Source organism: Microvirga alba (assembly GCF_015694465.1).
In the GTDB taxonomy this organism is placed as follows: domain Bacteria; phylum Pseudomonadota; class Alphaproteobacteria; order Rhizobiales; family Beijerinckiaceae; genus Microvirga; species Microvirga alba.
Genome location: NZ_JADQDO010000008.1, coordinates 111899 through 168761 on the forward strand (window position 1 = coordinate 111899; position 56863 = coordinate 168761).

General features: G+C 62.4%; 56 protein-coding genes, 1 tRNA gene and 1 other RNA gene (2 of these 58 cut by a window edge). 41 read left to right on the forward strand and 17 right to left on the reverse strand.

Going from position 1 to position 56863, the window contains the following annotated elements; translation table 11 throughout:
* Window positions 1–1145: the 5' portion of a transketolase gene (gene tkt / locus I2H38_RS15655; protein ID WP_196272797.1), read on the reverse strand. Its footprint begins 856 nt before the window's first position; only the first 1145 of its 2001 coding nucleotides appear in the window; it begins with the start codon at window positions 1143–1145; its stop codon lies beyond the left edge, outside the window.
* 177 nt (window positions 1146–1322) lie between these two features.
* On the opposite strand from tkt, the gene I2H38_RS15660 reads away from it, so the two are divergent.
* The 11 genes from I2H38_RS15660 to ybgC all read left to right on the forward strand — a co-directional run bounded on the left by I2H38_RS15660 (window position 1323) and on the right by ybgC (window position 8381).
* A complete protein-coding gene (locus I2H38_RS15660; RefSeq protein ID WP_196272798.1) occupies window positions 1323–1616 on the forward strand; it encodes a DUF4164 domain-containing protein in 294 nt (97 codons plus the stop codon).
* A 1-nt stretch (window position 1617) separates the two neighbouring features.
* Window positions 1618–1989 carry a cell division protein ZapA gene (locus I2H38_RS15665; protein WP_196272799.1) on the forward strand — a complete coding sequence of 124 codons (372 nt, stop codon included), beginning with the start codon at window positions 1618–1620 and terminating at the stop codon, window positions 1987–1989.
* A gap of 204 nt (window positions 1990–2193) precedes the next feature.
* Window positions 2194–2348: non-coding RNA, 6S RNA (ssrS, locus tag I2H38_RS15670), on the forward strand.
* 5 nt (window positions 2349–2353) lie between these two features.
* Window positions 2354–2938: a 5-formyltetrahydrofolate cyclo-ligase gene (locus I2H38_RS15675; RefSeq protein WP_196272800.1), complete on the forward strand. Its 585-nt coding sequence runs from the start codon at window positions 2354–2356 to the stop codon at window positions 2936–2938.
* A gap of 9 nt (window positions 2939–2947) precedes the next feature.
* On the forward strand, window positions 2948–3769 hold the full coding sequence (locus tag I2H38_RS15680; RefSeq protein WP_196272801.1) for a TIGR00282 family metallophosphoesterase: 822 nt from the start codon (window positions 2948–2950) through the stop codon (window positions 3767–3769).
* A gap of 76 nt (window positions 3770–3845) precedes the next feature.
* Window positions 3846–4514, forward strand: a complete 669-nt coding sequence (locus tag I2H38_RS15685) for an exopolysaccharide biosynthesis protein (protein WP_196272802.1) — start codon at window positions 3846–3848, stop codon at window positions 4512–4514.
* Window positions 4515–4646: 132 nt separating this feature from the next.
* The gene (locus I2H38_RS15690; protein WP_196272803.1) at window positions 4647–5393 is read left to right on the forward strand and encodes a YebC/PmpR family DNA-binding transcriptional regulator; all 747 of its coding nucleotides are present in this window, start codon (window positions 4647–4649) and stop codon (window positions 5391–5393) included.
* 61 nt (window positions 5394–5454) lie between these two features.
* Window positions 5455–6000, forward strand: a complete 546-nt coding sequence (ruvC, locus tag I2H38_RS15695) for a crossover junction endodeoxyribonuclease RuvC (protein WP_407664087.1) — start codon at window positions 5455–5457, stop codon at window positions 5998–6000.
* Between the two features lie 216 nt (window positions 6001–6216).
* Window positions 6217–6834 carry a Holliday junction branch migration protein RuvA gene (ruvA, locus tag I2H38_RS15700; protein ID WP_196272805.1) on the forward strand — a complete coding sequence of 206 codons (618 nt, stop codon included), beginning with the start codon at window positions 6217–6219 and terminating at the stop codon, window positions 6832–6834.
* Between the two features lie 31 nt (window positions 6835–6865).
* Window positions 6866–7912, forward strand: a complete 1047-nt coding sequence (ruvB, locus tag I2H38_RS15705; protein ID WP_196272806.1) for a Holliday junction branch migration DNA helicase RuvB — start codon at window positions 6866–6868, stop codon at window positions 7910–7912.
* Window positions 7905–8381, forward strand: a complete 477-nt coding sequence (ybgC, locus tag I2H38_RS15710) for a tol-pal system-associated acyl-CoA thioesterase (RefSeq protein WP_196272807.1) — start codon at window positions 7905–7907, stop codon at window positions 8379–8381. Before ruvB ends, ybgC begins: the two co-directional genes overlap by 8 nt.
* Window positions 8382–8390: 9 nt before the next feature.
* On the opposite strand, the gene I2H38_RS15715 is transcribed toward ybgC, so the two are convergent.
* A complete protein-coding gene (locus I2H38_RS15715; protein ID WP_196272808.1) occupies window positions 8391–8756 on the reverse strand; it encodes a nuclear transport factor 2 family protein in 366 nt (121 codons plus the stop codon).
* 293 nt (window positions 8757–9049) lie between these two features.
* Between I2H38_RS15715 and tolQ the strand changes: the two genes are divergently transcribed.
* The 4 genes from tolQ to tolB are packed head-to-tail and all read left to right on the forward strand — an operon-like array spanning window position 9050 to window position 12699.
* Entirely contained in the window at window positions 9050–9769 is a 720-nt protein-coding gene (gene tolQ / locus I2H38_RS15720; protein WP_196272809.1) for a protein TolQ, read from the forward strand.
* 15 nt (window positions 9770–9784) lie between these two features.
* On the forward strand, window positions 9785–10231 hold the full coding sequence (locus I2H38_RS15725) for an ExbD/TolR family protein (RefSeq protein ID WP_196272810.1): 447 nt from the start codon (window positions 9785–9787) through the stop codon (window positions 10229–10231).
* Between the two features lie 25 nt (window positions 10232–10256).
* Window positions 10257–11339 (forward strand): cell envelope integrity protein TolA, encoded by a 1083-nt coding sequence (tolA, locus tag I2H38_RS15730; protein WP_324617414.1) that lies wholly within the window; start codon window positions 10257–10259, stop codon window positions 11337–11339.
* A 31-nt stretch (window positions 11340–11370) separates the two neighbouring features.
* On the forward strand, window positions 11371–12699 hold the full coding sequence (tolB, locus tag I2H38_RS15735; RefSeq protein WP_196272812.1) for a Tol-Pal system beta propeller repeat protein TolB: 1329 nt from the start codon (window positions 11371–11373) through the stop codon (window positions 12697–12699).
* Between the two features lie 57 nt (window positions 12700–12756).
* On the opposite strand, the gene I2H38_RS15740 is transcribed toward tolB, so the two are convergent.
* Window positions 12757–13326, reverse strand: a complete 570-nt coding sequence (locus I2H38_RS15740) for an HdeD family acid-resistance protein (protein ID WP_229426737.1) — start codon at window positions 13324–13326, stop codon at window positions 12757–12759.
* Between the two features lie 466 nt (window positions 13327–13792).
* Between I2H38_RS15740 and pal the strand changes: the two genes are divergently transcribed.
* From pal to I2H38_RS15780, 8 genes are all read left to right on the forward strand, one after another.
* On the forward strand, window positions 13793–14287 hold the full coding sequence (pal, locus tag I2H38_RS15745) for a peptidoglycan-associated lipoprotein Pal (RefSeq protein ID WP_407664089.1): 495 nt from the start codon (window positions 13793–13795) through the stop codon (window positions 14285–14287).
* A 154-nt stretch (window positions 14288–14441) separates the two neighbouring features.
* Window positions 14442–15401, forward strand: a complete 960-nt coding sequence (gene ybgF, locus I2H38_RS15750; RefSeq protein WP_196272814.1) for a tol-pal system protein YbgF — start codon at window positions 14442–14444, stop codon at window positions 15399–15401.
* Window positions 15402–15418: 17 nt separating this feature from the next.
* Window positions 15419–16444, forward strand: coding sequence for a tRNA lysidine(34) synthetase TilS (gene tilS, locus I2H38_RS15755; protein ID WP_324617415.1), 1026 nt, complete (start codon window positions 15419–15421; stop codon window positions 16442–16444).
* 147 nt (window positions 16445–16591) lie between these two features.
* On the forward strand, window positions 16592–18511 hold the full coding sequence (gene ftsH, locus I2H38_RS15760) for an ATP-dependent zinc metalloprotease FtsH (RefSeq protein WP_196272815.1): 1920 nt from the start codon (window positions 16592–16594) through the stop codon (window positions 18509–18511).
* Between the two features lie 226 nt (window positions 18512–18737).
* Window positions 18738–20114 carry a phosphoglucosamine mutase gene (gene glmM / locus I2H38_RS15765; protein ID WP_196272816.1) on the forward strand — a complete coding sequence of 459 codons (1377 nt, stop codon included), beginning with the start codon at window positions 18738–18740 and terminating at the stop codon, window positions 20112–20114.
* 223 nt (window positions 20115–20337) lie between these two features.
* The gene (locus I2H38_RS15770) at window positions 20338–21075 is read left to right on the forward strand and encodes an outer membrane protein (protein ID WP_196272817.1); all 738 of its coding nucleotides are present in this window, start codon (window positions 20338–20340) and stop codon (window positions 21073–21075) included.
* A gap of 17 nt (window positions 21076–21092) precedes the next feature.
* Window positions 21093–21617 (forward strand): hypothetical protein, encoded by a 525-nt coding sequence (locus tag I2H38_RS15775; RefSeq protein ID WP_196272818.1) that lies wholly within the window; start codon window positions 21093–21095, stop codon window positions 21615–21617.
* A 302-nt stretch (window positions 21618–21919) separates the two neighbouring features.
* Window positions 21920–23626 carry a methyl-accepting chemotaxis protein gene (locus tag I2H38_RS15780; RefSeq protein ID WP_196272819.1) on the forward strand — a complete coding sequence of 569 codons (1707 nt, stop codon included), beginning with the start codon at window positions 21920–21922 and terminating at the stop codon, window positions 23624–23626.
* An 80-nt stretch (window positions 23627–23706) separates the two neighbouring features.
* Here the strand turns inward: I2H38_RS15780 and I2H38_RS15785 are convergent, their stop codons facing one another.
* Both I2H38_RS15785 and I2H38_RS15790 read right to left on the reverse strand, forming a co-directional pair.
* Complete coding sequence (locus I2H38_RS15785) at window positions 23707–26865, reverse strand: efflux RND transporter permease subunit (protein ID WP_196272820.1); 3159 nt, start codon at window positions 26863–26865, stop codon at window positions 23707–23709.
* Window positions 26866–26928: 63 nt separating this feature from the next.
* Window positions 26929–28203, reverse strand: a complete 1275-nt coding sequence (locus tag I2H38_RS15790; RefSeq protein ID WP_196272821.1) for an efflux RND transporter periplasmic adaptor subunit — start codon at window positions 28201–28203, stop codon at window positions 26929–26931.
* Window positions 28204–28436: 233 nt separating this feature from the next.
* Here I2H38_RS15790 and I2H38_RS15795 point away from each other — a divergent pair, with 233 nt between their 5' ends.
* From I2H38_RS15795 to purU, 3 genes are all read left to right on the forward strand, one after another.
* Window positions 28437–29609: a phosphoserine transaminase gene (locus I2H38_RS15795; RefSeq protein ID WP_196272822.1), complete on the forward strand. Its 1173-nt coding sequence runs from the start codon at window positions 28437–28439 to the stop codon at window positions 29607–29609.
* Between the two features lie 186 nt (window positions 29610–29795).
* Window positions 29796–31388, forward strand: coding sequence for a phosphoglycerate dehydrogenase (gene serA / locus I2H38_RS15800; protein WP_196272823.1), 1593 nt, complete (start codon window positions 29796–29798; stop codon window positions 31386–31388).
* Window position 31389: 1 nt separating this feature from the next.
* Entirely contained in the window at window positions 31390–32259 is an 870-nt protein-coding gene (gene purU, locus I2H38_RS15805) for a formyltetrahydrofolate deformylase (protein WP_196272824.1), read from the forward strand.
* 98 nt (window positions 32260–32357) lie between these two features.
* Here purU and I2H38_RS15810 read toward each other — a convergent pair whose 3' ends face one another.
* On the reverse strand, window positions 32358–33263 hold the full coding sequence (locus I2H38_RS15810) for a DMT family transporter (protein WP_196272825.1): 906 nt from the start codon (window positions 33261–33263) through the stop codon (window positions 32358–32360).
* A gap of 78 nt (window positions 33264–33341) precedes the next feature.
* Here I2H38_RS15810 and I2H38_RS15815 point away from each other — a divergent pair, with 78 nt between their 5' ends.
* From I2H38_RS15815 to I2H38_RS15825, 3 genes are all read left to right on the forward strand, one after another.
* Window positions 33342–34205, forward strand: a complete 864-nt coding sequence (locus I2H38_RS15815) for a type 1 glutamine amidotransferase (protein WP_196272826.1) — start codon at window positions 33342–33344, stop codon at window positions 34203–34205.
* A gap of 249 nt (window positions 34206–34454) precedes the next feature.
* Entirely contained in the window at window positions 34455–35747 is a 1293-nt protein-coding gene (locus I2H38_RS15820; protein WP_196272827.1) for an adenylosuccinate synthase, read from the forward strand.
* 32 nt (window positions 35748–35779) lie between these two features.
* On the forward strand, window positions 35780–36949 hold the full coding sequence (locus I2H38_RS15825; RefSeq protein WP_196272828.1) for a histidine kinase: 1170 nt from the start codon (window positions 35780–35782) through the stop codon (window positions 36947–36949).
* A 45-nt stretch (window positions 36950–36994) separates the two neighbouring features.
* Here I2H38_RS15825 and rpoH read toward each other — a convergent pair whose 3' ends face one another.
* On the reverse strand, window positions 36995–37882 hold the full coding sequence (gene rpoH / locus I2H38_RS15830) for an RNA polymerase sigma factor RpoH (RefSeq protein ID WP_196272829.1): 888 nt from the start codon (window positions 37880–37882) through the stop codon (window positions 36995–36997).
* Window positions 37883–38083: 201 nt separating this feature from the next.
* Window positions 38084–39076 (reverse strand): RluA family pseudouridine synthase, encoded by a 993-nt coding sequence (locus I2H38_RS15835; protein ID WP_196272830.1) that lies wholly within the window; start codon window positions 39074–39076, stop codon window positions 38084–38086.
* Between the two features lie 94 nt (window positions 39077–39170).
* Here I2H38_RS15835 and I2H38_RS15840 point away from each other — a divergent pair.
* A tRNA-Glu gene (locus I2H38_RS15840) sits at window positions 39171–39246 on the forward strand.
* 310 nt (window positions 39247–39556) lie between these two features.
* Here the strand turns inward: I2H38_RS15840 and I2H38_RS15845 are convergent.
* From I2H38_RS15845 to I2H38_RS15865, 5 genes are all read right to left on the reverse strand, one after another.
* A complete protein-coding gene (locus tag I2H38_RS15845; protein ID WP_196272831.1) occupies window positions 39557–40189 on the reverse strand; it encodes a hypothetical protein in 633 nt (210 codons plus the stop codon).
* An 87-nt stretch (window positions 40190–40276) separates the two neighbouring features.
* Entirely contained in the window at window positions 40277–40579 is a 303-nt protein-coding gene (locus I2H38_RS15850; protein ID WP_196272832.1) for a hypothetical protein, read from the reverse strand.
* 100 nt (window positions 40580–40679) lie between these two features.
* Window positions 40680–40982: a hypothetical protein gene (locus I2H38_RS15855; RefSeq protein WP_196272833.1), complete on the reverse strand. Its 303-nt coding sequence runs from the start codon at window positions 40980–40982 to the stop codon at window positions 40680–40682.
* A 40-nt stretch (window positions 40983–41022) separates the two neighbouring features.
* Window positions 41023–41415 carry a YciI family protein gene (locus tag I2H38_RS15860; protein ID WP_196272834.1) on the reverse strand — a complete coding sequence of 131 codons (393 nt, stop codon included), beginning with the start codon at window positions 41413–41415 and terminating at the stop codon, window positions 41023–41025.
* Window positions 41412–42149, reverse strand: coding sequence for a GntR family transcriptional regulator (locus I2H38_RS15865; RefSeq protein ID WP_196272835.1), 738 nt, complete (start codon window positions 42147–42149; stop codon window positions 41412–41414). Before I2H38_RS15865 ends, I2H38_RS15860 begins: the two co-directional genes overlap by 4 nt.
* 242 nt (window positions 42150–42391) lie before the next feature.
* Between I2H38_RS15865 and I2H38_RS15870 the strand changes: the two genes are divergently transcribed.
* Genes I2H38_RS15870 through I2H38_RS15905 form a run of 8 tightly spaced genes read left to right on the forward strand, consistent with a single transcriptional unit; the run spans window position 42392 to window position 49702 of the window.
* A complete protein-coding gene (locus I2H38_RS15870; protein ID WP_196272836.1) occupies window positions 42392–43300 on the forward strand; it encodes a branched-chain amino acid ABC transporter permease in 909 nt (302 codons plus the stop codon).
* The gene (locus I2H38_RS15875) at window positions 43297–44298 is read left to right on the forward strand and encodes a branched-chain amino acid ABC transporter permease (RefSeq protein ID WP_196272837.1); all 1002 of its coding nucleotides are present in this window, start codon (window positions 43297–43299) and stop codon (window positions 44296–44298) included. Before I2H38_RS15870 ends, I2H38_RS15875 begins: the two co-directional genes overlap by 4 nt.
* Window positions 44291–45046: an ABC transporter ATP-binding protein gene (locus I2H38_RS15880; protein ID WP_196272838.1), complete on the forward strand. Its 756-nt coding sequence runs from the start codon at window positions 44291–44293 to the stop codon at window positions 45044–45046. Before I2H38_RS15875 ends, I2H38_RS15880 begins: the two co-directional genes overlap by 8 nt.
* Window positions 45043–45747, forward strand: coding sequence for an ABC transporter ATP-binding protein (locus I2H38_RS15885; protein WP_324617416.1), 705 nt, complete (start codon window positions 45043–45045; stop codon window positions 45745–45747). Before I2H38_RS15880 ends, I2H38_RS15885 begins: the two co-directional genes overlap by 4 nt.
* A 13-nt stretch (window positions 45748–45760) precedes the next feature.
* Window positions 45761–46939, forward strand: coding sequence for an ABC transporter substrate-binding protein (locus I2H38_RS15890; protein WP_196272839.1), 1179 nt, complete (start codon window positions 45761–45763; stop codon window positions 46937–46939).
* A 33-nt stretch (window positions 46940–46972) separates the two neighbouring features.
* Window positions 46973–47872: an NAD(P)-dependent oxidoreductase gene (locus I2H38_RS15895; RefSeq protein WP_196272840.1), complete on the forward strand. Its 900-nt coding sequence runs from the start codon at window positions 46973–46975 to the stop codon at window positions 47870–47872.
* A gap of 16 nt (window positions 47873–47888) precedes the next feature.
* Window positions 47889–48785, forward strand: coding sequence for a fumarylacetoacetate hydrolase family protein (locus tag I2H38_RS15900; protein ID WP_196272841.1), 897 nt, complete (start codon window positions 47889–47891; stop codon window positions 48783–48785).
* A 26-nt stretch (window positions 48786–48811) separates the two neighbouring features.
* Complete coding sequence (locus tag I2H38_RS15905; RefSeq protein WP_229426738.1) at window positions 48812–49702, forward strand: VOC family protein; 891 nt, start codon at window positions 48812–48814, stop codon at window positions 49700–49702.
* Between the two features lie 374 nt (window positions 49703–50076).
* On the opposite strand, the gene I2H38_RS15910 is transcribed toward I2H38_RS15905, so the two are convergent.
* The 4 genes from I2H38_RS15910 to I2H38_RS15925 form a co-directional block, all read right to left on the reverse strand.
* Complete coding sequence (locus tag I2H38_RS15910; RefSeq protein ID WP_196272842.1) at window positions 50077–50403, reverse strand: putative quinol monooxygenase; 327 nt, start codon at window positions 50401–50403, stop codon at window positions 50077–50079.
* Window positions 50404–50560: 157 nt separating this feature from the next.
* Window positions 50561–51790: an amidohydrolase family protein gene (locus tag I2H38_RS15915; RefSeq protein WP_196272843.1), complete on the reverse strand. Its 1230-nt coding sequence runs from the start codon at window positions 51788–51790 to the stop codon at window positions 50561–50563.
* A 619-nt stretch (window positions 51791–52409) separates the two neighbouring features.
* Window positions 52410–53228, reverse strand: coding sequence for an IclR family transcriptional regulator (locus tag I2H38_RS15920; RefSeq protein WP_324617417.1), 819 nt, complete (start codon window positions 53226–53228; stop codon window positions 52410–52412).
* Window positions 53225–53623: an acyl-CoA thioesterase gene (locus I2H38_RS15925; protein WP_196272845.1), complete on the reverse strand. Its 399-nt coding sequence runs from the start codon at window positions 53621–53623 to the stop codon at window positions 53225–53227. The genes I2H38_RS15920 and I2H38_RS15925 overlap by 4 nt, the downstream gene beginning before the upstream one ends.
* Window positions 53624–53719: 96 nt before the next feature.
* Between I2H38_RS15925 and I2H38_RS15930 the strand changes: the two genes are divergently transcribed.
* The 3 genes in view from I2H38_RS15930 to gtdA are tightly spaced (at most 19 nt apart) and all read left to right on the forward strand, a layout consistent with a single transcriptional unit that may run on beyond the window.
* Window positions 53720–54862, forward strand: a complete 1143-nt coding sequence (locus tag I2H38_RS15930; protein ID WP_196272902.1) for an FAD-dependent monooxygenase — start codon at window positions 53720–53722, stop codon at window positions 54860–54862.
* A 19-nt stretch (window positions 54863–54881) separates the two neighbouring features.
* Window positions 54882–56531 (forward strand): benzoate-CoA ligase family protein, encoded by a 1650-nt coding sequence (locus tag I2H38_RS15935; protein ID WP_196272846.1) that lies wholly within the window; start codon window positions 54882–54884, stop codon window positions 56529–56531.
* A gap of 13 nt (window positions 56532–56544) precedes the next feature.
* A protein-coding gene (gene gtdA / locus I2H38_RS15940) for a gentisate 1,2-dioxygenase (RefSeq protein ID WP_196272847.1) crosses the window boundary here: on the forward strand, window positions 56545–56863 show its start. It continues 725 nt past the right edge of the window; only the first 319 of its 1044 coding nucleotides appear in the window; the start codon lies at window positions 56545–56547; its stop codon lies off the right edge, out of view.

Genomic DNA, 56863 nt, shown 5'->3' on the forward strand with positions numbered 1-56863 from the left:
GCGGACCCGAGAACGAGTTCCGGAACGGCTTCGGTGATGACTTCGAGCGCGATCTCGCTGGCCTTGCGGGTCGCGACGTTCTGCGGCTCTGCGAAGAGGCGGCTCTTGAGCTTCGTCACGGCCTCGTCGAGGCCCTTCGGACGCACGCCCTTGATACGGCGCTCGAACTCGGCGCGAGTCTCGGTCGGAAGCGCCTTGAGGCGCTCCTTCCAGGCGCGATTGTAGCGACGGCCCTTCTTGCCGGCCTTCGCCCACGCGGACTGGATTGCTTCCGGAATCTCAAAGGGAGCGGATGTCCAGCCGAGCGCGGCCTTCGCACCTGCCAGCTCCTCGGCACCGAGCGGCTCGCCGTGCGCCTTTGAGGTGCCCGCGCGCTTGGGCGCGCCGAAGCCGATGACGGTCTTGCAGGCGATCAGGGTCGGCTTGTCCGACTTCTGGGCGCGGGCAATGGCGCGGCCAATCGCCTTCGGGTCGTGGCCGTCCACGCGCACCGCCTGCCATCCGGCGGCCTGGAAGCGCTTCACCTGATCGACCGAGTCGGCAATCGAGAGCGGACCGTCGATGGAAATGCCGTTATCGTCGAAAAGCACGATGAGGCGGTTGAGCTTCAGGTGGCCCGCAAGCGCAATGGCCTCCTGGCTGATGCCCTCCATCAGGTCGCCATCCGAGGCGAGCACATAGGTGCGGTGGTCGACGATGTCGTCACCGTACTGGGCGTTCATCATCCGCTCGGCGAGCGCCATGCCAACAGCCGTGGCGATGCCCTGGCCCAGCGGGCCGGTGGTCGTCTCGACGCCGGGGGTCATGAAGTTTTCCGGGTGGCCCGGGGTCTTCGAATCGAGCTGGCGGAAGCGCTTCAGCTCGTCGATGGTCATGCCCTTCACGCCGGTGAGGTGAAGCAGGGCATAGAGCAGCATCGAGCCGTGGCCGGCGGACAGCACGAAACGGTCGCGATCCGGCCAGGTCGGATCGGCGGCGTCATATTTCAGGAATTTCGTAAACAACACCGTGGCGATGTCGGCGGCGCCCATCGGCAGGCCGGGATGGCCCGATTTTGCTTGCTCCACGGCGTCCATCGCAAGGACGCGCACAGCGTTCGCCAGATCGGAGTGGGTGACGCGATCGGCGGGGACGGTGTCTGGCACGGCTCTTGATCCACAAGTCTTTAAGGCAACCCTAGCGGGTCGCGTGTGTCGGGAAAAGGCGTGGGCTCCTTAACACGCGGCAGGGGCGAGTCAAAGGCTCCCCCAACGTAAATCGGCTCGGGCCGTTGCCGGTCCGGGCCGAGAAGCCTAGTCTGCTTGATGATTCACGGAGGCCCGATGATCACCACTCTCGATGACGCGATGAAACGGCTCGAAAGCGCGCTCGGCTTCCTGGAGGCCTCCGTCTCCCGACGGCTGGAGGCCGAGAAAAGCCGGGGCGACCTGGAAACCGAGCTTCAGCTCATGCAGGACGACCGGGCCCGCCTGGCGGTGGAACTCGATGGTGCCTTGACCCGTCTCCATCGCTTCGAGGCGGCGACCGACGATGTGAGCCGGCGCGTGCGCCAGGCCATCGGCGAGGTTCAAGGCGTTCTGGCCCAGGCCGGGCAGTTCGAACGGGAAGAAGGTTGAGATGCCCCAGGTAACGGTATCGATCGCGGGTCGGGCCTATCGCATCGCTTGCGCCGAAGGCGAGGAACAGCATCTCGAAGGCCTTGCGGCTTCCTTCGATGCCAAGATCGAGGACATGCGCGCCGCCGTCGGCGAAATCGGCGACATGCGCTTGCACGTCATGGCAGCCATTACCCTGGCGGATGAGATGCACGAGACGAAGAAGCGGGTTTTGGCGCTCGAGGCCGAGCTGGCCGAGTTGAAATCCTTCGCTTCGGCCGGGGACGAACGCACCCAGCTCATTGAGGCGCGCGTCGCGGAGAGCGTCCAGAAGGCGGCGGAGCGCATCGAGCGGCTGGCGAGGAGCCTGAACGCGCCGGTGCAGGAGTCGTGATTTTTGGCCGCGGTCTCCCGGGCGTCATTCCATAAGCGCTGAGGGCTCCGAGAAAAGTGTGTGGGGACTCGTTTCGCTCGTCCCTGTCAGTGGTTATGGATTACGGGCTTCGCTGTCGCGACCCCGGAATGACGGCGGAGGATGTTTCAGGCGAGGGGCAATTTTCCCCTTCCTTCGGCGACCCATCCTCACTACATAAGCAAGGCGGGGCTGCGGGGCGCGTTAGGAGTTCATTTCCCCGGGGCCTTAACGATCCTTAGGGAGCTGTCCCTACCCGGTCCGTGGACCGGGATACACGGCGCCCACCTACTTATGTAGGTTCCCGGGATCGCTACTCCGACGGCTTTTGTGGCTCCGCACTTTTATGACATCGCTTCCCCTTCCCGAGTTCAAGAACAGGCTTCGCCGCGAGGCTTTCGCTCGCCGCGACGCTCTCGATGAGGCGTTCCGCCATCAGGCGTCGCAGCGCATCGCCGAGCTGGCTTTGGGGTTTCACAACCTTGAGAACGTCACCCCGGTCGGCGGCTATTGGCCGATCCGCAGCGAGGTCGATCCGCGTCCGCTGATGGAGGCGCTCGTCTCTCGCGGGCAGAACGTGGCTCTTTCCCAAGTCATCCATCCGCATATGACGTTCAGGCTCTGGCAGCCGGGCGACGTGCTGGTGCCCGGCGGCTTCGGTGTGCAGGAGCCGGGCCCCGACGCGCCCGAGGCCGTGCCCGTGGCCCTCCTCGTCCCGCTTCTCGCCTTCGACCGGCGCGGCGGGCGCATCGGCTACGGCAAGGGCCATTTCGACCGCGCCATCGCGGCGCTTGAACAACGCCACCGCATCTTGACCATCGGCCTGGCTTATGCGGTTCAGGAGATCGATCAGGTGCCGGTCGAGCCTCACGACCGCCCGCTCGACGCCGTCATCACCGAAGCCGAACTCGTTCGGACCGAGCCCTATTAAGGATCCTCCATGCGCCTTCTCTTCCTCGGCGATATCGTCGGACGCCCCGGCCGCAATGCGGTGATCGAACGCCTGCCAGCTTTGCGCGACCGCTGGCAGCTCGATTGTGTCGTCATCAACGGCGAGAACGCAGCGGGTGGGTTCGGCATCAACGAGGCTATCTGCGACGAGCTCATCACGGCGGGCGCGGATGCCGTCACACTCGGCAACCACTCCTGGGATCAGCGCGAAACGCTCGTCTTCATCGAGCGCGAGCCCCGGCTCCTGCGCCCGGTGAATTACCCGCCCGGCACGCCGGGACGCGGCGCGAATCTCATCGATACGCCTTCCGGCAAGCGGGTCCTCGTCGTCAATGTCATGGGCCGCCTCTTCATGGACGCCCTCGACGACCCCTTCGCCGCCGTCGACCGCGAGATCGATTCCTGCCCCCTGGGGCAGGTGGCGGATGCCATCATTGTGGACATGCATGCGGAGGCGACCAGCGAGAAGGAGGCCCTCGGCCACCATCTCGACGGGCGCGTGAGCCTTGTGGTGGGCACCCACACCCATGTGCCGACCGCCGATCACCGGGTTCTCTCCGGGGGCACGGCCTACATGTCGGATGCGGGCATGTGCGGCGATTACGATACGGTGCTCGGCATGCAGAAGGAGGAATCGATCCGACGCTTCCTCCAGAAGACGCCGGGTCCCCGCATGGAGCCGGGGCTCGGCGAGGGCACTCTCTCCGGGCTCGCGGTCGAGACCGACGACCGGACCGGCCTTGCGATCCGGGTGGCGGCTTTGCGGCTCGGGCCGCATCTTGAGGAATCCTGGCCCCGGTTCTGGGACTGAAAGCCGGCTCGCTCGCTGGCTCGCTCTTGGCGCAGGGTGAGCCTGTGCCCATCTGTCCCCTCAACGGAGGCGGCAGGTGGACGCGGACAATCGGCAACATTTTGAGACCGACGAGGGCAACGCCCTTCACGCGGCGGTCGCCCATAAAAGCGCGTCCGCTGTCCTGCGTGCCGTCATCGATACGGCCGAAGGAGACACCATCACCATCGGGCGGATCATCGAGGCCTTCGGCGAACGTACCTTCGGCTTCGTGCTGATCCTCTTCAGCCTGCCAAACTGCCTTCCCGTCCCTGGGATCGCGGCCGTCGTCGGATTGCCCGTGCTGATCTTCGGCATCCAGATGATGCTGGGGCAGCATCGACCTTGGCTGCCGGGCATTATTCTGCGCCGATCCGTCTCCGTGGTGACCTTCAAGAAGGTCATCGACATGGCCGAGCCCAGGCTCAGGAAGCTCGAAAGCTTTTGCCGCCCCCGGCTGCCCTGGCTCTTCGGCGCTCTTGGCGACCGCATGGTTGGGTTTTTCGCCGTGCTGGTGGCGATTTCGGTGCTCATTCCCTTTCCCGGCACCAATTTCCCACCTTCCATCGCGCTCGTCATCGCCTCCATCGCGATCATGGAGGAAGACGGCTATTGGCTGATCGTCGGCTATCTCATCGGTCTTGCGGGGCTTGCCTATACTGCAACCGTGCTCGGAGCCTCCTACCACCTGATCCGGGCGGGGCTGTCGGGCTGGTTCGGGATCTGAAACCTTAAGCGCGGTCAATATTACGCCGGGGGCTTTCCCTTTGGCGTAACACCGTTTTATAAGCCGGGTATCGTCAACATCCGCGGCCTGACGGGCCCTTTGAACGCCCTCGGTCGCGAACGCGGAGGCCCCATGGCCGGACATTCCCAGTTTAAGAACATTATGCACCGCAAGGGTAAGGTGGATGCGGTGCGCTCCAAGGTTTTCTCCAAGCTGGCGCGCGAAATCACGGTCGCGGCCAAGATGGGCATGCCCGATCCCAACATGAACCCGCGCCTGCGCGCCGCCATCCTCGCGGCCCGCGCGGAGAACATGCCCAAGGACAATATCCAGCGCGCCATCAACAAGGCGGTCGGCGGCGAGGGCGAGAACTACGAAGAGATCCGCTACGAGGGCTACGGCCCCGGGGGCGCTGCGATCATCGTCGAGGCCATGACCGACAACCGCAACCGCACGGCCTCCGACATCCGCTCGTATTTCACCAAGAGCGGCGGCAACCTCGCTGAAACCGGCGCGGTTTCCTTCATGTTCGACCGGGTCGGCCTGGTGGAGTTCGGACCGGATGTCGGCGACGCCGACGCGGTGCTCGAAGGCGCCATTGATGCCGGCGCGGAAGACGTCGTGTCCTCCGAGCACGGTCACGAGATCTATTGCGAGCAGACCTCGCTGAACGAGGTCACGAAAGCGCTCGAAGAGAAGTTCGGCGAGCCCAAGGCCTCCAAGCTCGTCTGGAAGCCCCAGACCCCGGTTGCGGTCGATGACGAGACCGGCGAAAAGCTGATGAAGCTCATGGAGACGCTGGAAGAGCACGACGACGTGCAGAGCGTCTATGGCAATTTCGAGCTTTCCGAAGCGCTGATGCAGAAGATGGCGGGCTGACGCCTGTCGTCATGGCCGGACCTGTTCCGGCCATCCACGCCTTAGGGCGGAAAAGACGTGGATGCCCGGGACGACCCCCGGGCATTACGGTGGAGAGCAGGCCTTGTCTGAACGCATCCGCATCCTCGGCCTCGACCCCGGCCTGCGAAACACCGGCTGGGGAATCATCACCATCGAAGGCACGAAGCTTTCCTATGTCGCCTGCGGGGTCGTCACCTCGGACGGCGACCTCGCGCTCGCGCTGAGGCTCAAGCAGCTCCACGACAAGTTGACCGAAGTGGTGACCACCTGGACGCCCGACGAGGTCGCGGTGGAGGAAACCTTCGTCAACAAGGATGCGCAGGCGACCCTCAAGCTCGGTCAGGCGCGCGCCATGTCGCTCCTCGTTCCTGCCCTGCACGGATTGCCGGTGGCCGAATATGGCGCGAACCAGGTCAAGAAGACCGTGGTCGGCGTCGGCCATGCGGAGAAAAACCAGGTTCTGGCCATGGTGAAGGTGCTTCTGCCCAAGGCCGACCCGAAAAAGGCCGACGCCGCCGATGCGCTCGCCATCGCCATCGCCCACGCCCATCACCGTAAAGCGCGTGCTTTGGTGGCCAAGCTTTAGGTGTTACAGAGCAGCTGAAGTCATTCTGGAATCACACGATAGCTCCGCGCCTTTACCTCTCCCCGGCGGGGGAGAGGTCGAGCGAAGCGAGGGTGAGGGCTTGAGATTTCTCCGGAGAGTGCAAACCCCTCACCCGGACCTCACGGTCCGACCTCTCCCTCGAGGGAGAGGTGAAAGGGTAGTGCCCGGGATGACGGTAGCGGGGGAGACATCGGCTTGATCGGCAAACTCAAGGGCATCATCGATGCCTATGGCGAGGATTTCGTGGTCGTCGACGTCCAGGGCGTCGGCTATGTGGTCCATTGCTCCTCGCGTACGCTGCAGAACCTGCCCCCGGCCGGCGAGGCTGCCTCGCTGTCCATCGAGACCCATGTCCGCGAGGACATGATCCGCCTGTTCGGCTTCCGCTCGGACGCCGAGCGCGAATGGTTCCGCCTGCTCCAGAGCGTGCAGGGCGTCGGCGCGAAGGTGGCGCTCGGCATCCTCTCCGTGCTCGATCCCGGAAGCCTCGGCACCGCGCTTGCGACCGGAGACAAGGCGGCCGTCGCGCGCAGCCCCGGCGTCGGGCCGAAGCTCGCGCAGCGCATCGTGTCCGAATTGAAGGACAAGGTTCCCGCCTTCTCCGGCATCGACCCGGCCCTTATCCGCCTGTCGGATTCCGTCGAGGACAGAACCGCACCCTTGCCGGTTTCCGATGCCATCTCGGCTCTGGTCAATCTCGGCTATCCCCAAGCCCAAGCCTCCGCCGCCATCGCCGCCGCCTTGAAGCAGGCCGGCGAAGCGCCCGAGGCGAAGACGCTGATCAGGCTGGGCTTGAAGGAATTGGCGCGCTAGCGCATTTTCGCCGTTTGAAAGGTAAGATTTTTTGACCAACTCACGCAGCGGCCTGCTTGCCCCCGAAAAGCGCGAGGACGATCTCGAGACGTCGCTGCGACCGCTGGCGCTTGACGATTTCACCGGGCAGAAGGCCGCGCGGGCGAATTTGCAGGTCTTCATCAATGCCGCGAAGACGCGGGGCGATGCGCTCGACCATGTGCTCTTCGTCGGCCCGCCGGGTCTCGGCAAGACCACGCTGGCGCAGATCGTGGCGCGCGAACTCGGCGTGAATTTCCGCTCGACCTCGGGCCCGGTGATCGCGAAGGCGGGTGATCTCGCTGCGCAGCTCACGAATCTGGAAGAGCGTGATGTGCTCTTCATCGACGAGATTCACCGCCTCAACCCAGCGGTGGAGGAAATTCTCTATCCTGCGATGGAGGATTATCAGCTCGATCTCATCATCGGCGAAGGCCCTGCGGCGCGCTCGGTGAAGATCGAGTTGCCGAAATTCACGCTTGTCGGTGCCACCACCCGCGCGGGCCTTCTCACTACGCCGCTACGCGACCGTTTCGGCATTCCGATCCGGCTCGAATTCTACACCGTCGAGGAACTCGAACTGATCGTGCGGCGCGGCGCGCGGGTGCACGGCATCGGCATGAGCGAGGACGGCGCGAACGAGATCGCCCGCCGTTCGCGCGGCACGCCGCGCATCGCGGGTCGCTTGCTGCGCCGCGTGCGCGACTTCGCCATCGTCGAGGGCGCGGCCACCATCAGCCGCGAACTCGCGGACAATGCGCTGCGTCTCCTCGACGTCGATCCCATCGGCCTCGACCTGATGGATCGCAAATACCTCACCACCATCGCGCTCTCCTTCGGCGGCGGCCCGGTCGGCATCGAGACCATCGCTGCGGCGCTCTCGGAGCCGCGCGACGCGATCGAGGAGATCATCGAGCCCTACCTGATCCAGAAGGGCTTCGTGCAGCGCACCCCGCGCGGCCGCATCCTCACGCCCCACGCCTTCCGCCATCTCGGCATGCCCGAGCCCACCCGCGAGACCGCGCAATTTGGGTTGTTCGGAGGCGATGAGGATGCGTGACGAAACCTCACGTGGGGCAGGAGAGCAGGCCGGCGCTTGGCCGCACCTGTCCGGTGCCCTGAAGGACGGCGCGCACGTTCTCCCTATCCGCGTCTATTACGAGGACACGGATTTTTCGGCGCGCGTCTATCACGCGAGCTATCTGCGCTTCATGGAGCGCGGGCGCACGGAATTGTTGCGGGCCGTGGAGGTCGCGCAATCGGATCTCCACGCCGAGATGGGCGGGCTCGCCTTCGTGGTGCGCAAGATGATGATCGATTTTCGCGGCGCGGCGCTTATGGACGATGTGCTGACCATCGTCACGCGCCCGAAGGAAATGCGCGGCGCTTCGATGACGCTCGCTCAGGAAGTGCGTCGCGGCGATGATGTGCTGGTCTTTGCCGAGGTCACGGTTGCTGCGGTGCGGGGAGGGCGCGCGGTGCGCATTCCGGACGAATTGCGCGCCGCCCTGACGCCCTTGGGCGAGTAAGCGTTCACCTCACGCCTTGTCGAAGACCGGCGTGCCGATCTTGAACCATGCCTTGGCGATTTTCTCATCGGCGACCTCGTAGATCGCAATGACGTCGACACGGCCCGTCCCTTCCGGAAAAGTGCGGGTCACGACCTCCTGGTCAATAACGAGATTACCTAAGGTCATGCGCTTGACGAGCTGCCCGAACAGGTTGGGTTCCTTGAAGCGCGCCATGTGGCGTTCGCGGATCTGCGCTGCGCCGTTTGCAAGCAGCTCCGAGGGAAAAGCGAAATATTGAGCCTCTTCGGCCCAATGCGACATGAAGGCTTCGATATCGCGCGCGTTGTAGGCGTCGAGCTGCCGTTGCACGATCTCGCTGGGGTCCGCCGTCATTGTTTTCCCTCTTTTCGAGCCGGATGGTTCAGGGGCTGTGATTTAGCAGGCGCCTCTGGGAAATTCCAAATGAATCGCAGGCGATTACGGGCCCCGCAGGCGCGTTTAAACCAAGCTTTAACCTTACTCTGTGCTTAACAGGCAACGGACGGGAGAGATCCGCGTCTTGCTGCCTGAACGCCCTTATTTCGACAGATTCCGGGGCGAACGAGCATCATTACGCGAAAAGATTTTCCCAAACACATGCGGTGAGCCCTCCATGAGGGCTGCTCGAACAGAGCGAGGACGAGACAATGAATCCGGTTGATGTGGCCCAGGCCGCTCCTGTGGCCCACGACATGTCCCTCTTCGGCCTGTTCTGGCAGGCCCATCTTCTCGTCAAGCTCGTCATGCTGGGCCTGCTCGCAGCCTCCGTGTGGTGCTGGGCCATCATTGTCGACAAGACCCTGCTTTTCGCCCGCACCAAGCGCGCCATGAACCGTTTCGAGGATGTGTTCTGGTCGGGCCAGTCGCTCGAAGAGCTGTTTCGTTCGCTCCAGAGCCGACCGGCCACCGGCCTTTCCGCCGTGTTCGTCGCCGCCATGCGGGAATGGAAGCGCTCCTTCGAGGGCTCCGGCCGTTCGTTCCAGAGCCTGTCCCAGCGCATCGACAAGGTTTTGGACGTCACCATTCAGCGTGAGGTGGAACGGCTCGATTCCCGCCTGATGATTTTGGCCTCCATCGGTTCCGCCGGCCCCTATATCGGCCTCTTCGGCACGGTGGTCGGCATCATGAACTCGTTCACCTCGATCGCGGCGTCCAAGAACACGAGTCTTGCGGTCGTCGCACCAGGCATCGCGGAAGCGCTGTTCGCCACCGCCATCGGCCTCTTCGCGGCCATTCCGGCGGTGCTCGCGTACAACAAGCTGCAATCCGAAGTCGGCAAGCTGCAATCGCGGCTTGAGGGTTTCGCCGACGAGTTCTCCGCCATCCTCTCGCGCCAGATCGACGAGCGCATCGCGCTCGCGGCTTAAACGGGAGTCGGGGCGATGGCATCGGCAGGCATGGCAAGCGGTGGCGGCAGACGCCGCCGCAGGCGCGGGCGCAGCGGCGGCGCGATCAACGAGATCAACATGACGCCGTTCATCGACGTCACCCTCGTTCTGCTCATCATCTTCATGGTGGCCGCGCCGATGATGACTTCCGGCGTGCCCCTCGACCTGCCGCAGACGAAGGCCGCTCCGCTCAATTCGGATGCCAAGCCCGTGACGCTCTCGATTAAGGCGACGGGTCAGGTATTCCTCGGTGAGACCGAGGTGACCGACGAGGCCATCGTCGGCAAGCTCGCCGAAGTAGCGAAGCAGGGTTTTGACGAGCGCGTCTTCGTGCGCGGCGACAGACGAGTCGATTACGGACGCGTCGCGCAAGTGATGTCCATCGTGACCACGGCCGGTTACAAGCGCGTCGCGCTCGTGACCGAGACCGATCCGCGCTGAGCGGTCGGGTAGGGGACGAACGAAAGTGGCGTTGAAGCTCAAATTCAACACCTCGGAACCGGGCTTCTGGGTCTCGGGCGTCACGCATGCGGCGCTTCTGGGCCTTGCGATGGTCGGGCTTTCGTCGTTCCACAAATTCCCCGAGGCGGAAGAAGGCATCCCGGTCGAGATATTCACCGAAAACCAGGTCTCGCAGATCACCAAGGGCGAGAAGACCGCCAAGGATGTGCAGCCGACGCCGAAGCCGCGCGCCGACCGCGTGGCCGACAAGACCGAGCTGCGCGATCCGGGCGAGGAGAAACGCGACACGCCCGCGCCGCCGAAGCGTCCCGAAGAGATGAAGGTGGCGGACAAGGAAGAGCCGGTCGCAAGCCAGCCCCCGCTGCCCACGCCGCCTCCTAAGCCCGCCGAAGTGAAGGCGCAGGAAGACGAGAAGAAGTTGATCGAGAAGGCCGAGGCCGAAGCCATCGAGGAGGCCAAGGCGGCCGCTGCGAAGGCGAAGGCCGAAGCCGAGGCCCAGGCGAAAGCCAAGGCCGAAGCGGACGCCAAGGCGAAAGCCAAGGCGGAGGCCGATGCGAAGGCCAAAGCGGATGCCGAGGCCAAGAAGCTCGCGGACGCGAAGGCGAAGGCCGATGCCGAGGCGAAGGTCCGCAAGGATGCCGAGGTCGCCAAGAAACTCGATCTGGCGGATATCAAGCAGCTTCTCCAGAACAAGGAGAAGAACCAGTCGACGGGCGCTTCGGCAAATGAGATCCAGAAGACTCCTTCGCTTGGTACCCAGACGGGTTCCGCGGCCAAACTCAATCCGAGCCAGAGGGATTCCCTGATCGGGATTCTGACCGAACAGATCCGCAAGTGCTACACGGTTCCCGTCAGTGCCTCGATCGGCAACCCGACGCTGCCTTATCTTGAGATCCGGCTCAATCCGGACGGCTCGTTGTCGGCTGATCCTGCCGTTCTGCGCGCTGGTCCTTCCTCTACCGATCGCGCGATTGCCGATGCCGCCCTGCGCGCGGTTCGCCGTTGCGCGCCCTATCGCCTGCCCGCTCAATTCGCGCCCTTCTACGCGGATTGGAAAACGCTCAACGTCGAATTCGATTTGTCCTGATCTGACGCCCACCTTGCTGAGACGCATCATCATGATTGCTCGCCTTGTCTCCCGTCTTCTCATCGCGCTGGCCGTCGCCATGCCGATGGCCGCACTTGCGCCCGCCGCTCATGCGCAACTCAGCTTTCGTGTCGGGCCGGGCGGTCAGTTCCAGCCCATGCCGATCGCGATTGCCGACTTCGCGGGTGAAGGAGATCTCGGACAGCGGGTTTCTGGCATCATCGCCAATAATCTGCAGCGCTCGGGCTACTTCGTTCCGCTCGACAAATCGCGCTTCCCCGAGCGCCCCGCGTTCGACGTCGCGCCGCGTTTCGATGCGTGGAAGATGGCAGGCGCACAGGCGCTCGTGACGGGGCGCGTGTCGCGCGACGCATCCGGCCGGCTGAAGGCGGAATTCCGTCTCTGGGACGTGGATAGCGGTCAGCAATTGACCGGCCAGCAATATGTCACCGATCCGAATTTCTGGCGTCGTGTAGGCCACATCATTTCGGACGCCGTTTACACCAAGGTCACGGGCTTTGGCGGCTTCTTCGACACGCGCATCGTCTTCGTCGATGAATCGGGCCCGAAGGAGAACCGCCGCAAGCGGCTTGCCATCATGGATCAGGATGGCGCCAATGTGCGCTTCCTGACGCAAGGCGACAGCCTCGTGGTGACACCGCGCTATTCGCCCGCGACTCAGGACGTGACCTTCATGTCGCAGGCTGAGGGCCAGCAGCCGCGCGTTCAGGTGATCAATCTCGAGAGCGGCTCGCGTCAGATCGTCGGCAACTTTCCCGACATGACCTCCTCGCCGCGGTTCGCGCCCGATGGGCAGCGCATCGTCATGAGCTTGCAGCAGGGCGGCAATGCCAACATCTTCATGATGAACTTAGGTTCGCAGGCCACTACGCGGCTGACCTCCACCGCCGCCATCGACACCTCACCGTCCTTCTCTCCCGATGGACGCGAGATCGTGTTCGAGAGCGATCGCGGCGGGCAGCAGCAGATCTACGCCATGGCCGCAGACGGTTCGAACCAGCGCCGCATTTCCTTCGGTGACGGCTCCTATTCGCAGCCGGCCTGGTCGCCGCGCGGCGACTACATCGCCTTCACCAAGCGGCGCGCGGGCGGGTTTTCCATCGGCATCATGAAGCCGGACGGTTCGGGCGAGCGCATCCTGACGGAAGGCTTCCACAACGAGAGCCCGACCTGGGCCCCGAACGGCCAGTACATCCTGTTCTTCCGCGATCCGGGCGGACAGGCCGGCGGCAAGATCTACATGGTCGACATCACCGGCCGCGTGGAACAGCCCGTGCCGACGCCGTCCTTCGCATCGGATCCGACCTGGTCGCCGCTGCTGAGCGAAACCAAGCAGTAACAGGGCTTCGGTGACATTAGGGGCACTCTTCAGGAGCGCCCCTTTCTTTTCGAGACGTCACACGCCGCGTGGGGCGGTGGTGTGGTGGCTCATGCGGTCGTGGTGGCTCTTCAGCTTGAACGCGAGGGCGATCAGGCTGATGCCGAAGACCAGGGCATAGGCCCCGAGCCACCAGGTCAGCACCACCGCGCCGATGAGCGGAGCGACCAGAAGCGCGATACCGAACAGCACCGACACGATGCCACTGAAGATCAGCCAGCCGCGGCCATATTCCCGATTGAGCTTGAAAGCGGCGGCGATCATCAAGACGCCGGTAATCAACGACCAGACGGCCATCAAGGTGATGAAGAACAGCACCGTCAGTCCGGGCCACATGAAAGCGATGACGCCGACTGCGATGTCAACGAGGCCTTCAAGGACCAGGAGGCCCCATCGCTGACTGGCGGAAGCCGCCCGGATGGCCGAGACGATGCCGAAGACGCCGTCGACCAGCATGTAGGCGGCAAAGACCCACACCAGGGATAGCAGCGTCACCCCCGGCATGAAGAAGGCGATGAGGGCAAAAATGATGGCGAAGACGCCCCGGAGGGCGAGAGCCCACCAGTTTTTCGCCAGTAATGAACTCATCGCCCCGGATTGCTCGAGGGGCGAAGAGGAGTTTGAAGTTCCGCTCACCATGGTCGTCTCCTTTGAGGGCACATACCTGCCCTTGCGGAAAGGCATATATTCAACGCTCAAGCGTGACGGCTGGTTTCCTTTGCTCCGCGAAAAACTCTGAGCTTCCTCGATTTTTCCAACCTTTGCCGCCGGATGCGCTGCGACCGCATCCATCACGACCCTTCAACGCACGAGACTGATTTTCGGCCCCCATCCGCGTTCCAGGGATCAATTCCTCTACGCCCTCAATCAGGCGGAGAAGCGCCACCTCTTTGCCGCATTCACGCTCGATTAACCCTAAGGCCAAGTTTCCCCGCCTGGCCGTGATTCACCCTTTTTCTCAACCCTCCATCAAGGTTGACGGAACCCTCCCTTAACTCTCGCTCGATATAGACAACACAACGTTCGGCAGACGTATGTGTAAGGAGTAATTGCCATGATGACGTTGCGCGCCGTCAAGTTCGCCGCTGCCATCGTCCTCGCCCTCGGGGCGGCGGCGTGTTCGTCCAATAAAGATGGCGCCGACGGGGCCGGTGGGTTCGGGGCAGGCGGCGCCGCGACGCCGGGCAGCGCCCAGGACTTCGTCGTCAATGTCGGCGACCGGGTGTTCTTCGAGACCGACCAGACGGATCTGACCCCCACCGCGACCGGGATCCTCGACAAGCAGGCCCAGTGGCTGACCCGCTATCCGAATTACACCTTCATCGTTGAAGGTCACGCGGACGAGCGCGGAACCCGCGAATACAACTTCTCGCTTTCGGCCCGCCGTGCCCAGAATGTGCGCGATTACCTGATTTCGCGTGGCATCCCCGGCTCGCGTTTCCGCACCGTGTCTTACGGCAAGGAGCGCCCGGTCGCGGTCTGCAACGACATCTCGTGCTGGTCTCAGAACCGTCGCGCCGTGACGGTTCTGGGAGGCGCGGGATCGTAAGGCCCTTTAAGGCCCTCGTCCCCGACGACACTTCGCCCCTCGGGATGAGGGCATGGGTTTATAAGCTTGCGCCGCCACGATCTCGCCGTGGTGGCGCATTTGTGTTATTGCACAGTCGGTTAGACCCCCGTTTAGACCTCCCACGGTACCCAAAATGTTCCGCCGCCTGATTGTCTATTTCGCTTTCGCCGCGGCCTTGGCCGCGCCTGCTGCCGCGCAGGACGCCGCCGACGCGATCGTGCGTCTCAACCGGCTCGAAAACCAGTTCCGGCAAATGTCCGGCCAGATAGAGCAGCTTCAATTCGAGAACCGCCAATTGAAGGAGCAGCTCCGCAAGTTCCAGGAGGATGTGGAGTTCCGCTTCCAGGAAAACCGCGGCGGCAAGGCTTCGCCCCCGGCCACGACACCGCCCCGCCCCGCGCAGCCGCAATTGCAGCGCCGGAGCGATGTCTTCGAACCATCCGAGACGCGTGAGGCTCCGGGCGGGCCGCGCCCGCTCGGCACCACGATGCCATCCGCGCCGTTGGCCGCCTCGAATGACGCGGGCCGCCCCCTCGCGCTACCGGGTGGTAAGCTTGCCGGCATCGGCGATCTGATCGAGGAGGACGAGGTGGCCGCGGGCACGGGTCCGCTCGACCTCAATGGCACGAACCGGGCAGCGGTGGTCCCGCAACCCCCTGGGGCTCCTGCCGGACGCCCCGGCCCCAGCGTGGCGGCGACCAGCGTCGGCGATCCGCGCTCGGACTACGAGACGGCCTATGCCTACCTCGCGCAGCAGCAATACGAGCAGGCCGAGATGGGCTTTCGCCGTTTCCTCCAGTCCAACCCGCGCGACAGGCTGGTGCCGGATGCGGCTTTCGGACTCGGCGAGACCTATCTCCAACGCAGCCGCTTCCGCGAAGCGGCAGAGCAATTCCTGAACGTCTCGACCGATCACCCCAACGCGGCCCGGGCTCCCGAGGCCCTCCTGAAGCTCGGCGTCGCGCTCAACGGGCTTGGAGCTCGCGACCGGGCTTGTGCCGTTTTCGCGGAGGTTGGCCGCAAATATCCCCAGGCTTCGAGCAATGTGCGCCAAGGCGCCGAGCGCGAACAGAAGCGCGCCAAGTGCACCTGAAACCATTTCCCTGACGCGTGACCGATCTTCCGCACCCAGGCTCCCTTTCATCCGGCGATACGCTGGATACGCTCTTTGCCCCCTTGCGACAGGCTGGCCGCATTCTGGTCGCCGTGTCCGGCGGGCCCGATTCGATCGCGCTGATGCATCTGCTCGCGCGCTGGAACCCCAACACGCCGCGTCCTTCCATCCTCATCGCCACCGTTGATCATCGCCTGCGATCCGAATCCGCCGATGAGGCCGCTTTCGTCGCCCGCGAGGCCGCTTCTCTTGGCTTTCCGCACCGGACGCTGACCTGGGACGGACCGAAGCCCGAAACCGGCCTGCAGGAAGCCGCGCGCGAGGCGCGCTATCGCCTGCTCATTCAATGCGCCCGCGAGGAGGGTGCGACTCATCTCCTCACCGCCCATACCCAGGACGACCAAGCCGAGACGGTTTTGATGCGCATGGCGCGAGGCTCCGGCCTCTCGGGCCTTGCCGGGATGCGGATGGACCGCGACCGCGACGGCATCCGTCACGTGCGGCCGCTGCTCGATTGTCCCAAGGAAATTCTTCTGAAGCTCTGCCGCACGGAGGGATGGCGCTTCGTCACCGATCCTTCCAATGCCAATGAGCGCTTCACCCGGGTGCGCTGGCGCAAGCTCATGCCTGCTCTCGCCGCCGAAGGGCTGACCGCGGATCGGCTCGCCCGTCTGGCGCGGAGGGTGGCGCAGGCGGAAGCCGCGCTCGACGCCAAGGCTCGCGAGATTTTTCTCAACGCGGAGCCGGTGTCCGACGGCAAAGGCTTGCACATGAAGGCAAAATTCCTCGCTGAGGAGCCTTTCGAAATTGCGCTCCGCATTCTGTCACAGGCGCTGTCCGAGGCCGGTCTTGGCCTGGACAACAGCCGCTTGCATCGGCTCGAATCCTGTACCCAACGGCTCCAGTCCGCCCTCGCTGCCGGAGTGGGGCTTCGCCTGACCATCGCCGGCGCGCTGGTCCAGCTCGATCGGGCCGGGACCCTCTCGATCCGGCCCGAGCCACCCCGCCGCCGGGGGCGTTAGCCAATTATCTTATCCAAGTCCGCCAGTTCATGCCGCACCCCCGCCGCATTCCCTTGGCAAGGGGAAAGGGCGTGCCTACATTGAGTTTAGCCGCATGGGGAGATAGTCCTCCATGCTTCATCTCCCTCTGGGGCAGAATCTGATCCGATGAATTCAAATTTCCGCAACTTCGCCTTGTGGGTGGTCATCTTCCTCCTGGTGCTGGCGCTTGTGACGCTGTTCCAGAGCCCGGGCCATCGCAGCGGCGGCAGCGACATTGCCTATAGCCAGCTTCTTACCGAGGCGGATGCTGGGCGCATTTCGAACGTGACCATCTCGGGGCCGGAAATTAGCGGCACGTATACGGATGGCCGGACCTTCACGACCTATGCGCCGAGCGACCCGATGCTGGTGTCGAAGCTGCAGCAGAAGGGCGTGCAGATCACCGCGCGTCCGCAATCCGACAGCACTCCCTGGTTCATCGCCGTTTTGATGAACATCCTGCCGATCGCGCTGTTCATCGGTGCGTGGGTCTTCCTGTCGCGCCAGATGCAGAATGGCGCGGGAAGAGCCATGGGCTTCGGCAAGTCCAAGGCCAAGCTTCTCACCGAGGCGCATGGCCGCGTGACGTTCGATGATGTCGCGGGCGTGGACGAGGCCAAGGAGGACTTGCAGGAGATCGTCGAATTCCTGCGCGATCCGCAGAAATTCCAGCGTCTCGGCGGCCGCATTCCGCGCGGCGTGCTCCTTGTCGGCCCTCCCGGCACGGGTAAGACCCTGACCGCGCGTGCGGTGGCAGGCGAGGCCAATGTGCCGTTCTTCACCATTTCGGGCTCCGACTTCGTCGAGATGTTCGTCGGCGTGGGTGCGTCCCGCGTGCGTGACATGTTCGACCAGGCGAAAAAGAACTCCCCCTGCATCATCTTCATCGACGAGATCGACGCAGTCGGCCGCCATCGCGGCGCGGGCTTAGGCGGCGGCAACGACGAGCGTGAGCAGACCCTCAACCAACTCCTGGTGGAGATGGACGGCTTCGAGGCCAATGAGGGCGTCATCATCATCGCCGCCACGAACCGCCCCGACGTGCTCGACCCGGCGCTGCTGCGTCCCGGCCGTTTCGACCGCCAGATCGTCGTGCCGAACCCGGACGTGCTCGGTCGCGAGAAGATCCTGCGCGTGCATGTGCGCAAGGTTCCGTTGGCTCCCGACGTCGACCTCAAGGTGATTTCGCGCGGCACGCCCGGTTTCTCCGGTGCGGACCTGATGAACCTCGTCAACGAGGCGGCTCTGCTCGCCGCACGCCGCGGCAAGCGTATCGTCACGATGCTCGAGTTCGAGGACGCCAAGGACAAGGTCATGATGGGCGCGGAGCGCCGCACCCTGGTCATGACCGACGACGAGAAGCGCCTGACCGCCTACCACGAGGCCGGCCACGCCATCGTTGCCCTCAATGTCCCGGCGACCGACCCGGTCCACAAGGCCACCATCATCCCGCGCGGTCGTGCGCTCGGCATGGTCATGCAGCTTCCCGAGCGGGATAAGCTGTCCATGTCCTACGAGCAGATGACCTCGCGCCTCGCCATCATGATGGGCGGCCGCATCGCCGAAGAGATGATCTTCGGCAAGGAGAAGGTCACGTCCGGCGCGCAATCCGACATCGAGCAGGCGACCCGCTTGGCTCGCATGATGGTGACCCGCTGGGGCTTCTCGCCGGAGCTCGGCACGGTGGCCTATGGCGAAAACCAGGAAGAGGTCTTCCTCGGCATGTCCATGGGACGCCAGCAGAACATCTCCGAGGCGACCGCGCAGAAGATCGATTCCGAAGTGCGCCGCCTTGTGGAAGGAGGGCTCGTCGACGCCCGCCGCATCCTCGAGGAGAAGCAGAACGATCTGGAGGCTTTGGCCAAGGGACTGCTCGAATATGAGACCCTCTCGGGCGACGAGATCCGGAATCTCATCGATGGTCAGCCGCCGATCCGGGATTCCGGCGATACGCTCGCTTCGACGCGCGGCTCTGCCGTGCCGACCGCAGGCAGGGGCCGACCCCGGGAGACCGACGGCGGCATGGAGCCTCAGCCGCAGGCATAAGGTCGAATTTGGTTATGAACTGAAAAACGCCCGCTGGTTCAGCGGGCGTTTTTCTTTGCAGGTGGGAAGTTGTCTTTTCACAAGAAGCACAATCTTTGGTGATTGTAACAATCGCTCATCACTTGTGATGGTATGGATCGGTCTGCCCGTCTTGACCGAATTCAGCGAGGTTGCTTTGAGGATGTCAAAGCGCAGATCTGCGCTACGGAATGCGGAGACAAAGAACGTGCGCAAATACTTCGGGACCGACGGCATCCGCGGCCGCGCCAATGGCCTCATCACGCCGGATCTTGCCCTGAAGGTGGGGCAGGCCGCTGGGCTTACCTTCCAACGGGGCGATTATCGTCACAGGGTCATCATCGGCAAGGACACTCGCCTGTCCGGTTACATGATCGAGAATGCCCTCGTTGCCGGGTTTACCTCGGTTGGGATGGACGTACTGCTGCTTGGCCCGATGCCGACGCCCGCGGTCGCCATGTTGACCCGCTCCATGCGCTGTGATCTCGGCGTCATGATCTCGGCCTCGCACAACGCCTATGAGGACAACGGCATCAAGCTGTTCGGTCCCGACGGGTTCAAGCTCAACGACGAGCTGGAGCTTGAGATCGAGGCCCTGATCGACTCTGACATGAAGGCGCGCCTGTCCGGTTCGGCGGCGCTGGGCCGCGCCAAGCGCATCGACAGTGCCGATGCGCGCTATATTGAGTTCGCCAAGCGCACCCTGCCGCGCCAGCTCGATCTCGAGGGCATGCGCGTTGTGGTCGATTGCGCCAACGGCGCGGGCTACAAGGTCGCCCCGGCGGCGTTGTGGGAACTCGGCGCCGAGGTCATGTCGATCGGTGTGGAGCCCAACGGTTTCAACATCAATGCCGAAGTCGGCTCGACCGCGCCGGATGCCCTGATCAATAAGGTGCGCGAGCTGCGCGCCGATATCGGCATCGCGCTCGATGGCGACGCGGACCGGGTTCTGATCGTGGACGAGAAGGGCCAGAAGGTCGATGGCGACCAGCTCATGGGCGTCGTGGCGCGGTCCTGGAAGGACGATGGACGCCTGACCCAGCCGGGTGTTGTGGCGACGATCATGTCCAATCTGGGTCTCGAGCGCTATCTTGGCGGTCTCGGCCTCAATCTGGTGCGCACGGCTGTCGGCGACCGCCATGTGCTGGAGCATATGCGCGCGCACGGGTTCAATCTCGGCGGCGAGCAGTCCGGCCACATCATCATGTCGGACTACACCACCACCGGCGACGGCCTGATCGCTGCCCTTCAGCTCCTGGCGGTCGTGAAGACCCTCGACAAGCCGGTGTCGGAAGTCTGCCATTGCTTCGAGCCCCTGCCGCAGGTGCTCAAGAACGTGCGCTACAAGTCCGGCAAGCCCCTGCAGAACGACGCGGTCGTCAAGGCCATCGAGGCCGGACGCGAGCGCCTCGGCGCGAATGGCCGCCTGGTCATCCGCCCTTCCGGCACCGAGCCGGTCATCCGCGTGATGGGTGAGGGCGACGACGGCGATCTCGTGAACCGCGTGGTCGACGACGTGGTCGATGCGGTCGCCCGTGCGGCGACGCAAGGTGGGGCGAGCGCCAGCGGCAAAAGCGCGGCCTGAGACGGCCGCCTTCTTTCTTTGCCAACCCCCAACCTGTCATCACTGGGCTCGTCCTGGTGATCTCGTTTTGAGGGGGCTCCAACAGAGATGACGCCGTCATCCGGCTCCGCGACTGTTTCGTTAAGGTTAATCGCCACTTAACTTCTCCGCGCTAAGGTAACGAAATCGCGTCTCATGCTGGCATTGAGACGCATTTGGAGCCAATGATCGTGGAGAATCCCGCTTGCGCCTGACGACGATTGCCCTGGCGAGTCTGGCTTTCGGCATGGTCGGCCTTGATGCCCGCGCTGCTGATCTGCCTCCGGCTCCCGTTCTCGATGACAGCGATGAAGCCTTCGATGCGGGCTGGTACCTGCGCGGGGATATTGGCGCGATCGATCACCTCGTCGCGCGGCACGGACGGGATTTCGGTGCGGGCAACGTGCCGCCTCTGGTCGGGACGCGATTCAGCCGGGACGTGGTCTTCAGCGGCGGCGTCGGATATCGCTTCACGCCATGGCTGAGGGCCGACGTCACCATCGACCATCGTTTCGAAGCGGCCTTCAGGGGAACGCGCTTCGCCTCGGCCTCCAATCACGCTGGTGATCGGGCGGATGTCGAAGCAACGACTTTCCTCGCCAACGGCTATGTCGATCTCGATTTGTGGGGAGGGATCACGCCCTATCTCGGCGCGGGCATCGGCGTGAGCCGCAATCGCTTCGACAGTGGCGAGCGGCTCGTCACAATGGCCGGTGCGTCGGTGGTCGCTCCTCTGCCGTCACGGACACACAACGTTTTCGCCTGGGCCCTGATGGCCGGCGTCGCCTTCGACATTACCGGAAATCTCACACTCGATCTCGGCTACCGCTATACCCGTCTCGGCAATGCCGGCACGGGCTTCGACGGGGCCGACATCACGCCGCGCGCCCGAGACATCGCCGCGCATGAATTCCGCGTCGGCGCGCGGTATCAGTTCGACTGAGATCGGGGCTGGCGTCCATGGATCGGCACGACGAGCATCGCGAATTATGCCGGATGCTCGAGCGCCTGACGCCCGGCCTTCTGCCACGCGACGTCTTTCATGCGATCGCACGCATCATGGTGACCACGACTTTCGTGGTCGTTCCGTTAGTTCAACGCGACGAGAGAACGCTCGTGCTGCTGCGCGCGCGGGATGGGGACGATCTCTCCTATCCTTCGATGTTGAACGTGCCAGGCACTGTCATTCGCGCGAGCGATGCGAATTTGCACGCGGCCCATGTGCGGCTGATCGCAACGGAACTGGCCGATGTCCCAATCAAGCGCGATCCGGTTTTCGTCGGCAACGTGTATGATCTGATCGCGCGGGGGCGCGAAGTGTCGCTCATTCACTGGGTCGAACTGGACAACGCCATCGAGTCCGCTGAACTGTGCGATTCCGAGAGGCTGCCTGACCATATCGTGCCAAGGGATAGGCATCGGATCGATATGGCAGTTGCCCATTTCCGAGCCCAAAAGCACGCGGAAGCGCTTGTCCGCGCTTGAGTTACCCTAAGAAACATCAAGCCTCTATTGCCCAGCTCCGGTCCAACTCCTCTACGTTGGGCATCTCGTGTTGTGACGCGTCTAGATTGTATTTGTTTGTTCAATGTCAAAGTATTTAAAGTACTCGTGCCATTATTATCCGGCTAATATTAAATTTTATTTCACTCTTCGACGGTATCGTTTCTAAAGGCGGCAATAAGAAAAATAGAGTATAAATTCCTAGTGCTTTATACGAATACGGATCGAGGCTGCCGGAAACGTTACAAAACGGGCTGAACGCATAGTTCACGGGGTGCCTTATCATGTCTTTTCTTTCGCGCTTTCGGATTCTTCCGAAGATTCTGACGATCGTTCTCTTCCTCTCGTTCATCGCCGCCGCGCTGAGCGTTCTTGGAATTCGCTCGTTGAGTTCGCTCAATGATGCAACCGATGCAATGGAGCGCGCGTCTAGCGGCGCATTGGCCGCTGCGCGCATCAGCATCAACATCACGTCGATGAATTCCGGCGAGTTCCGCCTGTCCGGCGATCCGCGTCCCGAGACGATCGATGCCGTCCGCGCTCAGATTGCGAAAGACACTCTGGAGTTCGACACGCGCCTGAACAACCTCCGCCAAAGTGTGGACCACGAGGATCAAGACGCTCTCCGGGAAGTCGAGCGACTCACCGCTTTGTATCGCAAAGAGGTTGAATCGACGTTCGCTGCCGCAAGTGCGGTGAAGAACTACAATGCTTCGGAGGAAATGCAGAAACTGCGTCAGGAAACCGAAAGCAGCCTCGACGTCGCCAGCAAGCTCAGACAAGCCATGCGGGCTTTGACCGAAAAACTCGATGCGCGGATGGTCTTGCTCTCCGACAACGCCACTGCGGAGTACCACCAAGCCTCAAGCCATCTCATGATCATTGCCGGCATCGGCGTCGCGCTCGGTCTGACCTTCGGTTTTCTGCTCGGACAGTTTGGTATCGCAAGGCCGATCCGCTCGGCAGTCGCCGTCCTGCAGCGTCTCGCCAATGGCGACTTCTCAAGCAATATCACCGGCGCTAACCGCAAGGACGAAGTTGGCGACGTTGCTCGCGCGGCCCTGGTCTTCCGCGACAATGGATTGGAGAAGATCCGCCTTCAGGAGGAGCAGGAGGCAGCCAAGGTTCAGAGCGATGCGGAGAAGCAGGCGGCGATGCATGACCTTGCGGATGGTTTCGAGAAGGCTGTCGGCGCTGTCGTGATGGCCGTGTCTTCGGCGGCAAATCAGCTTCAAGGCTCCGCGCATACGATGACGGCTGCGGCCGAGGAGACCTCGGTCCAGTCCCTGGCCGTGGCAAGCGCATCCGAGGAAGCCTCGACGAACGTGCAGACGGTTGCGGCTGCCGCCGAGGAATTGTCGATTTCGGTTCAAGAGATCGCACGTCAGGTTGCGGATTCAGCCCGCATCGCGACGGCTGCGGTGACCGACGCCGACGCCACGGCCGAGAAGGTGCAGCGTCTCTCGCATGCCGCAAACCGCATCGGCGATGTGGTCAGCCTGATCAGCAACATTGCAAGCCAGACGAACCTGCTCGCGCTCAACGCGACCATCGAGGCCGCGCGCGCCGGTGAGGCGGGCAAGGGCTTCGCCGTCGTGGCGCAGGAGGTGAAGATTCTGGCGGAGCAAACCGCCAAGGCGACGAGCGAAATCTCCGCCCAGATCCAGGAGATTCAGACTTCGACCGTCGAATCCGCCAATGCGATTCAGGAGATCACGAACGTGATCCGCACGATTCACCAGACTTCGGCAGCGATTGCAGCGGCGGTCGAGGAACAGGGAGCCGCCACGCAGGAGATCGCCCGCAATGTCCAGCAGGCTTCGCAGGGTACATCCGAAGTGTCGTCGAACATCAGCGGCGTGACGCGGGCAGCCGAGGAATCCAGCGCGGCCTCGGCCCAGGTGCTGACGTACTCATCGGATCTGTCCGAGCAATCCGAACTCTTGCGCGCGCAACTCAGCCAGTTCCTCGCGACCGTTCGCGCGGCCTGATCCCGCTTCTCAGGGAGCTTTGATAAAAGACGTCTGCCTGCGCCCGTTCATGGCGCAGGCAGACGTTTTCGTTTTCGGACTTACTCCGCCGGATGGGCGGGAGTGTGCCGCTGAGGCGCGGGGCCGATATCCTCGCCATGGGGCCTGAAGCCCGTCTTGGCCCGCAATTCATCGAGCAGATCGCTCACGTAGGTCGCGGGCTTCGTGTAGCCGCCGATGAGCAGGTAAATCGAAGGAACCACGAGGACCGTGAGAAGGGTCGAGAGCGTCACTCCGCCGACGATCACCCAACCGATGGCGCTGCGGGATTCCGCGCCAGCGCCCGTCGACCAAGCCAGCGGAATGGCGCCGCCGATCATCGCAATGGACGTCATGAGGATCGGCCGCAGGCGCAGCACAGAAGCCTCGATCACCGCTTCGCGCACCCCATAGCCGCGCTCGCGCAGCTGATTAGCGAATTCGACGATCAGGATGCCGTTCTTTGTCATCAGGCCGATGAGCAGGATCATGCCGATCTGGCTGTAGATGTTGAGCGACTGACCGGTCATGACCAGCGCCGCGAGGCCACCGGTAACGGCGAGCGGCACGGTGAGCATGATGATGAACGGATTGATCCAGCTCTCGAACTGCGCCGCGAGGACCAGGAACACCACGAGCAACGCCATGCCGAAGGTCATGTAGATCGCGCCGGACGCCTCGCGGAAGTCCTTGGACTGGCCCGTGTAGCCGATACGAGCCTCGGCCGGCAGGTTCTCCTGGACGATCTTTTCCAGCACGGCGAGACCTTCGCCGATGGACACGTCCGGCCTGAGCGACGACTGGATGGTGATTGAGCGCAGGCGGTCGAAGCGGTTCAGGGTCTGCGGTGCCGCGGATTCTGTCAGCGACACGAAGGAGGACAGCGGAACCAGATCACCGGTTCCGGACCGGATGAAGGTGTTGGTCAGGTCGTTTGGCGTGGCGCGATCCTGCGGTCGACCACGGATGATGACCGGATATTCCTCGCCACGGCTGACGAAGGTGGAGATCTGCGTCTCGCCGAACACCAATTCCAGCGTGCGGCCGATGTCGTCGATGGAGATGCCGAGATCGGCGGCGCGGGCGCGATCGATCTTCACGCGGATATCGGGCTGCGATTCCTTGTAGTTGGAATCCATGTTGATGAAGAGGCCTGTTTCCTGAGCCTTCTGCATCACGATATCGCGCCAGCCGCGCAAAGTGTCGTAGTCCGGCCCGCCGAGCACGAACTGGATCGGCTGCGAGTTGCCACGCTGGCCGAGCGAGCCCGGATTGGTTGGAAAGGCGCGCGCGCCGGGGAAGTTGGAGACTTTCGAAATGAGCTCTTGGGTCAGGTCTTGCTGCTTCATGCTGCGCTGTTCCCACGGAACGAGACGCACGATGATGAAGCCCGCATTGACCGGCGAGGGGCGCGCGAATCCAGGTGCCACCTGGCTTGTGATCGAGGCGACGACGCCCTTTTCCTGATAGGGGACGAGTTGGCGCTCGATTTCCTTGATGCGGTCGCGCGTATAGTCGAGGCTCGCGCCCTCCGGCCCGTTGACCTGGATGACGATCGCGCCGCGATCTTCCGTCGGCGCGAATTCCTGCGGGAGCGACTTGAACAATCCGTAGGCGGCGAACGATACGGTGACGCCCAGCGCCAGGATCACCAATGGGGCTTTCAGCGCCCGCGACAGGATGCCCCGATAGATGTTGTTCATGCCGGTGAAGAAGGGCTCTGTCATGGTCTGGATGCGGCCATGGGCCGGCACCATCAGTTTCGAGCAGAGCATCGGCGTCAGCGTGCGCGCCACGACGCCGGAGAAGAAGATCGCCGCGGCGAGTGTGATCGCGAATTCACGGAACAGCTTGCCCGTATTTCCGGTCATGAAGGCCAGTGGCACGAACACCGCCATCAGGGTCGCTGTCGTCGCGATAACCGCAAAGCCGATCTCACGCGCGCCGTCGAAGGAGGCGAGAAGCGGAGGCTGGCCTTCCTCGATGCGGCGGTGGACGTTCTCGATCTCCACGATGGCGTCGTCCACCACGATGCCGATGGCGAGCACGATGGCGAGCAATGTCAGCACGTTGATGGAGGCGTTGAAATAGCTCATCACCATGAAGGCGGAGACGATCGAGACCGGGATCGCCACCATCGCGACGATGGTCGAGCGCCAATCGCGCAAGAAAAGCAGGATCACCAGGATCACGAGGATCAGGCCCTCGACGAGGGTATGCAGCACGCCGTTGATGGAGGCGCGAATGAACTGGCTTTCATCGTAGGACACTTCCGCCGTCGTGCCGGGGGGCAGGGAGCTTTGCAGCTTGCCCAGTTCGGCGCGCACGTCGTCGGCGACGGAGAGGGTGTTCGCGGTGGACTGGCGGACCACACCGATGCCGACGGCGGTCCTGCCGGAATCGTAGAACTCGAAGCGGGTGTCTTCCGGGCCAACCTCGACCTTGGCGACCTCGCCGAGACGCACGAGATAGCCGTTCTTGTTCGAGATGATCACCTGCTCGAATTCGCGCGGGCTGGCGAGGCGCGAATCCGTCTTCACGGTAAATTCGCGCTGGGAGGATTCGATACGGCCGCCGGGCAGCTCCACGTTCTGCTTCTTGATCGCGCTCTCGATGTCCTGGACCGTCAGGTTGCGCGCGGCGAGCGCAGCGCGGTCGACCCACAGGCGCATGGCGTAGCGGCGTTCACCGGCCAGATACACGTTGGCGACGCCAGGAAGCGTCGAGAGGCGGTCCACATAGACCCGTTTCAGGAAGTCGCTGAGTTCGAGCGCATCGAGGCTCTTTGAGGTCACGCTGACCCAGAGAATGGCCGATGCGTTGTCGTCGACCTTGCGAATGACCGGCTGATCGACGCCGACCGGCAGGCGTCCGACGATGCGGAACACCGCGTCGCGCACGTCCGAGGTCGCGGCCTCGGGGGCGCGGTCCACGTTGAATTCGATCGAGACCGAGGAGCGCTCGTTCTGGCTCTGCGAGTTGATCTGGCGAATGCCTTCGATGCCGGCGACCGCACCTTCGATGACCTCGGTCACCCGGCTCTCGATCACCTCGTTCGACGCGCCGCGATAGATCGTCGAAATGGATACGACCGGTTTGTCGACGCTCGGATATTCGCGGACCGGCAGATTTGTGAGCGAGGCGATGCCACCCACGATTAACAGCAGGCTGACCACGACGGCGAGGACGGGGCGGCGGATGAAGATGTCGGAAACCTGCATGGCGATTCAGCTCACGAGCCGGTTGGAAACGAATGTCTCTCCCGCCGGAGCGGGAGAGGGGGGTCAATTGCGCTCGGCCGCAGCCGCGCTGCCAATGGCCTGCGGCAGGTTCACGGAGCTGCGCGACGGCTGTTCCTTCGTCGCGGCCGGAGCCGCCGGCTTTTGACCTGGAGCGCCGGAGCCGAGGGGGCGGGCGATGACCTCGCCGCCCGGGCGCACGCGCTGGACACCGAGGACCACGATGGTTTCGCCGACTTTCAACCCGTCAACCACTTCGACCTTGCCACCCTGGCGCTGGCCGATCGTGATGACGCGGCGCTCGACCTTGTTGTCCTTCACCGGATAGACGATCTGGCGCAGGCCCTCGCTGACGATGGCCTCTTCCGGCACGACGATGGCGTCTTCCTTGGTCGTGACTTCGAGCGCCACCGACAGGAACATGCCGGGTTTGAGCGCCTCGTCCTGGTTGTCGAAGTCGGCGGTCAAGCGCACCGTGCGGGTCGTCGGGTCAACGCGGGTATCGAGGATCGAAACCGTGCCCTTGAAGATCCGGCCCTGATAGGCGGGCGAGGTCGCGTTGACGGTCTGGCCCGGCTTGAGGCGGCCGAGAAGGTTCTCCGGAACCGCGAAGTCGAGCCGTACGCGGGAGAGGTCGTCGAGGGAGGTGATGCGGGTTCCCGGCGGAATATAGGCGCCGAGCGATACTGAGCGGGTGCCCACCCGGCCGGCGAAGGGCGCGCGGATGCTCAGATCCTGCAGCCGCGCCTCGGCACCCTTGCGCTGCGCCTGGGCGGCGGCGATGGAGCTTTCCAGCGATTTGACCTGGGCGGAGAGATCATCGACCTGCGCGCCTGTGCCCGCGCCGGTGCGGCTCAGAGCCTGCGCGCGTTCGAGCTTGATGGCGACTTCGTTGCGAACCGACATGGCGCGGTTCGTTTCCGCGAGCGTCTGCTCGATTTCGGCGCGGCGTTCCGCTGCGTCGAGCTGGACCAGCATGTCGCCGGCCTTGACCTGCTGGCCTTCTTCGAAGCCGATGGCACCGATAATGCCAGCGACTTTCGCGGTCACGGTGATCGATTCATAGGCACGCACGGTTCCCACGGACTCGCGGGTTTCGACGATCCGCCCGGTCTTGACCGTATCGACCTCGACGGTCGCCGGGCCGACTTGGGCGCCGCGTCCTCCGCGCCCTGAGGCGCTTGCCTGGCCGGACGATTTGGCGAAATAGGAGCCGACGACCGGCGCATTCGCCAAATAGCCGCCCTGATAGGCATACCAACCGCCAAAACCCGCTGCCCCCAGCACGGCAATGACGGCGAGCTGACCGGACACACGCATGCTCGCTCCTTAAGGAAGTCTGATGTCTTTCGATGTCGGAGTTGTCCTAGCACAGGTTATGCCAGACACACTGGGCTATATCGCGGCAAAAGCGATGTTTTGCATTACGATTTCGTAATCTGAAACACTCTGACCAAACGGAAATTCGCTTGACCGGGAAAGGCCCCTCCGGCATACCAATTCGCGGGACACCTCTCCCCACCGAGGGGCGCCCATCTGTAAGGATGGATAACATGACAGATCTGCCCGCCGCGCGTCCGCGCGCGCCTTTCTTTTCGTCCGGCCCGTGCGCGAAGCGCCCCGGATGGTCCCTGCAAAATCTCAAAACCGACAGCCTCGGCCGCTCACATCGCGCGAAGCTTGGCAAGAGCCGCCTGAAGCTCGCCATCGACATGACGCGCGAGGTTCTGGATGTTCCGGCTGATTATCGCATCGGCATCGTGCCCGCCTCCGACACCGGCGCGGTCGAGATGGCTTTGTGGTCGCTGCTCGGCGCGCGGCCCGTGGACATGGTGGCTTGGGAGAGCTTTGGCGAAGGCTGGGTCACCGATGTGGTGAAGCAGCTCAAGCTTCCCGATGCCCGCGTGATCACCGCGCCTTACGGCGAATTGCCCGACCTGACGCAGATCGACACGAAGACCCGCGACGTGGTCTTCACCTGGAACGGCACCACCTCCGGCGTCCGCGTGCCGAATGCGGATTGGATCGCGGCGGATCGCGAAGGTCTCACCATCTGTGACGCCACCTCGGCGGCCTTCGCGCAGAAGCTCGATTTTTCCAAGCTCGATGTGGTCACCTTCTCCTGGCAGAAGGTTTTGGGCGGCGAAGCGGCCCACGGCATGCTCATCCTCTCGCCGCGTGCGGTTGAGCGGCTCGAGACCTACAAGCCCGCCTGGCCGCTGCCCAAGATTTTCCGCATGACCAAGGGCGGCAAGCTGATCGAAGGCATCTTCGAGGGCGAGACCATCAACACGCCGTCCATGCTGGCGGTAGAGGATTACATCGACGCGCTCGAATGGGCGAAGTCCATCGGCGGCCTGAAAGGGCTCCTCGCGAAGGCGGACGCCAACGCCAAGGTGATCCTCGATTGGGTTGCCAGGACGCCGTGGATCGCCAATCTCGCGAAGAATCCGAAGAACGCCTCCAACACCAGCGTCTGCCTCGTCGTGTCCGACCCCGACATCGTCGCGAAAGGTCCCGAGGCTGTGGCGCAAGTCGCCAAGGGCATCACCGCCGCGCTCGACAAAGAGGGCGTCGCCCTCGACATCGGCGCCTATCGCGATGCACCTCCCGGCCTTCGCATCTGGTGCGGCGCGACGGTGGAAGCCTCCGACCTCGAAGCCCTGACGCCCTGGCTCGATTGGGCCTTCGCGCAGGAAAAGGCGAAGCTCGCGAAAGCGGCTTGATGCTCTCGTTACCCCTCCCCATCGCGGGAGAGGGTGGTCGGCGGATGCCGACGGGGAGAGGGGCCGTTTTCAGAACACGACACCGCCCCTTTCATCGCATTCAGCAAATTCCATTCCCCTCTCCCGACCTCGCTGCGCGAGGCCACCCTCTCCCGCAGAGGGGAGAGGGAGATCAAAAGGTGCCCCATGCTTAAGCCCCGCGTTCTCATTTCGGATGCTCTCTCGCCCGCCGCCGTGCAGATCTTCAAAGATCGCGGCATCGATGTCGATTTCCAGCCGGATCTCGGCAAGGACAAGGACAAGCTCGCGGCCGTGATCGGCGAGTATGACGGTCTCGCCATCCGCTCCGCCACCAAGGTCACCGCGAAGATCCTGGAAAAGGCGACCAAGCTGAAGGTCATCGGCCGCGCCGGCATCGGCGTCGACAATGTCGAGATCCCCGCCGCCACGGCGAAGGGCGTCATCGTCATGAACACGCCGTTCGGCAATTCCATCACCACCGCCGAGCACGCCATCGCCATGATGTTCGCGCTCGCGCGTCAGATCCCGCAGGCCGATGCCTCGACGCAGGCCGGCAAGTGGGAGAAGAACCGGTTCATGGGTGTCGAGCTGACGGCCAAGGTGCTCGGCGTCATCGGCTGCGGCAATATCGGCTCTATCGTTGCCGAGCGCGGCATCGGCCTGCGCATGAAGGTGATCGCGTACGATCCCTTCCTGTCGCCGGAACGCGCGATTGAGCTCGGCGTCGAGAAGGTCGAGCTCGAAGACCTTCTGCGCCGCGCCGATGTCATCACGCTGCACGTCCCCATGACCGAGAAGACGAAGAACATTCTCTCGGCGGAAAATATCGCCAAGACGAAAAAGGGCGTGCGCATCGTCAACTGCGCCCGCGGCGGTCTCGTCGACGAGGTCGCTTTGCGCGCGGCGCTCGATTCCGGCCATGTGGCGGGTGCTGCCTTCGACGTGTTCACGGAAGAGCCCGCAACCACCAATCCGCTCTTCGGCCATCCCAACGTGGTCTGCACCCCGCATCTGGGTGCGGCTACCACCGAGGCGCAGGAGAACGTGGCGCTGCAGGTCGCCGAGCAGATGTCGGATTACCTGCTGCAGGGCGCGATCCAGAACGCGGTGAACTTCCCGTCGATCTCGGCGGAAGAAGCGCCGCGCTTGAAGCCCTTCGTGGCGCTTGCCGAAAAGCTAGGCTCGTTCCTCGGCCAGCTCACGGAAGCACCGATCAAGGGCATCCGCATCGAGTACGAAGGCGATGTGGCGGAGATGAACACCCGCGCGCTCACCTCCGCTGCCGTCACCGGCGTGCTGCGCCCCTTCCTGCAGGATATCAACATGGTGTCCGCGCCGATCGTCGCGCGTGAACGCGGCATCACGGTGGAAGAGGTCAAGCGCGACAGCGCAGCGCGGGACTACGAGAGCTTCGTGCGCATCATCGTCGAGGCTGAGGACATGTCACGCCATGCCGGCGGCACTGTGTTCCAGGACGGCAAGCCGCGTGTCACGGAAATCCGCGACATCATGGTCGATGCGGAATTCGCTCCGCACATGATCTATGTGCGCAATGCCGACAAGCCGGGGTTCATCGGCAGCTTCGGTACATTGCTCGGTGAAGCGGGCGTCAACGTCGCCACCTTCGCACTCGGCCGCGACAAGCAGGGCGGCGATGCGATCTGCTTCGTTTCCGTCGATCAGCCGGTGACGGAAGAGCTGTTGCGCAAGATCGAAGACATCCCGCAGGTGAAGCGCGCCCGCTCTGTGCGGTTCTGACGTGAACGCCCTGTCACAGCGGTTTGTGCTGACGCTCGCCTGCGCCAATGGCCCAGGCATCGTCGCCGCCGTGGCGGGGCATCTTTCCGAAGCGGGCTTCAACATCCTCGATGCCCAGCAATATGACGACACGGAGACGGACCGCTTCTTCATGCGGGTCGTCTTCGATCCCGTTTCCGGTTTAGGCAATATCGAAGGGATGCGGGCGGGTTTCGCGCCTCTGGCCGCGCGTTTCGGCATGACCTGGGCGCTGCGGGAGCCCAATGCACGGCGGCGCGTCCTGCTCATGGTTTCGAAATTCGACCATTGCCTGGCGGATCTGCTCTATCGCTGGCGCATCGATGAGTTGCTCTTCGAGCCGGTCGGCGTCATCGCCAATCATCCGATGGAGACCTATAGCCACGTCGATCTGCGCGGCATTCCCTTTCACCATCTGCCTGTCACGCGAAACACCAAGCTCGAACAGGAAACGAAGGTGTGGGAGATCATCCGAGAGTCGAAGGCGGATCTCGTGGTGCTCGCCCGTTACATGCAGGTGCTCTCGGATGGGCTGGCGGCGAAGCTCGCGGGACGTTGCATCAACATCCACCACTCCTTCCTGCCGAGCTTCAAGGGCGCGAAGCCCTACCACCAGGCGCATACGCGCGGCGTGAAGCTGATCGGCGCAACCGCGCACTACGTGACGTCCGATCTCGATGAGGGGCCGATCATCGCCCAGGACGTGGAACCGATCACCCATCGCGACACGCCCGACGATCTCGTCCGCAAGGGCCGCGACATCGAACGCCGGGTTCTCGCCCGCGCCGTGCGACACCACCTTGAAGACCGCATTCTGCTGAACGGGCGAAAGACCGTGGTGTTTGCGGATTAGAGCATGATCAGAACAAGTGGAAACCGGTTGTTCGCCCAGATCATGCGGCAATAAGGAATCTGGAGCTTGATCATGTTTCAAATCGACATGATCAAGCTCTAGGTTTTTCTCTCGGCGAGCCAGATGCCGCCGAGCACCATCACCAGCCCGATGGCGTGATAGGACGCGAAGGGCTCGCCGAGCAGGATGACGGCGAGCAGCGCGCCGAACACCGGCACAAGATTGACGAAAAGCCCCGCTCGCGCCGGACCGATCAGCTCGACGCCACGGATGAAGAAAATCTGCGCGACAAGTGACGGTAGCACCGCCACATAGAGCAGCACGAGCCAGCCCTTCAGCGTCGGCCATTGCGCCGCGCCGCTCGCCATTTCCACCGCCAGAAGCGGCAGTGAAGTGAGGAAGGCGACGAAGGCGAGCGCCGTGAAGAACACGAAGCCCGGGACGGCGGGTCGCTGACGAAGACCCAGCGTGTATCCGGCATAGAATAGGCAGGCGATCAGCATCAGCACGTCGCCGAAATTCAGCGCCATCGCCCGCAAGACGGCCATGTCACCGCGCACGGAGACGACGATCACGCCGACCATTGTCACCGCCATGCCGAGAACTTGCAAAGGCCGCACCCGGTTACGGAAGAACAGCACCGCGCCGATGAGGACGAGAACCGGAATCGCGCCCTGGAAAATCGTCAGGTTCACCGCGCTCGTGTAATGCGCCGCGCCGTAGAACAGGGCGTTGAAGGCCGTAAACCCGCAGGTGCCCATCGCCACGATGAGCCATCCGTGCCCCTTCAGCTTCGGCCACGCGTCCACGAGCTGGCGACCGACGAGGGGCAGCGTGATCGCGACCACGACCACCCAGCGCAGCGCGACGAGGACCATGGGAGAGATCTCGCCCACCGCGAGACGGCCGGCAACCCCGTTGCCACCCCAGAACAGGGTGGTCAGGACGAGGAGCAGATAAGCGTTCCCGAACAGGATTTTCCGAAATGAATGCAGAATATTCATAGGGCGCAAGACCTCGGCGCGCTTGCTCCCGCGCACCATTCGGGTAAACCGACGCCAGAATGAGGGGCGTCGAAGGTTATGGCCTTACGGTTTCTGGTTATCGAGGGCAATACGCGCAACGCAAGGCAGGCCCACAAGGCCGCCTATGGACTCATGCCGTCGGAATCCTATGCTGCCGTGTTGGGGGAGATCGAAGCCGACATCCTCTGCGACCTGGCTTTCCCCGCCGATGAGGGCGCGAACCTGCCGGATGCCTCGGGTCTCGAATCCTATGACGGCATTGTGCTCACCGGCTCGCATCTCAACATCTATGACGCCACGCCGGACATCCTGCGCCAGATCGACCTGATGCGGGCCATCTACGCGTCTCGCACGCCGTCCTTCGGCTCCTGCTGGGGCCTGCAGGTCGCGGCGGTGGCGGCGGGTGGCGATGTGCGCAAGAATCCGCTCGGCCGGGAAATCGGCTTTGCCCGTCGTCTGACGCCGACCGAGACAGGCCGCGCTCATCCCTTGCTGTCCGGTCGCCCCGCGTCCTACGACGCCCCCGCGATTCATCTCGATCTGGTCACGACCACGCCCGCCGACGCGACGGTGTTGTCGACCAACGCGCTCTCAGCGGTCCAGGCGGCGGAAATCACCATGAGTGGCGGGACCTTCTGGGGCGTGCAATACCACCCCGAATTCAGCCTTGGGGAGCTGGCGGTCATCCTGGCCCGCCGGACCGAGATGCTCGTCGGCGAGGGCTTCTGCCGGACGCCGGAGGAGGCCGCCTCCTACATCGCTGATCTCAACACCCTGCACGCTGAGCCGACCCGGTTCGATCTCGCCTGGCGACACGGACTCGATGAAGAGGTGCTGCTGCCGGAGCGCCGCACCCGCGAAATCCGCAATTTCCTCGAGCACCGGGTGAAGCCGGGGAAAAGCGCGAAGGGCAGGGCCTGAGGGCCGATCGCGCATCCCCTCCAACTCCCCGCTGTCATCCCCGGCTCCGCGGTCCAAGACGTGTGAGTCCGGATCTGATTCCTGGCTGTTCTTAGTTTGTTTCATCAGCCAGTCGCTCGACGCATGCGATAATGACCATTTCGTCTTGACCTCGCGCGTCCGATCCACCAAGAGACTTTGCAAGGTTTTTCCAACCCCAATCCCAACCCTGGCCTTGCGCCGGGGTTTTTTTATGTGAGGCTTTAAGCGATGGCGAACGTGGTTGTCGTAGGCGCCCAGTGGGGCGACGAGGGCAAGGGCAAAATCGTCGATTGGCTGTCCGAACAGGCAGACGTGGTCGTGCGATTCCAAGGTGGCCACAATGCCGGCCATACCCTCGTCATCGGCGGCAAGGTCTACAAGCTGTCGCTTCTCCCTTCCGGCGTGGTGCGCCCCAACAAGCTCTCCGTCATCGGCAACGGCGTCGTGCTCGATCCATACGCGCTCGCCGGCGAGGTGGAGCGGCTGGCTGAACAGGGCGTCTCGATCACCCGCGAGAACCTGCGCGTGGCGGAAAACGCGACCCTGATTCTCTCGATCCACCGCGAGCTCGATGCGCTTCGTGAGAGCGGCAGCGCCGGCACCAAAATCGGCACTACGAAGCGCGGCATCGGTCCCGCCTACGAAGACAAGGCCGGCCGTCGCGCCATCCGCCTGATGGATCTGGCCGATCTCGGCTCCCTGCCGGAGAAAGTCGACCGGCTGCTGACGCATCACAATGCCCTGCGCCGCGGTTTTGGGCTGGAAGAGTTCTCGCCGAAGGCGATCTATGAGGAACTCGCCTCCGTCGCGCCGAAGGTTCTCCCCTATATGGACGCCGTATGGCGGCTGCTCGATGACGAGCGCCGGGCGGGCAAGCGGATCCTGTTCGAGGGCGCGCAAGGCGCTCTGCTCGATGTCGATCACGGCACCTATCCCTTCGTGACCTCCTCCAATACGGTCGCGGGACAGGCCGCCACCGGGTCCGGCCTTGGGCCGGGCGCGGTCGGTTATGTGCTCGGCATCGCGAAAGCCTATACGACCCGCGTCGGCGAGGGGCCGTTCCCGACTGAGTTGTTTGACGAGACCGGCGAGCTGATCGGCCAGAAGGGCAAGGAATTCGGCGTCGTCACGGGGCGCAAGCGTCGTTGCGGCTGGTTCGATGCGACGCTTGTGCGGCAAACCGTCCGCACGTCGGGCATCGACGGCATCGCTTTGACCAAGCTCGATATTCTCGATGGCTTCAAGACCATCAAGATCGGTGTCGGCTATCGCCTGGACGGGGAAACCCTCGATTATTTCCCCGCGAGCCAGGGGGCCCAAGCACGGGTCGAGCCGATTTATGAGGAAATGGAAGGCTGGAGCGGCTCCACGGCGGGTGCGCGCTCATGGGCGGACCTTCCGGCGCAGGCCATCAAATATGTCCGCCGGGTCGAGGAATTGATCGGCGCGCCGGTCGCGGTGCTGTCCACTTCACCCGAGCGTGACGATACAATCCTCATGAAGAACCCCTTTGAGGGTTGACGGCGAAGCGTCGTCGGGCCATCCCAAGACAAATGGCTGATTACTATCCCCTTATCGCCCGCGCCGTCGAAGGCCTGGCCGACTCTTCGCCCGAGACGCGGCGCGCTGTCTATGAGCGCGCCCGTACCGCGCTGATCGGTCAGCTGCGTACCCTCGATCCGCCTCTGTCAGAGGCGGATATCCATCAGGAGCGCTTGTCTCTCGACGCGGCTATCAAGCGCGTCGAGGCGGAATACACGCCGGTTCCGGCGGTCGCGGCCTTCGAGGACGCATCAGTCCTCGGGGCTGTCGAGAGCGAGCATCTGCCCACCGCCGAGTCTCCTAACGTTGCGTTAAGCACGGGCTTTCGCGCGTCGGCCAATGACGATCTGTCAGAGGACGACACCGCCAGCGCCCGGCCGCGGGTCGAAAGTCGTCCGCATCCGGCCCTTCAGAACAACAAACGCATCCGCACCATCGCTCTCGGCGCTGTTCTCGCGCTCGTGATCGTGGCCATCGCGGTCTTCGCATTCGTCTGGCGCGACAAGCCGGACGAGGTCGCGCCGCCGCAATCTGCCGTTGCGGAAAATGCGCAGCAGCCGAAACCGGAAGCAGGCAAGAACAACGAGCGCGTTGGCGGACAAGCCACGCCCGCGTCTCCGGCGTCCCGTCAGGAAGTCGGCGTGGCGCAGCGCGCCGTCTTCTACGAGGAAGATCCCGCCAATCCCCAGACTCCCAAGGCGCAGGTCGGCCGTATCGTATGGCGGCTGGAGGATGTGAATCCAGGGCAGGGCCAAGCGCTAGAAAAGGCCGTTCGCGCCAGCGTCGAGATCCCCGATGCGGGGTTGACGATGAAGATGACGCTGCGGCGCAATCTCGACGCGACGCTGCCCGCCTCGCACACGGTCGAGCTGACCTTCACCACGCGCAACGGCGATAGCGGCCGCGTGATTCGGGATATCGGCCTGCTTCAGTTCAAGAACGAGGAGGCCGCTCGTGGCACGCCCGTCGCCGGTCTGCCGGTGCCGGTGCGGGAGAACCTGTTCCTGATCGGCCTCTCGAACCTGTCGAGCGACATTGATCGCAATACGGAACTGTTCGTGCGCCGCAACTGGATCGACCTGCCGGTTCGCATGGCCTCCGGCCAGCGCGCCATTCTCAGCTTCGAGAAGGGTTCCTCCGGCGAGCAGATCCTGACCAGCGCCTTCAGCCAATGGCAATAAAAAAGCCGCGGTGTGAACCGCGGCTTTGTTTACAGGCGATAGGGATTAGAGCGCGGCCTCGTCCGAAGTCTCGATCTGCGCCAGGTTCTTTTTGACCGCCTCCTGAACCTTCTCGAATGCCCGCACTTCGATCTGGCGCACGCGCTCTCGCGAGACGCCGAACTCGGCGGACAATTCTTCAAGGGTGATCGGATCGTCCGAGAGGCGTCGGGCCTCGAAAATGCGGCGCTCGCGCGGGTTCAAAACCGAGAGCGCGCTGCGCAGCGCAGTCAGCCGGTTCTGGCCCTCTTCTTCCTCGACAAGCACCTGCTCCTGGCTCTGGCCCGAATCCACGAGCCAATCCTGCCACTCGCCTTCGCCTTCCTCGCGCAGGGGCGCGTTGAGCGAGGCGTCGCCGCCGAGGCGGCGGTTCATGTCGATCACGTCCTGCTCGGTCACGCCGAGCTGGGTCGCGATCTGCTTGACCTGCTCGGGGCGCAGATCACCCTCTTCAAGCGCCGAGATGCGGCCCTTGGCCTTGCGCAGGTTGAAGAACAGCTTCTTCTGGTTCGCGGTGGTTCCCATCTTCACGAGGGACCAGGAACGCAGGATGTATTCTTGAATCGCCGCTTTGATCCACCACATGGCATATGTGGCGAGGCGGAAACCCTTCTCTGGTTCGAAGCGTTTGACGGCCTGCATCAGGCCGACGTTCCCTTCGGACACGACTTCGCCGATCGGCAGCCCATAGCCGCGATAGCCCATGGCGATCTTCGCCACGAGGCGCAGGTGGGATGTAACGAGTCTGTGAGCGGCTTCGCGGTCGCCATGCTCACGCCAGCGTTTGGCGAGCATGTATTCCTCATGCGGCTCGAGCATGGGGAAACGACGAATCTCGTCGAGATAGCGCGAAAGGCCCCCTTCATTGGCAAGCACAGGCAGCGCTGCAGCCATATCTTATTCCTCCTTTGGCTCCCTCGTTCCATGAGGCAAGCCCGAGGCGGCCCCCAACATCGGCCGACCGCCCTAGCCGCCCAATATAGGCGGTCCAAACGTGTCCGAATAGAGGCGTTCAGGCTTCGAGACGGATCAACGCGCGGAGAATGCAGGGGTGCCATCACGGCACCGTTTTGCGACGCAGTGCCGCTGTTGGCATCAGGCCCGCAAAGCCTGGAGAAGCCGGTCCATATCGGCAGGGAGGGGGCTCTCGAAGCGCAGGAATTCTCCAGTACGCGGATGCTCGAATCCAAGCACGGTGGCGTGAAGCGCCTGCCGTTTCAAATCCGCGAGCGCTGTCTGCGCCGCCTCCGAGAGACGATTCGCCTTGGTCTTGAATCCCGAGCCATAGACGCGATCCCCCAGCAGCGGATGGCCGATATGAGCCATGTGCACGCGGATCTGGTGCGTGCGCCCTGTTTCGAGCTCGCAGCGCACCAGGCTCGCCACCGGATTGGCCGGCGGCAGCGCTTCCAGCACCTCGTAATGCGTGATGGCGTAACGGCCGCGCTCACCCGACACCACCGCGATCTTTTCGCGGTTGTGCAGGCTGCGGGCCAAAGCCGCGTCGACGATGCCCTTGTGCCTGTCGGGGACTCCCCAGACTGCGGCGAGATAGGCGCGCTCCAAAGGACCCGTCCGGCCATGATCGGCGAATTGGTCGGCAAGGCCCTGATGGGCGCGGTCGTTCTTGGCGACGACGAGCAGGCCGGACGTGTCCTTGTCCAGCCGATGCACGATGCCCGGCCGCTTCACGCCGCCGATGCCGGACAGGCTGTCGCCGCAATGGGCGATGAGGGCGTTGACGAGAGTGCCGGATTCGTGGCCTGCCGCCGGATGCACGACGAGGCCGGCGGGCTTGTCGATGACGATGAGATCCTCGTCCTCATAGACCACCTTCAGCGCGATCGCTTCGCCCTGCGGCTCGGCCGCGACCGGCGGCGGCACGACAAGCGCGATGATCGCCCCCGCCGCCACCTTGAGGCTGGGGTCGAGAACCGGCGCACCATCAATCGTCACCTGTCCGTCGCGGATCAGCGCCTGCAGGCGGCTCCGCGACAAATCGGGCGAAAGACGCGCCAATACCCGATCCAGCCGCTCGGCGGCCGTGCCATCCTCCAGGGTCCATTCTCGTTCGGTCGTGTCGCTCACCAGATCCTCATCGATACCGCCCTGTCGCTTTTTTCAGGAAAGGGGCTTGTCGGGTTTCAGAAGGCTGGTTATACGAGCGGCCTCCGCCTTGCTAGCTCCCTTCGTCTAGCGGTCTAGGACGTCGCCCTCTCACGGCGAAAACAGGGGTTCGAGTCCCCTAGGGAGCGCCAAGGTTTTAACGGCTTAGTTGATTCTCGCCCGAAGCTCCGCGGGAGTTTCACGTGGCAAACGTCAATTTCTCTGCCGGCCGAATTGGGCATGGCGGAGAGCGGTATTGATCGCGCCTCTGCTTTTATTGCTTGCTGGTCGATAGCGGGTGCTAACCGCAAAGCGGATTGGGATTTGCCACAAACTAGCATTGTGGGATTCCTCGATGCCTTCGTTTCGAAGGTAGGCGATATTTCGAAGTCCCGGGCTTCCCTGAATGCCACACAAAAAAGGCACCCAAGGGCGCCCTTCTGACTCAGATCTCCAGAGACATCAGTTTGTGGGCGCTCTCCAGCGGGAGTTGAACTTCGACCCGATTTGCCACCGCTTCACATCGTCGGAAGCACCGTTGCACGGAGTTTCGATCGTATCGCGCAGATATAAGAATTCCGCATCTATGATCACACCGAATAGAACGCAGACCGTGTTCCGGCGGCCGAGAGGCTTGTTTTGCAGTTTCAATTCCGTGCGCACGACGACGGCTTCTAGCTTGCGTGATTTCCAATCGGCATCGCCGAAATCCTCGACGGTGTAGGACTTGCTCTCTAGCTCCCAACGGTCGCGTATCATCTGCTTGTAGGAACGCACGAATGTCGGGAAGAGCTCTGCCGCGGGACCGAAAATGCCGTCTCCGCGCCGGTCTCCACTGGCCTTCACATCATTGATGAACGTATCAATAACCTTGGACACGTGGTCTTGGGCGGCCCGGGCCATGGAGCCGTTTCGCGCTTGCAGATCCCGCTCGATGTTCTCGCGCCTAGCGGCCGCATCGAGCTCGCGCTGCCGGAGGATTGCCGCCTCTTCCTGGAAGGCCTTCCGGGCCTGTTCCTCTTTGGCTATCTGGGCGGCTTCCGTCTTAAGGATGGCGGAGACTTCGAGCGGCTCGACCCACATCGGCGCCAACATGTAGTCTAGGCGCTCGCGTTTAAGGGCCTTGATGAGGCCAGCGAGGTTCTCCGCGGAGGCGTAGATGGCGTTGCATTTGCGGGTCTGTTAATCCGCAAACGCATCGTCGAGCGACATCTTCGTGAAAACGACATCTTTCGCCGAGACGTGGAAGACCGTGTCCGTCTTGCGAAGCACTGCGACTTGGTGGGCCTCAGGATCCTCCGGCACGGTGTGACAGATCCGCCCATGGCCCGGGTTCGTGTATACGAGACCGAAGCCGGTGCTTCGCCCGTTGAGGATTTGCGCCTCGATCGTGGCTGAGCTGGCAACCTCGCTCTGAAGAGCTCGTACGAGGAACGTTGCTGGGTCTTTTTTTTCGCCTCTCCACAGGACTGCCAAGAGTTTCAACGGTTAGCCCCGCTGCAGGCGCGGCCTTTTCATTTAAGTGTTTGGGACGAAGGCGCCTCGCGTTTTGCGCCGGTAGTATGGTTCAAACCTTCGATGATCGTCAGGCAGCGCGGATGCGAGCCGAGGGGCGGAAGGAAACAAGCCTGTGCCCCGGCAGTCGGCGCGCACGAGGTCTCTCGGGGGAGGGCAGCACCGTCAGATTCGTCGTGACTGAGCCTCCGAAGAAGACGGAGCTGGGACCCGAGACGGCGGCAATCATCTGCTTATCGTCGAACTGGTAGCTGATTACGCCACCACTCCAACGCACCGATGTGCCCATGAGGTCGGCGGTGAGCACGACTTCCCCGGCTGTCGCGACGACGTTGGCGAGGATCGGCGCGGGTGCCTCGAAGGTCCAGCGCATCTCTCCCGTGGTGACAGCTCGATCAATGAAATCCGAACGTCTATGGGAGATCGCCACGGCAGTCGGAAAGATCGACGCTGATCTGAATGCGCCCCTCGTTGACAGTCCATTGCCTGACCGTCGGCTTGCGTAATCCGGAGCGCGTGAACGGATCTTCATTGGCGATCTTCATGGCGTCCTCAAAGGAGGTTGCTCTCACGATCGTGAGGCCATCGCCTGTGAGTTGGCCGTTCTCATCGGAGAACGGGCCCGACGCAAACAGAATGCCGCGCTTTTCGAGGTCGATAAGGTAGTTGAGGTGCTCCGCCAAATAAGGCCGCAGAGCTGCCGGCTCCGCCACTGCGCTGTTCAGGATGACAAACAACTGCTTACGCATCATGCGGGCAAGAAGAGCTTGGGGGTCTTCAGACCGGCGCGCCTGGTCTATCGTCATGATGCGGAACTCAGCTGGAGGGCTGCAAGGACCTGTTTCGTGGTTGCGCGGTAATGCTTTTCGAGCGCTGCCACTGCGGCCTTTGAGTTGCGGGCGAGGGCAGCATCCAGGATCTGCTTGTGTTCGGATATGGTGTCGCGCGTGAGCTTCGGTGCCGAAACCTTCAACGCGCGAACCATGCTGTAGCGCTCGGCCTGATCGAAGAGAAGCCCGGCCAATCTGAGTTGCCAATCGGACCCGCACGCCGCCAGCAGGGCCATGTGGAAATTGCGGTGATGTCTAGCCCAGGATTCAGCTGCGTTGCCCGGTCCGTGAGGAATGGGAAGACGTGAAAGCGAGTGAAAGCTTGCCACCAGGTTGGTCTCCCAACTGAGGTCGCCCGCCTTGATCGAACGAGTGAGAGCTTCGCGTTCGATCACCAATCTGGTCTCCATGACGTCGAGGACATCTGCCGCGGTGATGGGCGCCACGCGGAAACCTCGCTGGCCAACCGTCGTGACAAGTTGCTCGACGGCAAGACGAGACAAGGCCTCCCTCAGGGGGCTGATGCCCACATCATACGCAGCCCGCAACTCGTCCGAGCGCAAAGGAGATCCAGGCGGCAACTTTCCCCATACGATGTCCGACCTGAGGCGCCAGTACGTTGCCTCGGCAAGAGTTTTCGGAGCCGCCTCGGCGGTCTCGGGGGAGTTTCCCGGAGGAGCGCTGGGCTGAATCGCGAGTGATCTTTTCATGGTTCGCTTCTTGACATACTTGCCGATTTAGATCTAGCGTCGCTCATTAATTTGGAAATTTTATATGACTTTCCAAATTACCGCAACGGGTTCCGGCCCGCGGCGGACCGCATAAAGGGCCTTCTAAAATAAGAAAAACGGTCACGGGGAGATGTCGATGTGGCGGCCGAGTTTGCCATCCTGGAGCTTAGCCGTTCGATCTGCGCCAGCCGTAATGTTTGTCCTTACGTAAGGAGTGCGGCATGGCGATTCTGGTCGAGCAGGTCTTGAACGGCATCAACTATGGTCTTCTCCTTTTCCTGATCGCGGCCGGCCTGTCGCTGGTCTTTGGCGTTATGCACCTCATCAATCTGGCGCATGGCTCCTTGTTCATGGTCGGCGCGTTCGCGGCCGCCGCTTTTGCCCATATCACCAAGAACTTTCTGCTCTCTGTCATCTGCGCAACATTGCTGGCGGCCGCCGTTGGTTGGCTTGTTGAGCGTGTCATCGTGCGCAAGCTCTACGCGCGAAGCCATCTCGACCAGGTGCTCGCAACCTTCGGTCTCATCCTGTTCGCGAACGAGTTGCTGCGTTGGATATCCGGCGGCGTGCCTCAATATGTCCCGTCTCCGGGGCTGTTCTCCGGCACGGTGATGTTGCCTGGAGGTATCGAGTATCCTGCATACCGGATGATGGTGACTTCCATCGCTGCTATCGCCGCGCTCGCGATGTGGATGGTGATAGCGAAGACGCGCGCGGGGATGCTGGTACGCGCTTCCGCGAGCAACCCGACGATGGTTCGCCACATCGGCTTCGATGTCGGCTTGATCTCGACCCTCGTATTCGCCGTTGGCGCAGGACTGGCCGGTTTGGCGGGAGCGTTGACCGGCCCGCTGGTTTCGATCGAAGTCGGCATGGGCGAGCAAGTGCTCATTCTCTCCTTCGTGATCGTCGTTATCGGCGGGCTCGGGTCCATTCGGGGAACATTTCTCGCCGCGATGATGGTGGGCCTGGTCGATACGTTGGGCCGCGCCCTGATGCCGCTGGCTCTCAGTGGAATATTCAGTGCACGCGCGGTTTCGAGTTTCGCTCCGGCTTTGTCAGCGACTCTCGTTTATATTCTGATGGCCGTGGTTCTGATCATGCGGCCGCAGGGGTTGTTCGCGCGATGAGACACCTCGAAAAGCCAGTGGTTCTAGACCTGCAACGCCCGACGAATGTGGCCGCGCGCATCGTCGGCGGGGTGCGCTCCTATGCGGCCAACGCCCTCCTGGTCGCCTTGCTCGCGCTCGCACCATTTCTTTTCGAAAGTCACATCGTCGGCAGCCTCACACGCGGCATGATCTATGGAATGGCGGCTTGCGCAGTCGGGTTCATCATCCGTTGCGGCGGCATGGTGAGCTTCGGTCACGCGGCCTATTTCGGATTGGGCGCTTATTCGGTGTTGATCGCCCAAAAGATCGGGCTCACCGAAGCGCTGCTCATCTGGCCTATCGCGGTTCTGGTTTCCGCCGCCGCCTCACTCGCGATCGGCTCCCTTTCGCTCAGAACGCGCGGCGTGTCATTCATCATGATAACGCTTGGCTTCGCGCAGATGGTCTACTTCGTCATCTCGAGCGTGCAAGGGCTGGGTGGCGCCGACGGTCTTGGCCTTCAGGCGCGAAATCAAATCGGTGGCGTCTCCCTCGAGAGTCCGACGAGGTTCCACTTTGTCGTTCTTGCGCTCTTGCTCGTGGTTTTTTGCGTGCTGTCGCGGGTGGGTCGCTCACCTCTCGGCATGGCTCTTGCCGGCATTCGGCAGAACGAGCGTCGGCTCAAGGCTCTGGGCTACAACACGACCCGGCTTCAACTCACCGCCTTCGTTCTCTCTGCTGCCATCACCGGCTTGGCAGGGGCTCTCGCTGCCGAATTTTATCTTTATGTCAGTCCCGGCCTGCTGCACTGGATCGTGTCCGGAGAGTTGCTGGTCATGGCGACGCTCGGCGGAGTGACGGCGCTCATGGGCGGTCTCTTCGGAGCCCTGGTTCTCCTTCTCGCCGAGGTGCTGATCTCGGAATTTACGACCTACTGGCGAATGGCTCTGGGGCCTGTCGTGATCGTGGCGGTGTTGTACCTTCGGCAAGGGCTTCAGCCTGCGTTGCAGAAAATGCTTGGAGGCGGCCGTGACTGAGCCGGTTCTTCAACTGCGAGCGCTCACAAAATCGTATGGCGGCCTCATCGTCACGGACAATGTGGATTTGAACGTTCTGCCGAACGAGGTTCACGCGCTCATTGGTCCCAACGGCGCTGGCAAGTCGACACTCATCGCCCAGATCTTCGGAGAGATAACACCTGACAAGGGGGCGGTCCTCTGGTGCGGGGAGGAGATAACGCGGATTCCCGTCCACCAGCGCGTCAGAAAGGGGCTGGCTCGATCCTTTCAAGTTACGAGTGTGCTGCCGGAATTCACCGCCCTCGACAATGTGCGCCTGGCGACACTCGCCAGCGCGTCATCGAACCCTTCTGCCTTCGAGGTTGCTGCCGCCAATCTGACTGCGACCGAGCGCGCCCAGACGTGTCTTGAAAGAGTCGGGCTTGCGACGCGTTCGAATGCTCGGGCCGAGGCGCTTTCATACGGAGAGCGCCGGCACCTCGAGCTGGCGATGGCCTTGGCGCTGGAGCCGCGCCTCATGCTGCTCGATGAGCCGATGGCTGGTGTTGGATCGGACGAGAGCCACTCTCTCACGGCCGTTCTGCGAGATCTTCGGCAGAGCTGCGCGATCCTCCTTGTCGAGCACGACATGGATGTCGTCTTTGCTTTGGCCGACCGTGTCTCGGTCCTTGTTGCAGGCCGCATCGTTGCCTCCGGGTCTCCTGCCGAAGTCCACGAGGACCATGAGGTGAAGCGCGCCTATTTCGGCGAGGAGGACGTGTGGTGAGTTTGCTGAGCGCGTGCAAACTTCAGGGCGGATACGGCGCCGTTCAGGTTCTCTTCGGCGCGGATGTCCAGGTCGATGAAGGGCAGGTCGTTGCGCTCGTCGGTCGCAACGGTATGGGAAAAACCACCACCATCCGCATGCTCACCGGCGAACTGGTACCACGCGATGGAGAAATCTCCTTCGCCGGACAATCCATCGTCGGCGTGCCGGAGTTCAGAATTGCGCGTCTTGGGATCGGTCTTGTGCCTGAAGGTCGGCAGGTCTTTCCCAATCTGACTGTTGAAGAGCATCTCACTGTGGCCGCTCGTGCCGGCGAGGGAGGCCGTGCCTGGACCGTCGAGCGTGTACTCGACTTGTTTCCTCGCCTCGGTGAGCGCCAAAAGCAGTTCGCCAAGACGCTCTCGGGCGGCGAACAGCAGATGCTGGCGATTGGGCGGGCGCTCTTAACAAATCCAAGACTCCTGATTCTGGACGAAGCGACCGAAGGTCTCGCTCCTCTGGTGCGTCGGGAGATTTGGATGTGCCTGGAGGCGGTGGCGAAAACCGGCCTCTCGGTCATCGTGGTCGACAAAAACATCAAGGCGCTGTGCCGGATCGCGCATCGGTTCTTTGTCCTCTCGAAGGGCAAGACAGTGTGGACCGGAAATGCGTCGGAATTTGCCGAAGCTGCTGACGTTCATCGACAGTATCTCGGCGTTTAGGGGAGGAACGACAATGCGCTTTACAAAGACAATCGGCACAGCCTTGGCGCTCATGACATCCGTGGCCGCGGCGCAAGCCGCGCCGGAGAAGATCAAGATCGGTTACATTTCGACCTTGTCCGGTCCCGCGGGCAGCCTGGGTGAAGAGATGCTCAATGCCTACCGCTTGGGGCTTGAGCACACCGGCGGAAAACTGGGTGGAATTCCCGTCGAGCTGGTGACGGGCGACGACCAGGCGAAGCCGCAAACGGCGGTGCAGGTGGCGCGTCAAATGATGGAGCGCGACAAGGTCAGTTTCTTCTCCGGTCTCCTTTTCAGCCATGTTGTCGATGCGGTGAATGCGGTGGTGTTGCCGCGCGACCAGATCGTGGTGGCGCCCGTCGGCGGATCCTCGGAAACCGCAGGTGAGAAGTGCAACCAGAATTTCTTCATGGTGTCCTGGAACACAGACACCATGTTCGAAGCGATTGGCTCCCAGATCGCCAAGTCGGGCATCGACAAGGTGGCCGTGATCGCAACCAACTATCAGGCCGGATGGGACGCCGCTGAAGGTTTCAAGCGCGGTTACGGCAAGGCCCCGACCGCGGAAATTCTCGTCAAGCTGGATCAATCCGATTTCGGCGCCGAGCTCAGTCAGATCCGTGCCGCCGATCCGAAAGCCGTCGTCGTCTTCCTTCCAGGTGGCTCGGGCATTGCCTTCATGCGGCAGTTCCAGCAGTCGGGTTTGCAGCGCACGGTCGTGCCCTACGCCGCGACCTTCCAGGCCGATGAGACCACCTTCCAGGCTCTGGGAACTGCCGCCAAGGGCCTGATGAATGCCGGGCCCTGGAGCCCGTATCTCGACAACCCGTCCAACAAACGGTTCGTCCAGGCGTTCCGGGAAAAGTATGGACGCAACCCGTCGATCCTTGCGGCCATGTCCTACGACACCGTGTTGCTGCTGGACAAAGCAGTCTCCGACGCCAAAGGCGACGTCGAAAACCCCGCGACCTTCAGAGAGGCATTGAGGCGCGCAAAATTTCCCTCGATCCGGGGTGATATCCATTTCGGGAACAATCACTTCCCGGTGCAAAATTTCTACCTCAGCAAGGTTGCGGATGCATCGGGGGGCGGTTTGCACAACGAACTGGTGGGCTCGATTTTCGAGCAACGCGCCGACGCACATCAAGCCAAATGCACCATGAAATGGTGATCGCTGTATCGATATGAGAAGCGGAGGACCTTCATGACCGCTGTTGGCATGATCGGGTTGGGGCAGATCGGTCTTCCGATGGCTCAGAACCTCTTAAAAGGTGGACACACCGTCATTGGCTATCGTCGCAGCGATCAGTCCGAACTGATCGCTGCGGGTGGGATCCCGGCATCCTCTCCGCGCGAAGTCGCGGAACGATGCTCGATCATTCTGTCTTGCTTGCCTGATGACGCCGCTCTTGAGAGCGTCGTCTCCGGGCCGCAAGGACTCGCATCGGCCTCCCGCGACGGGCTCGTCCTCGTTGAGCTCTCCACACTCGATACCGGTGTGAAGAGCAAGCAGGCCCGCGCCCTCATGGAGAAGGGCGGGCAGATGCTCGATTGCGCGGTGAGCGGAATCCCGCGAATGGTCCGAGAACGTCAGGGCGTGATCTACGCGAGCGGCGACGAGATGGTGTTTGAGCGCGTCAGGGAAGTCCTTTCGGCGGTTGCCGAACGGGTCTTCTTCTTTGGCGAGTTCGGAAACGCGACTAAAGCAAAGTTGACCGCGAACATTCTGGTCGCGCTCAACATCATGGCGACAGCAGAGGCCATGGCTTTCGGCATCAAGGCGGGGCTCGATCCCGATCGCCTCATCGGAGCGCTCCAGGACGGAGCCGGTTCGTCCCTCCAGTTCAAGGTTCGTGCCCCCGTGATGGCGGCTGGTGCGTGGGATCGCGTCATGGCACCGACCGCCATGCTCGTGAAGGACATCCATCTCATCACGGCCACGCGGGAACGCCTTGGATGCCCGACACCGCTGCTCGATCAAGCGGCGGCCATCTACGAGGCGGCCATCTCCGCCGGATACGGCGAGACCGATGTTGCATCTGTCTTCGCCGTGGTTGCCGAGCGCGCAGGCATTCAAACGGAAACGAACAAAAAGGCTTCCTGAGCCATCGGAGTGGAGTATGACGGAATACAAACTAGGAACGGCTGTCGTCGATGGCGCATCGAAGCCCGTCGTGCTCGTCCAAGGGCGTGTGTTCACGCTGGCCGAGGTGCTCGGGAAGGGTGGTGCGAAAGCCGTTCCGGCATCTTTGATTGACGTTTTCGGCAATTGGGAGGCGCAACGCTCCGCGCTTTCCGCCGCGCTGAAAGATTTTCGGGCAGCCGGAGGCGGCCGCGATCCTGAAAGCCTCGTCTATCAGGCACCCGTTCCAAATCCTCGGGCGGTGATCTGCGTCGGTGTGAACTACCGCGACCATCTCGCCGAGATGAAGGTCAGCCAGGAACCGTCATATCCTTATGCGTTCCTGCGCCCGCCTTCATCGTTGGCAGCACACCGCGAAGAGATCAGGCTGCCCAAGGGGCCTCAAATGGTCGATTGGGAAGCCGAACTCGGGATTGTCGTCGGACGACGCGTCCCGGCCGGTGATACCGGTGACGCATTCAGTGCGGTTGCCGGATATACCGTCGTCAACGACGTCTCGGCGCGCGACTGGATCATCAATCGGCCGCCGGTCGGCATCGACTGGGTGATGCAGAAAGCGTGGGATCAGTTCCAGCCGACGGGGCCCTGGGTCACTCCTGCCGAGTTCGTGCCGGATCCTCAGGCTCTCTCGATCGAGCTCTCGGTCAATGGCATCGTGAAGCAACGGTCGAATACCGGGCAAATGATCTTTGGGGTTCGTCAGATCATGCAGCATCTTGCGGGCATCATGACGCTTGAACCCGGAGACATCGTCGCGACGGGAACGCCTGCTGGAGTCGGGTTCGGTCAGAGCCCGCAGGAGTTTATCCAGACAGGTGATCAGGTCTGCGTTACTGTCGAGAGGCTTGGTACTCTCGAGAACCGTTTTATCTAACGCTCTACAACTTTCGAGGACTACACATGAGCATGATCCGCGTCGACCGTATTGCATATGCCGCTTTCGAAACCCCTGATCTGGCGGCTCAGACGGACCATTATGAACGTGTCATGGGGCTGAAGCTCGTCGAGCGCGACACCGACACGGCGTATCTGACCGCAGGCGTCGATCATCACACGGTGATCCTCCGGCGCGGCGATGCCGGACGGTGCGTCGCGCTGGGTTTCCAGGTTCCGCCCGGTACGGATCTCGGCGATTACGCGACCCAGATCGGGAAGCACGGTATTGCGACCGCCCGCCGAAGCGACAGTCAGCCCAACATCCGCGATCTCGTCGCTTTCGAAGACAACAAGGGAACGCGTATCGAAGTTTTCGCGGAACACGAGCCGGTGCCGAATGGGCCGCGCTGGTCCGGTATCGCGCCCAACAAGTTGGGGCATGTGGCGTTCAATGTGACCGATATCCAGGCGACCGTTAAGTTCTACTGCGATGTGCTGGGGTTCCGGGCCAGCGATTGGATGGGAGACTTCTTCGCCTTCCTGCGCTGCGGTCCCGATCACCACTCGATCAATCTCGTCACCGGCGCCACCACGAAAATGCACCACATCGCTTTCGAGCTGCGTGACTGGACTCATATCAGGGACGCTTGCGATTTTCTCGCGCAGGAGAGAACTCCGCTGGTGTGGGGGCCGGTTCGACACGGGATCGGGCACAATATCTCCACCTACCATCGCAATCCCGACGGCCAGATCATCGAGCTCTTCTGCGAACTCGATCGGGTGAACGAGAGCACGCAGTCGTTCGAGCCGCGTCGCGTTCATCAGGATTTTCCGCAGTCGCCGAAGGTTTGGTCCGATATCCTCCAAGCGGCCAACATGTGGGGTTCGCCACCGCCGGAAGGTTTCTTGGACTAAGCAGGCTCGCAACTGCACCTGCTTCACCTGAGAGTCTTTGCACTTCGCAGGTGGGGCGGTCTCAAGCCGGTTTTGCGGCAGGCACCGCGTCTCTCTCCCATTGCGACCACGGTCCACCTTGCGGTGAGCCGTGGTTTTCTTTGAGAGCTCTCCGATCGCCGCACCAAATTGGATCGGACGAAATATCCTTCCGCATTCGCGACGCGACGTGGCAGTCCTCGATCCGAGGTGCCTTCATTGGAACACATCAGACCCAGATTTTATCTTTGCAAGATTTTGGCTTGGCCGCGCGCGTCCGGCGGCAGGGGGCGCGTCAGGAGGCTACATCGTCAATCGGTAAGCCCCCGAGCCTCGCTCTGCAGCGACGGACTCTCTTAAGAGAGCGCGCCGAACAAACCCTTTCCTGAAACCGCTTGCAACCGGAGAACCTGTGGGGGCTCCGCCAGATAGGGTCCAAGGCCTTGCTTGACCTCGGCCGTGCTCGGGTTGCTCCGATGAGCGTCTTGAGCTTGCGCCGTCTGATAGGCTTCAAAGAGATAAACGGTATCGGGATCGTCGCTTCGACGCGAGACCAGGAACACGGTCGTGTCCTTCTCCATGTCGACATATCGCGTCTTCTGCTCGAGATACGCTAGAAGCTGATCCCCTGCGCCTGGGCGAGCTTTCAACAAGACGAGAGTCCCGACGCCTTCGAGTGACATTTCACTTTTCCTTCAGGTTTGAATTATGCGGAGGATGCCAATTCAAGCTCCGCATGCAGCAGGGCTCTGTTGGACAGAGCCCTGCGATTCCAGAGAGAGACGGATTTCCCCGACGCGCATCGCGCAAAGGGCAACCGGTATCCCTTTGTAAGGGGGATTAGAGGCCGCTTGCCTGCAGCAGATGAGACAGGGAAGCTTCCGCTTGGTGCACGACCTGTTCAGGATCAGCGACCAGGAGCTGCCCCTCGAACTTCGCAAACTTTCCATCGACCGTGACGTATTCGACGTTCTGGGGCCCGGCGGAATGAATGAGCGCCTGCTCGACCGAGCCGCGCGGGCTCATGTTGAGGGCGCGCATATCGACGACCATCAGATCCGCACGCTTGCCCGGTGTGACGGACCCTGTAATGCCGTCAATTCCGAGTGCTTTTGCGCCGCCCAAAGTTGCCGCATGCAGGAGATCCTTGTTTGTGATCTCCCCGCCCGAGAAATTGTCCATGAGCTTGGCGATCAACATGGATCGGAAGTTGTCGGCGGCGCCTGAGATCTTGACCGAGTCGAACGAGAGGCTCGTGATCACACCTGCCGAGGCCATCGCTTTGAACGGAGGGAGCGACTTGTACCAGATCGACGTGTACGGAGACATGCTCATCGCCACGCCTTGGTCGGCCAGCCGCCGCCATACCTCCTCGCCCCAATGGTACCCATGGATCATGAGAAGGTCGGGGCCGGCGACTTCATAGTATGCGTCGGGTTGCGATGTCAGATACGTGACATGGTGCGTGATCGGCAGCTGCTCGCGCCTGGCGAACTCCCACTCTTTCTCGCGCACCTCAGCAATCGCGCTCGGCCAACCGCACGGTCCCGTGCCGTCATTGTCATTGACACGCGATGCATAGCCAACCGTGATGAGATCGCTTGCCCACTCGCGGCGAGCGCGCAGAATGTCGGGGAGATCCGCTATCTGCTCATTCGGCAGGTGATGGTGATAACCGTAGGAGTAACGAGCGCGGATCCCAAGATCCGTCAGCGCCTGCAACTCCGCGTCGGCATGCAGGGGCGAGAGGACATTGTGCTCCCAGGCATGAGCGGTCGTAATGCCCGAATTGAGCATTTCCAAAGCGCACATCCGTACCGCGTTGTAGGAGTCTTCCGGACGGTAATGTGGGCTGACCTTTTCGGTCAGCGTGAGATAATCAAGCTCCAGGTTGCGCCACAGGGCATTCCACATGTGCGTGTGGGTGTCGATGAAGCCGGGAAGCACGACCTTTCCCTTGCCGTCGATGATCAGATCGGCATCCGCCTGGAGGTTGACGCCCACAGCTGCAATCTTGTCGCCGACAACGAGGACATCGGCGACCTCAAGATGGCCGATGGTTGCATCCATGCTTGCAACATAGGCCTCACGGATCAGAAACGATTTCCCTTGCGGCGCCTGCCGGTTCACTCGGCTCGAAGCGCTAATTGGAGTTCTGGCGGACGGCATACCCGCCATCCGCGAGGATGATCCGCCCGCTCCCGAAGCCATAAGAGGGCGGTGTGATCGGCGGCTCTGCCGATTCAACCCTCCTGCCGCGAAATATTGACGTTCTGCCGGATTTGGTCCGCACAAGATGCACATTGTTCCCTCCCCTGGGACATCAGGCGATCAATCGAAGTTGGTTCTTCGAGTGCTGCCTTTTTTGGAAATTTTTAGAAAGTTTCCATAAAATAATGTTACGGTCAAGGCGCGCGTCCGGCGCGGCAGGGGGGCGCGAAAAGGGGGAGGAGGGGAAACGGAATCTGGCTGCGGATTATTCAGCGCAGTGGCCGGGACAACAGTCGGCGCTCCGGACTGACGCAGTGCAGCGGGAACGACTCGACCAGCCCTGGGGAGACACGGTGAGCGCAGGATCGCAATCGATAACGTTCCCCGCGTGGGGGCGCAGCGTTACAGAGAGGCCGGCCTCAATCGAAGAACGAAGCGAGCGTGTCGGCGCAGCCTCGCTCGGTTCGCGAGGCTGGAGTCAAACCTCTTGCGGGATCGAGAGCCGACTGGTGTAGTCGAGAAGTTGACGGCGCACGCTGCCGTCAACGGCGAGCATGTCGTCGCGCGTCCCGATCAGCGTTACGGCGACTTCCGCATCGCCCTGCCAGTTGGTCACGGGGGCCGAGATGGCCTTCAGGCCGGGAATGAAGCGCCCGTCCACTTGCGCCACGCGATCGGTCCGGACTTGCGCGATGAGTCGGTCGATGCTCTCCGGCGTCGGGTCGAGATCAGGCCAGCTTATTCCTGCTTCGAGTGCACGCTCGACCTCCAATCTCAGACGCGCGGCAGTGAGACGGCGGGGCATGAAAGCGAGAAAGACTCTGCCGCTGGCGGAGCTCAGAAGCGGCAGCGTGCTTCCAAGGCCAAGGGACGTGATGGTGAAACTTGTTGTGCGCTCCCATCTCACGACGGTGGCGCCTTGGTTCCCCCAAACAGTCAGGAGAGCGGTCAAGCCCGTGGCGCTGCTGAGTTCTTCAAGTCCATCGGCTGAACGGTTGACGAAGTCATTCCGCCCGAGCGCCGCGAGGCCGATTTCCGCAGCGCTAGGGCCGAGGTCATAGCGCCCGGATCGTTCGCGCTGCACAACCAGGCCCGCGTGAACGAAACTCGCAAGGTATCGATGCGCCTTGCTTGCGGGCATGTTTGCCGCACGGGCGAGGTCCGTGAGGCTGACCGCATCGGGAAAGACGGCCAGGGCCCGGAGCAACGTGAGGGCGGCATCAAGGGCCTGAATGCCGCCTCTTGCGTTGCCTTCCGGTGCGCCATCGTCGCTCTCTTCATGAGCGACCTGCTTCACATCATCATTTTTTTGAAGTCTGCGTTGACGGGCTTTCCCTTCAACCGGCCGTCCTCGCCCAATGCCGCCCATGCTCGCACCTCAAATCCCTCGGCGACAGGTGTGCCGCCCACGCTCAGCCGATAGGCCACTTTGAATCGCTTCTCGTCCCACAAATCAATGGCCGCGACGATATCGAGATGATCATCATACCGGACGGGGCCTCTGAACTTGGCCCCGGTATCGACAATCGGCGTAACGGCGCCGAAGAGCCGCTTGAGCTCACGCTGGCTCAGTCCGCGCGACCGCAGGAAGCGCTGGAACGTGCAATCGAACCAATAAAAGTAATTGGGATAGAAGACGATTCCGGCCTCGTCGCAGTCGCCCCATTCCACAGTCACGCTGCTCTCAAACATCTCGGATCTCCGTAACACCCTTTCACGATAGCACTTGCACCTGATGAAATCTATTGTATCATGAGCAAAACAAGTCGTCCTGGGGAGGGCGTGCCGGTGCGAATAGCGGTTCTTGGGGGAGGGCCCGCGGGCCTTTACTTCTCCTACCTTTGGAAAAAGCGTCATCCGGAAGCCGAAATCACGTTGTTCGAGCAGAATCCTGCCGACGCGACCTTCGGCTTCGGGGTTGTCTTCTCTGATCGCGCCCTGGACTTCCTGAGGGCTGACGACCCGGAGACGGTGGATCTTGTCGCTCCGCGAATGGAGACGTGGCAAGACATCACTCTTGTCCATGAGGGCGAGCGCATTGCCATCGATGGGGTAGGCTTCTCAGCAATCGGACGACTGGAGCTTCTTTTGCTCCTGCAGGAACGCGTTTGTTCTGTCGGAATCGAGCCGCGATACAACGCCATTGTGCGATCGGTGGACGAGCTTGACGGCTTCGACCTGATCGTTGCTGCAGACGGCCTGAATTCCCTGGTTCGCAGGACGTTCGAAGGCGATTTCAAGACGTCCCTGTCCTACCTCGACAACAAATTTGTCTGGTACGGCACCACCAAACGCTTCGACACGTTGACGCAAACGTTCGTGACGACCGACGTCGGGACGTTCAATGCTCATCATTATCGCTATTCGCCGACAATGAGCACATTCATTGTCGAATGTGACCGCGCCACCTGGCTGCGCGCCGGTTTCGCTGAGATGTCCCAGGAGGACTCTCGCGCGTTTTGCGAAAACGTTTTCTCGGATGCGCTCGACGGGCAGGCACTGGTTTCCAACAAGTCCTTGTGGCGCAACTTTCCATGGCTTTGGAATGATCGCTGGTCGTTCCGCAACATGGTGCTTGTTGGCGACGCGCTCCACACGGCTCATTTTTCCATCGGCTCAGGAACGCGGCTGGCGCTGGAGGATGTCGTCGCCCTCGTGAAGGCCCTTGAGGACGAACCGAATAACTTGCGTGCGGGCCTTGAGCGCTACGAAGCTGTTCGCCGTCCGATCGTCGAAAAGCTCGTCAACGCCTCCAAGACGAGCGCTGCCTGGTATGAGAATTTCCCGAAGCATCTCCATCTTTCTCCGCTCGATTTCGCACACAGCTACATCACGCGGTCGGGCCGCATCGATAACGAACGATTGAGGATGATGTCGCCCCGTTTCATGGCGCAATACGACGCTGCCTGCCCGACAGCCGCAGCAGAATAACCAAACCCTGGAGGCCTCGATGCCAAACGCGCCAGCACAAGCACGCTGCGTCGATCCCGTTCCGCGAGAAACCCCTGGGGCACGCGAGATCGGCTTTAGAATTCCGGAGCGCTACAACGCGTCTCGACTCTTGTTCGACAATCTCGACAAGGGGAGGGGAGAGCGCCTGGCAGTCACGGGGCCTGCCGGTGAGCGGACCTACGCTGAACTCTGTTCCGAGGCTTCCCAGTTCGGGCACGCTCTCCTGTCTCTGGGCCTTGGCCTGGGCGACCGCGTACTTCTCTTTCTGGAGGACACACCCGCATACCCGGCGGTCTTCTTCGGTGCACTCCGCGCGGGCCTTGTGCCTCTCTTGATCAACACGCTTACACCTTCTGACCTCCTGCAATTCTATCTGTCGGATTCCGGCACGAGGGTGGCGGTATCGGATGCGGCATTCGCCGATCGGTTTGACGCGGTGGCGTGCGCCGGCACCAACCTGGAGACGCTCGTCGTCGTCAATGGCGATGCTCCCGGTGGATGCCCCGTGAAAACCATTGCCGCGGCATCCTGGGTCGAAAGTTTCCCGCGCACACTTGCGCCGGCAGACACGCATCGCGACGACATGGCGTTCTGGATGTACTCATCCGGATCGACGGGACGACCGAAGGGTATCGTGCATCTGCAGCACGACCTGGCCTACACGGCCGAAAGCTATTCACGCCACATCCTAGAACTGTCTGCCGACGATGTGTGCTTTTCGGTTCCCAAGATCTTTTTCGCGTATGGTCTCGGTAACTCCCTGACGTTTCCGTTTTCTGTCGGAGCGACAAGCGTTCTGCTGCCGGGGCAACCGAAGCCCTCTGCAATCTTTGAGACGATCAACAGGTACCGACCGACGGTCTTCTTCGGATTGCCGACGTTGTACACCGCACTCACCAAGGCTCCGGACGCGGGCACTGCCGATTTTTCGAGCCTGAGACTCGCCGTGTCCGCCGCAGAAATTCTCTCCGCCGAAGTCTTCAATGATTGGAAGGCCCTGACCGGCCGCGAGATCATCGAAGGTCTTGGATCGACCGAAGTGCTCCACATCTACCTGTCGAACACGGCCTCAACCAAAAAGCTCGGCGCCGCCGGTTGCCGCGTGCCGGGGTATGAGGTGACTCTCAAGGACAAGGAGGGTCGGGCGGTTTTGGCAGGCGAGGAAGGAATCCTCTGGGTCAGAGGCGACTCCAACACGCCATCTTATTGGAACCGTGCCGATAAAACGGCCGAGACCATACGCGATGGCGGGTGGATCTATACCGGCGATCGGTTCATTTGCGATGCCGACGGCTTTTACTTCTTCCGTGGCAGAGCCGACGATCTCGTGAAGATATCGGGCCAGTGGGTTTACCCGCTCGAAGTTGAGCTCTGTCTTGCGGACCATCCTGCCGTCAGGGAGTGCGCGGTTCTCGCCATCGAGCTTCCCGATCGCCGCATGACTTTGAAGGCGTTCGTCGTCGTCAACGATCAGAGCATCGAGCACGAACAGACGACGCGTCTTTTGCAGGATTTCGTCAAGTCGAAGCTCCTTCCATACAAATATCCGCGTGCCATCGAGTTCCTGAAGGAGCTGCCGAAGACGGGCACCGGAAAAATAGACCGCCAAAGCCTCCTGAAATCCGGCCACGTTTCCCGCACGGCATAGAAAGAATTTTCTTATGGAACCGAATGTGCAGCAAACTCCTGAGCGCCTTGCGTTCTACAACAAGATCGACCAGCAGAACATGTCGGCGCTCTGGAATGTCATGGGCGCTTTGATCACCCCGGAACCTCGAAGCGCTTGCCAGCCGTCTCTCTGGCGCTTCGATGCCATTCGGGATTATATGCTCGAAGCCGGAGCTCTGATTACGGCGAAGGAAGCTGAGCGTCGCGTCCTGATCTTGGAGAATCCCGGACTGCGCGGCCAGTCCAAGATCACCACGTCGCTGTATGCCGGCGTTCAATTGGTGCAGCCGGGTGAGGTCGCTCCCGCCCACC

Bases quoted from the DNA above. Each gene is read 5' to 3' on its own strand.
- I2H38_RS15865 (WP_196272835.1), bottom strand. From the start codon at position 42,149: ATGAAAAGATCACTCGCGATTCAGCCCAGCGCTCCTCCGGGAAACTCC.
- ybgC (WP_196272807.1), top strand. From the start codon at position 7,905: ATGCGTGACGAAACCTCACGTGGGGCAGGAGAGCAGGCCGGCGCTTGG.
- I2H38_RS15925 (WP_196272845.1), bottom strand. From the start codon at position 53,623: ATGTTTGAGAGCAGCGTGACTGTGGAATGGGGCGACTGCGACGAGGCC.
- I2H38_RS15815 (WP_196272826.1), top strand. From the start codon at position 33,342: ATGGCCTTACGGTTTCTGGTTATCGAGGGCAATACGCGCAACGCAAGG.
- I2H38_RS15825 (WP_196272828.1), top strand. From the start codon at position 35,780: ATGGCTGATTACTATCCCCTTATCGCCCGCGCCGTCGAAGGCCTGGCC.
- I2H38_RS15795 (WP_196272822.1), top strand. From the start codon at position 28,437: ATGACAGATCTGCCCGCCGCGCGTCCGCGCGCGCCTTTCTTTTCGTCC.
- I2H38_RS15785 (WP_196272820.1), bottom strand. From the start codon at position 26,865: ATGCAGGTTTCCGACATCTTCATCCGCCGCCCCGTCCTCGCCGTCGTG.
- I2H38_RS15810 (WP_196272825.1), bottom strand. From the start codon at position 33,263: ATGAATATTCTGCATTCATTTCGGAAAATCCTGTTCGGGAACGCTTAT.
- I2H38_RS15900 (WP_196272841.1), top strand. From the start codon at position 47,889: ATGACGGAATACAAACTAGGAACGGCTGTCGTCGATGGCGCATCGAAG.
- I2H38_RS15915 (WP_196272843.1), bottom strand. From the start codon at position 51,790: ATGGATGCAACCATCGGCCATCTTGAGGTCGCCGATGTCCTCGTTGTC.
- I2H38_RS15775 (WP_196272818.1), top strand. From the start codon at position 21,093: ATGGATCGGCACGACGAGCATCGCGAATTATGCCGGATGCTCGAGCGC.
- I2H38_RS15680 (WP_196272801.1), top strand. From the start codon at position 2,948: ATGCGCCTTCTCTTCCTCGGCGATATCGTCGGACGCCCCGGCCGCAAT.
- I2H38_RS15875 (WP_196272837.1), top strand. From the start codon at position 43,297: ATGAGACACCTCGAAAAGCCAGTGGTTCTAGACCTGCAACGCCCGACG.
- I2H38_RS15725 (WP_196272810.1), top strand. From the start codon at position 9,785: ATGGCATCGGCAGGCATGGCAAGCGGTGGCGGCAGACGCCGCCGCAGG.
- I2H38_RS15660 (WP_196272798.1), top strand. From the start codon at position 1,323: ATGATCACCACTCTCGATGACGCGATGAAACGGCTCGAAAGCGCGCTC.
- ruvC (WP_407664087.1), top strand. From the start codon at position 5,455: ATGCCCGGGACGACCCCCGGGCATTACGGTGGAGAGCAGGCCTTGTCT.
- ftsH (WP_196272815.1), top strand. From the start codon at position 16,592: ATGAATTCAAATTTCCGCAACTTCGCCTTGTGGGTGGTCATCTTCCTC.
- I2H38_RS15845 (WP_196272831.1), bottom strand. From the start codon at position 40,189: ATGTTGGCGCCGATGTGGGTCGAGCCGCTCGAAGTCTCCGCCATCCTT.
- I2H38_RS15740 (WP_229426737.1), bottom strand. From the start codon at position 13,326: ATGAGTTCATTACTGGCGAAAAACTGGTGGGCTCTCGCCCTCCGGGGC.
- I2H38_RS15690 (WP_196272803.1), top strand. From the start codon at position 4,647: ATGGCCGGACATTCCCAGTTTAAGAACATTATGCACCGCAAGGGTAAG.
- I2H38_RS15870 (WP_196272836.1), top strand. From the start codon at position 42,392: ATGGCGATTCTGGTCGAGCAGGTCTTGAACGGCATCAACTATGGTCTT.
- I2H38_RS15905 (WP_229426738.1), top strand. From the start codon at position 48,812: ATGAGCATGATCCGCGTCGACCGTATTGCATATGCCGCTTTCGAAACC.
- pal (WP_407664089.1), top strand. From the start codon at position 13,793: ATGATGACGTTGCGCGCCGTCAAGTTCGCCGCTGCCATCGTCCTCGCC.
- I2H38_RS15895 (WP_196272840.1), top strand. From the start codon at position 46,973: ATGACCGCTGTTGGCATGATCGGGTTGGGGCAGATCGGTCTTCCGATG.
- I2H38_RS15790 (WP_196272821.1), bottom strand. From the start codon at position 28,203: ATGCGTGTGTCCGGTCAGCTCGCCGTCATTGCCGTGCTGGGGGCAGCG.
- I2H38_RS15675 (WP_196272800.1), top strand. From the start codon at position 2,354: ATGACATCGCTTCCCCTTCCCGAGTTCAAGAACAGGCTTCGCCGCGAG.
- I2H38_RS15935 (WP_196272846.1), top strand. From the start codon at position 54,882: ATGCCAAACGCGCCAGCACAAGCACGCTGCGTCGATCCCGTTCCGCGA.
- I2H38_RS15910 (WP_196272842.1), bottom strand. From the start codon at position 50,403: ATGTCACTCGAAGGCGTCGGGACTCTCGTCTTGTTGAAAGCTCGCCCA.
- rpoH (WP_196272829.1), bottom strand. From the start codon at position 37,882: ATGGCTGCAGCGCTGCCTGTGCTTGCCAATGAAGGGGGCCTTTCGCGC.
- I2H38_RS15860 (WP_196272834.1), bottom strand. From the start codon at position 41,415: ATGACGATAGACCAGGCGCGCCGGTCTGAAGACCCCCAAGCTCTTCTT.
- serA (WP_196272823.1), top strand. From the start codon at position 29,796: ATGCTTAAGCCCCGCGTTCTCATTTCGGATGCTCTCTCGCCCGCCGCC.
- tolQ (WP_196272809.1), top strand. From the start codon at position 9,050: ATGAATCCGGTTGATGTGGCCCAGGCCGCTCCTGTGGCCCACGACATG.
- I2H38_RS15665 (WP_196272799.1), top strand. From the start codon at position 1,618: ATGCCCCAGGTAACGGTATCGATCGCGGGTCGGGCCTATCGCATCGCT.
- I2H38_RS15715 (WP_196272808.1), bottom strand. From the start codon at position 8,756: ATGACGGCGGACCCCAGCGAGATCGTGCAACGGCAGCTCGACGCCTAC.
- I2H38_RS15855 (WP_196272833.1), bottom strand. From the start codon at position 40,982: ATGCGCTGGACCTTCGAGGCACCCGCGCCGATCCTCGCCAACGTCGTC.
- I2H38_RS15780 (WP_196272819.1), top strand. From the start codon at position 21,920: ATGTCTTTTCTTTCGCGCTTTCGGATTCTTCCGAAGATTCTGACGATC.
- ybgF (WP_196272814.1), top strand. From the start codon at position 14,442: ATGTTCCGCCGCCTGATTGTCTATTTCGCTTTCGCCGCGGCCTTGGCC.
- I2H38_RS15820 (WP_196272827.1), top strand. From the start codon at position 34,455: ATGGCGAACGTGGTTGTCGTAGGCGCCCAGTGGGGCGACGAGGGCAAG.
- tolB (WP_196272812.1), top strand. From the start codon at position 11,371: ATGATTGCTCGCCTTGTCTCCCGTCTTCTCATCGCGCTGGCCGTCGCC.
- I2H38_RS15890 (WP_196272839.1), top strand. From the start codon at position 45,761: ATGCGCTTTACAAAGACAATCGGCACAGCCTTGGCGCTCATGACATCC.